The 40,550-nt window shown below is 50.2% G+C and carries 39 protein-coding genes and 1 tRNA gene (1 of these 40 cut by a window edge); 15 read left to right on the top strand and 25 right to left on the bottom strand.

Annotated features, from left to right (window positions below; translation table 11 throughout):
• Positions 1–132: 132 nt before the first annotated feature.
• Positions 133–294 carry a PLDc N-terminal domain-containing protein gene (locus CWE07_RS11915; protein WP_111569935.1) on the top strand — a complete coding sequence of 54 codons (162 nt, stop codon included), beginning with the start codon at positions 133–135 and terminating at the stop codon, positions 292–294.
• A 75-nt stretch (positions 295–369) separates the two neighbouring features.
• On the opposite strand, the gene CWE07_RS11910 is transcribed toward CWE07_RS11915, so the two are convergent.
• From CWE07_RS11910 to CWE07_RS11900, 3 genes are all read right to left on the bottom strand, one after another.
• Entirely contained in the window at positions 370–1,377 is a 1,008-nt protein-coding gene (locus CWE07_RS11910) for an isopenicillin N synthase family dioxygenase (RefSeq protein ID WP_111569936.1), read from the bottom strand.
• A 102-nt stretch (positions 1,378–1,479) separates the two neighbouring features.
• Positions 1,480–2,448, bottom strand: a complete 969-nt coding sequence (locus CWE07_RS11905; protein ID WP_111569937.1) for a PA2778 family cysteine peptidase — start codon at positions 2,446–2,448, stop codon at positions 1,480–1,482.
• Complete coding sequence (locus tag CWE07_RS11900; RefSeq protein ID WP_111569938.1) at positions 2,448–2,795, bottom strand: DUF6627 family protein; 348 nt, start codon at positions 2,793–2,795, stop codon at positions 2,448–2,450. Before CWE07_RS11900 ends, CWE07_RS11905 begins: the two co-directional genes overlap by 1 nt.
• Positions 2,796–3,033: 238 nt before the next feature.
• Here CWE07_RS11900 and CWE07_RS11895 point away from each other — a divergent pair, with 238 nt between their 5' ends.
• Positions 3,034–3,504 (top strand): hypothetical protein, encoded by a 471-nt coding sequence (locus tag CWE07_RS11895; protein ID WP_111569939.1) that lies wholly within the window; start codon positions 3,034–3,036, stop codon positions 3,502–3,504.
• A gap of 47 nt (positions 3,505–3,551) precedes the next feature.
• Here the strand turns inward: CWE07_RS11895 and CWE07_RS11890 are convergent, their stop codons facing one another.
• The 7 genes from CWE07_RS11890 to mutY form a co-directional block, all read right to left on the bottom strand.
• Positions 3,552–5,138: an L-lactate permease gene (locus tag CWE07_RS11890; RefSeq protein WP_111569940.1), complete on the bottom strand. Its 1,587-nt coding sequence runs from the start codon at positions 5,136–5,138 to the stop codon at positions 3,552–3,554.
• 7 nt (positions 5,139–5,145) lie between these two features.
• Positions 5,146–6,153, bottom strand: a complete 1,008-nt coding sequence (locus tag CWE07_RS11885; protein WP_111569941.1) for a 2-hydroxyacid dehydrogenase — start codon at positions 6,151–6,153, stop codon at positions 5,146–5,148.
• 217 nt (positions 6,154–6,370) lie between these two features.
• Positions 6,371–6,446 (bottom strand) — tRNA-Phe (locus tag CWE07_RS11880).
• A 121-nt stretch (positions 6,447–6,567) separates the two neighbouring features.
• Positions 6,568–7,821: a glutamate-5-semialdehyde dehydrogenase gene (locus CWE07_RS11875; protein ID WP_111569942.1), complete on the bottom strand. Its 1,254-nt coding sequence runs from the start codon at positions 7,819–7,821 to the stop codon at positions 6,568–6,570.
• Positions 7,814–8,935, bottom strand: a complete 1,122-nt coding sequence (proB, locus tag CWE07_RS11870) for a glutamate 5-kinase (protein WP_111569943.1) — start codon at positions 8,933–8,935, stop codon at positions 7,814–7,816. Before proB ends, CWE07_RS11875 begins: the two co-directional genes overlap by 8 nt.
• Positions 8,936–9,069: 134 nt before the next feature.
• Positions 9,070–9,342, bottom strand: coding sequence for an oxidative damage protection protein (locus CWE07_RS11865; protein ID WP_111569944.1), 273 nt, complete (start codon positions 9,340–9,342; stop codon positions 9,070–9,072).
• Positions 9,343–9,430: 88 nt separating this feature from the next.
• Positions 9,431–10,489, bottom strand: a complete 1,059-nt coding sequence (gene mutY / locus CWE07_RS11860) for an A/G-specific adenine glycosylase (protein ID WP_111569945.1) — start codon at positions 10,487–10,489, stop codon at positions 9,431–9,433.
• A 72-nt stretch (positions 10,490–10,561) separates the two neighbouring features.
• Between mutY and trmB the strand changes: the two genes are divergently transcribed.
• The gene (gene trmB, locus CWE07_RS11855; RefSeq protein ID WP_111569946.1) at positions 10,562–11,254 is read left to right on the top strand and encodes a tRNA (guanosine(46)-N7)-methyltransferase TrmB; all 693 of its coding nucleotides are present in this window, start codon (positions 10,562–10,564) and stop codon (positions 11,252–11,254) included.
• A gap of 64 nt (positions 11,255–11,318) precedes the next feature.
• Here trmB and hemW read toward each other — a convergent pair whose 3' ends face one another.
• Together hemW and rdgB are read right to left on the bottom strand one after the other, a co-directional pair.
• Positions 11,319–12,479: a radical SAM family heme chaperone HemW gene (gene hemW / locus CWE07_RS11850; RefSeq protein WP_111569947.1), complete on the bottom strand. Its 1,161-nt coding sequence runs from the start codon at positions 12,477–12,479 to the stop codon at positions 11,319–11,321.
• The gene (gene rdgB, locus CWE07_RS11845; protein WP_111569948.1) at positions 12,479–13,069 is read right to left on the bottom strand and encodes an RdgB/HAM1 family non-canonical purine NTP pyrophosphatase; all 591 of its coding nucleotides are present in this window, start codon (positions 13,067–13,069) and stop codon (positions 12,479–12,481) included. The genes hemW and rdgB overlap by 1 nt, the downstream gene beginning before the upstream one ends.
• A 222-nt stretch (positions 13,070–13,291) precedes the next feature.
• On the opposite strand from rdgB, the gene CWE07_RS11840 reads away from it, so the two are divergent.
• Positions 13,292–15,031 (top strand): potassium/proton antiporter, encoded by a 1,740-nt coding sequence (locus CWE07_RS11840; RefSeq protein ID WP_111569949.1) that lies wholly within the window; start codon positions 13,292–13,294, stop codon positions 15,029–15,031.
• A gap of 81 nt (positions 15,032–15,112) precedes the next feature.
• Here CWE07_RS11840 and CWE07_RS11835 read toward each other — a convergent pair whose 3' ends face one another.
• From CWE07_RS11835 to CWE07_RS11820, 4 genes are read right to left on the bottom strand one after another with little or no spacing between them, the layout of a single operon-like run.
• A complete protein-coding gene (locus CWE07_RS11835; RefSeq protein WP_111569950.1) occupies positions 15,113–15,580 on the bottom strand; it encodes a DUF4426 domain-containing protein in 468 nt (155 codons plus the stop codon).
• Positions 15,581–15,620: 40 nt separating this feature from the next.
• Positions 15,621–16,148: a YggT family protein gene (locus CWE07_RS11830; RefSeq protein ID WP_111569951.1), complete on the bottom strand. Its 528-nt coding sequence runs from the start codon at positions 16,146–16,148 to the stop codon at positions 15,621–15,623.
• Positions 16,149–16,180: 32 nt separating this feature from the next.
• Positions 16,181–17,005, bottom strand: coding sequence for a pyrroline-5-carboxylate reductase (gene proC, locus CWE07_RS11825; RefSeq protein ID WP_111569952.1), 825 nt, complete (start codon positions 17,003–17,005; stop codon positions 16,181–16,183).
• Positions 17,006–17,014: 9 nt separating this feature from the next.
• Positions 17,015–17,743: a YggS family pyridoxal phosphate-dependent enzyme gene (locus tag CWE07_RS11820; protein WP_111569953.1), complete on the bottom strand. Its 729-nt coding sequence runs from the start codon at positions 17,741–17,743 to the stop codon at positions 17,015–17,017.
• Between the two features lie 71 nt (positions 17,744–17,814).
• On the opposite strand from CWE07_RS11820, the gene CWE07_RS11815 reads away from it, so the two are divergent.
• Both CWE07_RS11815 and tsaD read left to right on the top strand, forming a co-directional pair.
• Positions 17,815–18,855: a type IV pilus twitching motility protein PilT gene (locus CWE07_RS11815; protein ID WP_111569954.1), complete on the top strand. Its 1,041-nt coding sequence runs from the start codon at positions 17,815–17,817 to the stop codon at positions 18,853–18,855.
• Positions 18,856–18,912: 57 nt separating this feature from the next.
• A complete protein-coding gene (gene tsaD, locus CWE07_RS11810) occupies positions 18,913–19,959 on the top strand; it encodes a tRNA (adenosine(37)-N6)-threonylcarbamoyltransferase complex transferase subunit TsaD (RefSeq protein ID WP_111569955.1) in 1,047 nt (348 codons plus the stop codon).
• Between the two features lie 9 nt (positions 19,960–19,968).
• Here tsaD and plsY read toward each other — a convergent pair whose 3' ends face one another.
• Complete coding sequence (gene plsY, locus CWE07_RS11805; RefSeq protein ID WP_111569956.1) at positions 19,969–20,562, bottom strand: glycerol-3-phosphate 1-O-acyltransferase PlsY; 594 nt, start codon at positions 20,560–20,562, stop codon at positions 19,969–19,971.
• 168 nt (positions 20,563–20,730) lie between these two features.
• Here plsY and folB point away from each other — a divergent pair, with 168 nt between their 5' ends.
• Together folB and folK are read left to right on the top strand one after the other, a co-directional pair.
• Positions 20,731–21,090 (top strand): dihydroneopterin aldolase, encoded by a 360-nt coding sequence (gene folB / locus CWE07_RS11800; RefSeq protein WP_111569957.1) that lies wholly within the window; start codon positions 20,731–20,733, stop codon positions 21,088–21,090.
• Positions 21,083–21,604: a 2-amino-4-hydroxy-6-hydroxymethyldihydropteridine diphosphokinase gene (gene folK / locus CWE07_RS11795; protein WP_111569958.1), complete on the top strand. Its 522-nt coding sequence runs from the start codon at positions 21,083–21,085 to the stop codon at positions 21,602–21,604. The genes folB and folK overlap by 8 nt, the downstream gene beginning before the upstream one ends.
• 22 nt (positions 21,605–21,626) lie before the next feature.
• Here folK and CWE07_RS14605 read toward each other — a convergent pair whose 3' ends face one another.
• Entirely contained in the window at positions 21,627–22,751 is a 1,125-nt protein-coding gene (locus CWE07_RS14605) for a tRNA nucleotidyltransferase/poly(A) polymerase-related protein (protein ID WP_111569959.1), read from the bottom strand.
• 198 nt (positions 22,752–22,949) lie between these two features.
• On the opposite strand from CWE07_RS14605, the gene CWE07_RS11785 reads away from it, so the two are divergent.
• Together CWE07_RS11785 and CWE07_RS11780 are read left to right on the top strand one after the other, a co-directional pair.
• Positions 22,950–24,728, top strand: coding sequence for an acyl-CoA dehydrogenase C-terminal domain-containing protein (locus CWE07_RS11785; protein ID WP_111569960.1), 1,779 nt, complete (start codon positions 22,950–22,952; stop codon positions 24,726–24,728).
• An 87-nt stretch (positions 24,729–24,815) separates the two neighbouring features.
• A complete protein-coding gene (locus CWE07_RS11780; protein ID WP_111569961.1) occupies positions 24,816–25,631 on the top strand; it encodes a PhzF family phenazine biosynthesis protein in 816 nt (271 codons plus the stop codon).
• Here the strand turns inward: CWE07_RS11780 and CWE07_RS11775 are convergent.
• The 5 genes from CWE07_RS11775 to CWE07_RS14595 all read right to left on the bottom strand — a co-directional run bounded on the left by CWE07_RS11775 (position 25,626) and on the right by CWE07_RS14595 (position 28,712).
• The gene (locus CWE07_RS11775; RefSeq protein ID WP_111569962.1) at positions 25,626–26,090 is read right to left on the bottom strand and encodes a GNAT family N-acetyltransferase; all 465 of its coding nucleotides are present in this window, start codon (positions 26,088–26,090) and stop codon (positions 25,626–25,628) included. The genes CWE07_RS11780 and CWE07_RS11775 overlap by 6 nt on opposite strands.
• Positions 26,091–26,106: 16 nt before the next feature.
• Complete coding sequence (locus CWE07_RS11770) at positions 26,107–26,595, bottom strand: gamma-glutamylcyclotransferase family protein (RefSeq protein ID WP_111569963.1); 489 nt, start codon at positions 26,593–26,595, stop codon at positions 26,107–26,109.
• Positions 26,596–26,679: 84 nt separating this feature from the next.
• Entirely contained in the window at positions 26,680–27,651 is a 972-nt protein-coding gene (locus CWE07_RS11765; protein ID WP_111569964.1) for an LLM class flavin-dependent oxidoreductase, read from the bottom strand.
• Between the two features lie 118 nt (positions 27,652–27,769).
• Positions 27,770–28,318: a DUF2254 family protein gene (locus CWE07_RS14600; RefSeq protein ID WP_126819007.1), complete on the bottom strand. Its 549-nt coding sequence runs from the start codon at positions 28,316–28,318 to the stop codon at positions 27,770–27,772.
• Positions 28,269–28,712 (bottom strand): DUF2254 family protein, encoded by a 444-nt coding sequence (locus CWE07_RS14595; RefSeq protein WP_157983270.1) that lies wholly within the window; start codon positions 28,710–28,712, stop codon positions 28,269–28,271. The genes CWE07_RS14600 and CWE07_RS14595 overlap by 50 nt, the downstream gene beginning before the upstream one ends.
• A gap of 240 nt (positions 28,713–28,952) precedes the next feature.
• Here CWE07_RS14595 and CWE07_RS11750 point away from each other — a divergent pair, with 240 nt between their 5' ends.
• From CWE07_RS11750 to CWE07_RS11740, 3 genes are read left to right on the top strand one after another with little or no spacing between them, the layout of a single operon-like run.
• The gene (locus CWE07_RS11750; protein ID WP_111570033.1) at positions 28,953–30,191 is read left to right on the top strand and encodes an exonuclease SbcCD subunit D C-terminal domain-containing protein; all 1,239 of its coding nucleotides are present in this window, start codon (positions 28,953–28,955) and stop codon (positions 30,189–30,191) included.
• Positions 30,178–33,396, top strand: a complete 3,219-nt coding sequence (locus CWE07_RS11745) for an AAA family ATPase (RefSeq protein WP_181452286.1) — start codon at positions 30,178–30,180, stop codon at positions 33,394–33,396. The genes CWE07_RS11750 and CWE07_RS11745 overlap by 14 nt, the downstream gene beginning before the upstream one ends.
• 53 nt (positions 33,397–33,449) lie before the next feature.
• A complete protein-coding gene (locus CWE07_RS11740; RefSeq protein WP_181452287.1) occupies positions 33,450–34,403 on the top strand; it encodes an META domain-containing protein in 954 nt (317 codons plus the stop codon).
• 88 nt (positions 34,404–34,491) lie between these two features.
• On the opposite strand, the gene upp is transcribed toward CWE07_RS11740, so the two are convergent.
• Both upp and putA read right to left on the bottom strand, forming a co-directional pair.
• Positions 34,492–35,121 carry a uracil phosphoribosyltransferase gene (upp, locus tag CWE07_RS11735; RefSeq protein WP_111569969.1) on the bottom strand — a complete coding sequence of 210 codons (630 nt, stop codon included), beginning with the start codon at positions 35,119–35,121 and terminating at the stop codon, positions 34,492–34,494.
• 114 nt (positions 35,122–35,235) lie between these two features.
• Positions 35,236–38,403, bottom strand: a complete 3,168-nt coding sequence (putA, locus tag CWE07_RS11730; protein WP_111569970.1) for a bifunctional proline dehydrogenase/L-glutamate gamma-semialdehyde dehydrogenase PutA — start codon at positions 38,401–38,403, stop codon at positions 35,236–35,238.
• Between the two features lie 235 nt (positions 38,404–38,638).
• Here putA and CWE07_RS11725 point away from each other — a divergent pair, with 235 nt between their 5' ends.
• Positions 38,639–39,301, top strand: a complete 663-nt coding sequence (locus CWE07_RS11725; protein ID WP_111569971.1) for a CYTH domain-containing protein — start codon at positions 38,639–38,641, stop codon at positions 39,299–39,301.
• A gap of 25 nt (positions 39,302–39,326) precedes the next feature.
• A protein-coding gene (gene glnE / locus CWE07_RS11720) for a bifunctional [glutamate--ammonia ligase]-adenylyl-L-tyrosine phosphorylase/[glutamate--ammonia-ligase] adenylyltransferase (protein WP_157983269.1) crosses the window boundary here: on the top strand, positions 39,327–40,550 show its 5' portion. It continues 1,677 nt past the right edge of the window; only the first 1,224 of its 2,901 coding nucleotides appear in the window; its start codon is at positions 39,327–39,329; its stop codon lies beyond the right edge, outside the window.

Raw genomic sequence — 40,550 nt, 5'->3', positions numbered from 1 at the left:
TTTGTTGTATTCAGACCAGTTTTTAACTCGGTATTTTGCTTTGCTCATTGCGGTGTCTAGTATCAGCGTGGTTTGGCGATCTGATCAACGCTAACTGAGAAAGTTCCACTATTTGTTCAACAAGGCCGTCTACTGCTATTAATTCTGGTTATCTACGCGATTGTAAAAACCGTTCAAAGCGGTGCCTCGACGGGAACCAAGGTATTGTGGATTATTATCCTGCTGTTAATTCCATTTATTGGCTTTATTTTATGGCTGCTGCTGGGGCCAAAAGGTGGCGCGAATACACTTTAACTATGGTTAACCAGCAAAAAAGGGAGCAGATGCTCCCTTTTTTGTTGCCGAATACACAGTATCAAACCGCGCGAATTAACACGCCTGGCAAAACCCATGGTAATGCACTTGGGCGACGTTCGGGTGTGAACGCAGACGGCCTTTAAGAACATTCTCACCAACCTGATAAAACATTGGGTTATTCGGGTCGGCACTGGGGCCTAGTGCTTGTGCTTTTAACTGTGCAGGGAGCTGCAACAGCGGTACCTCGCTATTTAGTTTAGCCGCCATAAAGAACGCGCAAGAATATCGCTCTAACTCGCCAGCAGGGCTGGTGACGCGATGGTAGGTGGCACGTAAATAGCCATCGGAGGCGAGTTCAAGTAACTCGCCAATGTTGACCACCACAGCACCTTCAATCGGCGGGGCACTGACCCAGCCACGGTCGTCAGTCAGCACTTCTAAGCCAGATTGCTGATCTTGAGTGACTATAGTGAGATAACCAGGGTCTTTGTGCGCACCCACGCCTTGCTGCTGAGCCTTATCATGACTACCAGGGTAGCGGATGAGCTTCATATGGGTGTAAGGCGGCGTTATTCCATCATCAAAAATATCTGCCGGTTGTTCTAACACGTCCGCAAAAGCGCGCAGCAGAGTGACAGTTAACTGAGTCAATTCTGCTTGGTAGGCACTTATCACCGCTTTAAACTGCGGAAGTTGAGTAGGCCATTGGTTTGGCCCTATCAGTTTCCACCACTGTGGTTCGCCATCGGCAAGAACAGTTGCTGTTTCTTCATTCATTAGGTCGAACTGCTCGCGTAGATCAGGTTTGCCTTGGGTTAACTCACCTTGCAACTGGGTGTAGCCGCGAAAATGAGGGCTATTAACCATATCCAGACGTTGCTTATCCGCCTCTGGTAAGGCAAAAAATGCGCGTGTCTGCTGCATCACAGCTTGCTGTAATTGCCCAAGCTGATGGCCTGTCACGTAAAAGAAACCAACTGTCCGCGCAGCCTCTGCGAGCTGGGTTAAAAATGCTTGCTTCTGCTCGCCACCAGCCGCTAACTGCTGGAGGTCAAGTACTGGTAATGCGGGTGCTTGCATGTCAAATCCTCAAAGGATACCGATATGCGTGAGTATAAGCTGGGTATTTGATGAAACGAAAAATCGAATTGCTATGTGATATAGCTAAACAGAATAGCGCCGCTAAGCTTGTTCGTTAGCGGCGTTTTCAATGGTAGTGACGGCTTGACCGAAACGCGGATGGTCGGGGGCAAGTTCTTGCGCATGCTGAGCCGCCTGATGGGCCGACTCATGTTTACCTTGGCGAAGAAGCGCCCAAGCTAGGTTATAAAACACCGGCGCATAGGTAGGCGCTAGTTCAGACGCTTGATAATAGTAGAGTTCAGCATCCGCGAAGCGCTGCTGCTGATAGGCAATATTACCAAGCCCAATCAAAGGGGTTGCTTCATCTGGCCAGCGTTCAGTAGCGGCTTGATATGCCAAAGATGCAGCTTCAAAGCGCTGCTGCTGTTCTAACGGCGCCACAGCTTCGAAATAGCGTAGCGGATCGGCACTGGCTGGAATTTCACCCAACTGGGTTACGACTATGCCCCAGTAGTTGGCCATCTGCCAGGTGCGTTCAAAGCGTCGCATGGTCATTACTTCACGTTCGGTGGTGCCAGAACGTAGAATAACCTCATCCTGTTCTGGGTTAACGCCGATCACGACGGCATAATGCCACACTGGCCAGCGAGGTAGCCCAAGGTTTTGCAGCACCAAGACTGGATTATCCGCATGCAGCTCTTGGAGTAGGGCCTCAAAATTGGGTGCCATGACATACGGTACACGGTCAGCGCGACGCGTCGCGCCAAGTAGCTCCATCTGCAAACTGCCGCGACGCTCAGGTAGATATATTTGCCCAGCTAGGACGTCAGGGTCAGCGTCGCTCACACCACTGGTTTGCAGAACTGTAGCAAGGGCTGCGGGGCCACACTGGAAATCTTCCTGGGGGAAAAATGGGGTTTGCTCAAGCTCAATCTGATGCTGATAAGGCGAGTTGGAATCAAATAGTGCCTCGTGCTGCAAGGGTGCACTTGCACAGGCCGTTAGGAAAACGGCCCCAAGTACCGCAATCACAACTCTTGGGGCTAGTTTGTGTAACCAATCGATCATTAGCGAATTAAAATCCAGATGATGAATAACAATAAAATGACCACGACCGCGTTGGCACCGGCTGGCAACTCATCAATATTGGCTGTCAGTTCCATCACTTCTTCGTCGGTCATGGCGTTGATGCGCTCGATTGCCTCATCCGGGTTTACCCCATAACGCACCAACTGTTCCTGCACGTCAGCACGTTGTAATTGCTCAGTTAGTTGGGCTTTATTAACACCTGCACGTTGCTCAGTGACGATGTCTTGAGTGCTGACGATATCAGCATACGCAGGTGAGATGACTGCTGGGTTCATCACCAGCGAGCCAAACATAAACGCCGTGCCATACACTAAAGATTTCTTCATGGTACATATCTCCTCGTTGATAGATAGTTATAAACGTAGACTAGTATCGAAAATTTTGCATAGCTGAATTTGCCAGAAAGGTTTGAATAGCGCACTGATTTAACAGTAAAATCTTCGCAAACATTAGCTAAGCCGCATGCCTTGCGCGGGGTTGGGTCACTGCAAGGCGCCGCTCCTGCAAGGAATATGGTAATCTGAGGCAGCTAGTTATTAGTCATGTCTATGTGAAAGAGGTTTTATGCAAGCGGTTATTGAGCTCGAAAAAACGCGTGAGTCGTTGGTCAAGAGTATGGCGATGACGATTATCGTGTTAGCTATACTAAGTTTTTTCATGTTATCTGATTACCAGCAAACCGGTGAGTTGGCTGGTTTTGGTTGGCTTGGGATTGCTGCGCTCGTAGCGGGTGTTATCGCAGTGGCTCAGCAAGTGTATTACTTTAGCCGCGAGCCCCAACGCCTACATCTAGATTTAGAGCAAGGGCAGGTTATCAATGCGGATAATCAACAGACGTTAGCAACATTCGATGAACTGACGTTCTTTGCCTTAAGCCCAAATAAAATGCATGCACTTATTGAGTGTAGCAAGCAGGGTAAAATGGTGATGCGGCTGAAGCGTCATTATCAATTGAATTTGAAAGTATCTGATATTTTAGCCAAGTACAGTAAGCAGGATTTGGTAAAGCTTAAATTCATTGGCCTTACCAAATAAAACTACGCTAAATTTTGCTGAGTCGAAGTGTTTAGTGCCAGCTAAGCCTACGTGACTAACAGCCACGCGCTGATGCCGGTCACAGCACTAAGGAGTAGCGCCATGGGTAAGGTATAGCGCATAACTTGCCCCTCTTGTCCCTGGATATTCACGGTGGCACCGGCGGCGATAATATTGTGCGGGCAAACCATATTACCAATCGCTGCACCAAAATTCTGCGCCCCTATCAGCGGTATCGCCGGCACTTGCGCATGAGTGGCAGCTTGGTGTTGAAACTCAGTAAATAGAATATTTGAGGACGTGGCAGAGCCAGTGATAAAGGTGCCGAGTACGCCAACAAATACCGCCCAAAATGCCCATCCGATACCGGTCAGTAGAACTATTTGCGCACCAAGTTCTGCAATGGCACCGCTATGCACTAATAAGCGCGATAGCCATAGCATCACAAGCAGTGCCGGCACGACTGCGCTAATTCGAAGTGTCGCAAGGCGGACCGCTTGACCCCACGCTGTGACAGGCTGCCGTTGTATGAAGCCACCGAATAAAAAGCCAAACCATAACAGCGTGCCCGGGTGATAGAGCGGCGCGATACTAAACTCGTAGATGTGCCATGTGACATTCAAGGTATAACCAAGCAACCAAGTCTTCAGGCTCGGTATTAAACGCGTCAGCAACACTAAAAACACAAGCACGATATAGGGGGCGAGGGCACGCCAAATCGTCATTTTTTGTGACATCTCAGGCTGATTCACTGATGGTATTAGTGACGCTTGCTTGGCTATTAAGCGTGGCACTAAAGCGACAAAAATAACCGCACCAACAATAGCGCCGAGTAAGGTGGGTAACTCAGGGCCTAGTGCATACGCTATCAACATCGCGGGCAACACAAAACTTAGACCGGCTAGGGCACCTGTGCTAAGAACTTGTAGTTTGCTAAGTGATTTTACTCGAACCTGATCTGTTTGGGTTCCATCTTGTCGGTTGTCTCCGTAAAAACGCTGGATCGCAGCCATCAAAGCAATGCTTAGCACCAAAGCGGGTAGGCCTAAGTAAGGTAAAGTCGCGTGGCTCAGGATAAGGTCGGGTACCTGAAGTAAAGCTGATTGGGCCATAATGGGTGTACCTACCGCACCATACGCAACGCCCAAGCTATGCCCCCATAGTGCCAATACCACGGCAATCACCGGGCGGTAACCTGCAGCAACCAAGAATGGTGCAGTCAGAGCTGCGGAGGTGCCAAAGCCAGCGGCACCCTCCATAAATAATGAAAAGAACCATGCTATCAATAATGCGCTCACCCGCGGGTCGGGGTGAAGTTTTGCCAAATAGCGCTGAATAACCTCCAGGGCACCACTTTGATGCTGGGCATAGTAGATGCAGAGCGCCGCCAGAATAATCCATATAATTGAGAACGTGGTGCCCATGGCTTCAAAAATGGTACCCGGTATCAAGCTAGTAACTGTCGGTTGCCAGCCGATAGAAAAATGCCAAGGTAGGATAACAAGACAAAGTAACAACGCGATGGAGCCGGCTTTGAAAGCGCTCCAGCGTAACCCCACCATGGCAATTAAAATCACCAGAAAAGGCAGGGTTAATAGTAAAAATGTGGTGGAACTAAATGTGTCCTGTATCACTTCAAGCTTAACTCGCGATTACTTTGTCTGGCACCACATCAAAACATTCCCCTTCGCCGCTGCTATGGGCCGTCACGTTGTTTAACGTGGTCTCAGCAATATTTGCAAGAGCTTCGCGGGTAAAGAAACCTTGATGACCTGTTATCAGTACATTCGGAAAAGTCAGTAGCCGCATAAAGGTATCGTCTTGAATCACTTGGTTAGATAAGTCAGCGAAGAACAAATCGCCTTCTTCTTCATAGACATCTAAACCCAGCGCACCTAGTTGGCCATTTTTTAGTGCTTCAATAGCGGCTTTGGTGTCAACAATCTTACCGCGGCTGGTATTAATGAGCATCATGCCAGGCTTGCAGCGTTGTAATACACTTCGGCTGATCAAGTGATGGGTTTGTGGGGTAAGAGGGCAGTGTAGCGAGAGAATATCAGCGCGCTCGACCAGCGTATCAAAGCTGACCAGCTCGTAGTGCTTGGCGATATCAGCAGAAGCGTAAGGGTCATGAATGATGACATCACAGCCTAATGCTTGCATGACTTTGGCAAAGATCTCTCCAATTTTACCGGCGCCGACTAACCCGACGGTTTTACCAATCAAATCAAAGCCCATTAGCCCGTCAAGGGCAAAATTGCCTTCTCGCACACGGTTATATGCGCGATGGGTTTTCCGGTTGAGGGTTAAAATCAGCGCCAGGGCGTGTTCTGCAACTGCATTCGGTGAATACGCGGGCACGCGCGCAACACGAATGCCGAGGGCTTGGGCGGCGGTTAAGTCTACGTTATTAAAGCCTGCACAACGCAACACAATGAGCTCACAACCTGAGCGTTTTAAAATTTCCAGTACGCCTTTGTCAGCATGGTCATTCACGAAGATACACACAGCTTCGAAACCACTTGCAAGTGCTGCGGTATGCTGATTCAGCGGTGCCTCAATGTAGCTAATGTGGTGGCCGTGAACCGCGTTGGCATTGTTAAAAGAGACCTGGTCGTAAGGTTTGGTGCTAAACATTGCAAGCTTCACTTTAAGCTCCCGTTCAAGTTACCTAAATTTAACTTAGCATAGTAGCGAAATACCGTGGCTGAAAAGATGCGCTGGCGCAAGGAAGCGCAAACTTACTTGTGAAAGGGCATGGTTCGGTGGTTGCACATGGTTTGGTGGCTACACATGGAGGCAAAGCAGGGCAGGAACATAGCGTCAGGCAATAAAAAACCCGCCGTAGCGGGTTTTCTAAAATAAATGGTGCCCAGAGGCGGAATCGAACCACCGACACGGGGATTTTCAATCCCCTGCTCTACCGACTGAGCTATCTGGGCAAACCGGGTTTTACGGCGCAAATACTGCGGCCTTAAAACGAGGGCGTATTAAACGGCTTTTCGCCCTCGCTGTCAAGGCTTGGTCGCATATATGCGTTCAACTGCTTAAACCGTAAGCAGTTTAGTCGCGAATTTGGCCAGTGCCAGTGACCACGAACTTCTCAGTGGTTAAGGACTGTAAGCCCATCGGGCCATAGGCGTGCAACTTAGATGTCGAGATACCAATTTCAGCACCTAAGCCAAGCTGACCGCCGTCAGAGAAGCGCGAAGACGTGTTCCACATGGTCACCGCAGAATCTACAACCTGAATAAAACGCTTTGCAGTCGCTTCATTCTCGGTACAGATTACATCCGTGTGCCCGCTTGAGAAGTCCTGAATATGCTCAATCGCATGGTCAAAGTCATCGACTTGGCGCACGGCAATTTCAAGGGCTAAATACTCTTCACCGAAGTCTGTGTCGGCAATTGGCTCAGCACCGTCGAAGTGCTGAATCGATGCTTTACACGCATGCACCTTCACTTGCTTGTCTGCTAGTGCCGCAGCCGCTTTAGGTAAGAAGGTAGCCGCTACGTCCGCATGGACTAGCAAGCCTTCCAGTGCATTACACACACCGGTACGCTGGGTTTTACCATTTAGCAGTAGCGCCAGGGCTTTGTCTAAATCCGCATCTTTGTCGACATATAAATGACAGACGCCTTTATAATGCTGAATGACTGGAATCTTCGAATTATCGCTAACATAGTGAATCAAACCTTCACCACCGCGAGGGATTACCAAGTCGATATAGTCGCTTTGCTTAAGCAAATCCGCCATTAACTCACGATCTGGTGTCGGTACTACAGTAATCACGTCTTCAGGTAAGCCCGAATCACGCAGCGCTTTGTGCATTGCCGCAGCAATTACTTTAGAGCTACCAATGGCTTCGCGGCCACAGCGTAAAATGACCGCATTGCCTGATTTGAAGCATAAGGCGCCGGCATCCGCAGTTACATTGGGGCGCGCCTCATAAATCATACAAATGACACCTAAAGGAATCCGCATTTTATCCACCCGCATCCCATTTGGGCGTTCTTCCAGTAGGTAGCTTTCACCCACTGGATCAGGTAATTCGATCAGCTCTTCAAGGGCCTTGGCCATGTCTTCGATGCGGTCGTCATCTAGAGCAAGGCGGTCCATCATTGACTCTGCCAGCTGCTTTTCACGCCCGGCTTTCAGGTCATCTGCATTGGCCGCTAAAATCGCTTGTTTGTCACTACGAATTGCATCTGCCATGCGTTGTAAAACTTGATTCTTTTCATCCGTTGTCAGGGTAGCAACGGCACGTGCAGCCTTGGCGGCACGTTTAGCAATATCTTGTGCTGAAATGTTACTCATTCGGCTTCTCCATCAACATTAAATCGTCTCGGTGAATGACTTCGCTAATCGGGCTGTAGCCATACTGCTCAGCAATTTCTGAGTCGGTCTGGCCTTTAATGTGCATCAACTCGTGAGAGCTGTAGCGACAAATACCCTTTGCGACAGTGTCGGTACTTTCAGCGCTGCGCACCAGTACAGCGTCACCGCGGTCAAAGTTGCCTTGAATATCGACGATGTCTGAGCTCAACAGCGAAGCACCGCTTTCACGTAAGTTGTCAACTGCCGTTGAGTCGATTAATAACTCGCCTTGGGCAACTAGAGTGTGGCGCAACCAGTGTTTTTTATTTGAAAGCGGATTTTCTTTTGCTTTCAACAAGGTGCCGGGGTTTTCATTGCGCAGCAAGGTTTCAAATGTGCTGCCTTTTCGCCCGTTTACAATGTAAGTATCTATACCATGGGTAGTGGCTTTCTCGGCGGCTTCGATCTTCGTTCGCATGCCGCCGGTACCTACTGCACTGGCTGAACCGCCAGCCAAGGCATAGATACTTTCATCAATTTCTTCGATAACAGGAATAAGCGTTGCGTCTTTATGCTTATTCGGATCTTTATCGTACACACCGTTGATGTCAGAGCAGATAAAGTAGGCGTCTGCATCGACAACGGTTGCTACCATCGCAGCAAGGTTGTCATTGTCACCGACTTTAAGGTCGTCAGTGGCCAACGCGTCATTCTCGTTCGCAATCGGCAAAATGCCATGCTCTAGCAATGTGTTAATCGTGTTCCTAACGCTCACGTAACGCTCACGGTCACGTAGGTCGTCGTGAGTCATTAAAACTTGGGCACACGGGAAATCAAAAAAACGTGACCAACTTTCCATGACATGATTTTGACCAACCGCAGCCATTGCTTTTTTTACAATGACGGGTAGAGGCTTTTGGTCGATATTGAAATGATGTCGGCCTGCGGCGACTGAGCCAGAGGATACTAATACGACTTCTTGTCCACGTTCACGCGCTTCAATAATAAACCGCGCAATTGCTAACAAGTATTTAGAACTACAGCCATTGCCATCTGGCGCAATTAGAGCACTACCGACTTTGATGACTGCTCTTCGCCAGCTTGGGATTTTCATAGACACTCCCTAATGATTGAAGGTGGTGCAATGCTATCACACTTAGCCCTTGCTGGCCACCTTTGGCTCATGAAACTGATGGCTTGTCAATATTTTTTCGACGAATTTGAATGTAAATTTGTCGGTTTTTTCACCTATTCAGAGGGCGGTGTGTAGCCCTCAATATCGACCTCTTTACCTTCAAATAAGTACGCTTCCATTTCTTTGGCAAGATAAGCACGCGCCTCTCCATCCATCATGTTTAAACGCTTTTCGTTAATTAACATGGTTTGCTTTTTCTGCCAGTCGGCCCACGCCTGTTTAGATATATGCTGAAATATTCTGGCACCCAGTTCACCTGGGTAGAGTTGAAAGTCCAGTCCTTCAGCTTCTTGTTGTAATCGTTGGCAAAAAACAGTTCGGGTCACGTTGCCTCCAAGGGTCTTTATGAGTAAAAAGTATAGTTCAGGGGTTTAATAAATCGCCAGCGTTGGCGGAATGAAATTAAGGTATTGTTTAAGTATGCCGCTTCAGCGCGATGCGATCTTGAATAAACTGCTTGATTGGCGTTGGTAAACCAGTCTGGTCAAGTTGATTTAAATCGAACAATTGAGTGGCCAAATAGCCAACTGAATTATCATCTTTAACACTCAAGTGCTGCGGCGTTGATGCCCGCCATACCTTGGCGTGCAAGGTGTAATGAGTAAATTGATGAATAAATTCACCTGCTAGCTCAGCATCTTTGGGGGCGTCAGGCAGCTCAGGCAGGCACCACAGACCACCCCAAATACCTGGGCTCGAGCGTTTCACCAGATGAATGTGCTGATTCGGCTGGTGCCAACTAAAATGCCCGACGCGAAAGGGCTTCTCGCGCTTTTTCTTCGGGTTTGGAAGTTGTTCGATACGCCCGGTTGCGTGTGCAACGCATTCGGATTGCACAGGGCATTCGCTGCACTTAGGCTGTGACTTGGTACAAACAGTCGCGCCTAAATCAAGCACGCCCTGGCTATATATGTGGCTTGCGTTATGTGGGGTGAGTTGCTCGGCAAGCTGCCACAAGGTGCGATTGAACGCGCTTGAGTTTGGCTCACCATCAATACCAAACAGGCGTGCGTACAACCGCTTTACATTACCGTCGACAATTGGGCCATACTGCTGTAACGCAAATGAACGTATTGCGCCGGCGGTGTAGCGCCCGACACCAGGAATAGCCTGCAATGCTTGTAAGCAGTCGGGATATTCACCACCATGTTCTGCTATTACGTGCGCCGCAGCTTTGCGGAGGTTGCGCGCACGGGAGTAGTAACCTAGACCTTGCCATTGGGCCATGACGTCGTCCTCACTGGCGGATGCCAAAGCGTCCAGGCTTGGAAAGCGCTGCATCCAACGCTCGAAGTAAGGAATCACAGTGGATACTTGGGTTTGCTGAAGCATGATTTCGCTCACATGCACGGAATACGCGCTGGGGGATTGCTGCCATGGTAAATCATGGCGCCCATGCTGTGTTTGCCACTGCATGATGGTGTGGCGAAGGTGTTGAATTTGTTTTGCTGATAAAGTGCTTGGTGCGTGCATCTTCACTTGTTTTTCCCGTGCTAAACCGCATAATGACGAGCTTTTGCACAGTGTAACAGGTTTGAATGGGTCATGAGTGAGCAAACAGAGAAATTTACCCGTCGTATTCGCAGCTTTGTGAAGCGTGAAGGCCGCCTGACAAAAGGCCAGGCAGCTGCACTTGAGCGCCAGTGGCCAGTGATGGGGCTGCAACACCAAAAGGCGTTGTTAGACTTCAACCAGAGCTTTGGGCGCGAAGCACCATTAGTGCTCGAAATTGGTTTTGGCATGGGGCGTTCGCTAGTCGCTATGGCACAAGCAGATCCTGACGCAAATTATGTAGGAATTGAGGTTCATGGCCCTGGCATTGGCGCATGCTTAATGGAAGCGGAAGCTCAACAGGTCACCAATTTACGCGTCATTCAGCATGATGCGGTGGAAGTACTGGAAGACTGCGTGGCTGATGCGAGTCTCGATAAAGTACAAATTTTCTTTCCAGACCCTTGGCATAAAAAGCGCCACCATAAGCGACGCCTTATCCAATCAGGCTTTGTCCAATTGCTGCAGCGCAAACTAAAGCAGGGCGGCGTACTGCATATGGCGACGGATTGGGAAAACTACGCCGAGCATATGCTTGAAGTGATGCAAGCGGAAAACGGTTGGCAGAACCTATCAGCAACCAACGACTTTATACCGCGTCCAGACTCGCGCCCGCTGACCAAATTTGAGCAGCGCGGCCACCGTTTAGGACATGGTGTATGGGACTTGCAGTTCATTAACCAGTAAATCAGCACAGTAAATCAGCGCAGTAAATCAGCGAAACCTGATACATAGGCGTAACCATTCACGGTTACGCCTGCTCTAAAAGCTCGCCTAATATCGCATTTAAATATAAACGCCCTTGGGCGCTTGTCTGCCAATACTCACCTTGGTCAATTACAAGACCACGCTGAATTGAATTGGCTAATGCACGTTCAGCGGTCTCGAGTGCTAAACCTGTCAGTGCAACAAAGCGCTGCTTAGGCACAGGTTCAAGTAAGCGTAACTGGTTCATAAAGAATTCAAAGACCCGCTCTGACGGGGCTACGTCCCAACTCCGATGAACAAACGAACGGCTCAAATCCAAATAGCCACGCGGATGCTTCACTTTTTCTGTGCGCAGAATACGTGCCTCGTTTGGCAGGGTTATTTTGCCGTGGGCGCCACAGCCAATACCCAGATAATCGCCAAAACGCCAGTAATTGATGTTGTGCTGCCCGCGATGGTTTACTTGCCCATACGCACTGACTTCGTATTGCTGGTAGCCAGCGGCGTCAAGGCGCTGATGACCTTGCTCATAGATGTCCCACAGCGTGTCATCATCGGGCAACGTCGGCGGTTTGCTGGCAAATAAGGTGTTGGGTTCAATGGTTAACTGATACCAGGAAATATGCGGTGGCTGCAGCGCAATGGCTTGGGCTAGATCGTCTAATGCTTCCGCTTCAGTTTGGTCGGGAAGGCCATGCATAATATCTAGATTGAAGCTCTGCAGTTTCCCTTGGCTGACTAGCTCGGCGGCTAATTGCGCCGCTTGCTTGGCTTGGGCGGCATCGTGAATCCGGCCTAAACGCTTTAAATGCTGTGCGTTAAAGCTCTGCACCCCAATCGATAGGCGGTTCACGCCCGCATCACAAAATCCGCGAAAACGGGCCGCTTCAAACGTACCAGGGTTTGCCTCGAGTGTAATCTCGATATCAGGCGCAAACCCAATCAAGCTTTCTACGCCGTTGAGCAGCCGCGCGATGCCTTCGGCACTAAATAAGCTTGGTGTACCGCCACCAATGAAAATGGACTGCAATTGGCGACCTTGCACATAGGCTAAGTCGGCACGCAAATCGTCTAGCAAACAATTAATATACGCTTGTTCGGGAATGACCTCAGGTTGTGCGTGGGAGTTAAAATCACAGTAAGGGCACTTCTGTACGCACCAAGGAATATGGATATATAAGCTGAGAGTTGGCAATGCGAGCATTACAGCAATCGCCGTAACTGCGCCAACGCTTTACCACGGTGACTTAGCATTTGTTTATCTTCGGCGCTCAGTTCAGCGGCACTGCATTGCTTCTCTGGGCTGAAAAATACGGGGTCATAGCCAAAGCCACCATTGCCCTGTGGCGCGGTTAGTATCTGTCCTTCCCATTGACCTTGGCAAATAATCGGGGTGGGGTCATTGGCATGTTGCATAAACACCAGGGCGCAAATAAAGCGCGCGCTGCGTGCGTGCTCAGGTACCTCGGCCATTGCCTCTAATAGCTTAGCAATATTGTCACTGTCGCTGGCCTGAGCGCCGGCATAACGTGCTGAGTAGATACCGGGCGCCCCTTGAAGTGCGTCGACGGCTAAGCCTGAGTCATCGGCTAAGGCAGGCAGACCCGTTTGCGCACAGGCATGGCGCGCTTTGATAATCGCGTTTTCGACAAAGCTTAAGCCAGTCTCTTCTGCTTCAACAAAATCCCACTCGCTTTGCGCTCTGACATGCCAGCCCATAGGTGCTAATAGGGCGTCCAATTCTTTTATCTTTCCTTTGTTACCGCTCGCAAGTACGATGGACTTGGCTGTCATCTGCTGTTCTCCGTTTGGGGTAAGCGCTGTTATCGCTAGAGTAGGCCTGCTTAGTCAGCGCGCAAGGCTGTCACAAATTACCCCTAGTATACCTGCCGCTTAGCCTTGGTTAAATGCTTAGCAGCCGCGCACCCATCGATAGATGACAAAATTGAACGCCACAGATGATTTTTTTATGCTAAAGTGGTATATAAAAGTATTTTATTAGATTAAAGAAGCTCTATGGATGTCGTTAACTTAATCATATTTGCTGCTGGCGCCATGCTGGTGGTAAGTATTTTAGCTAGTATTGTGTCGGCTCGTTCCGGTGCACCTTTGCTATTGGTGTTTTTAGTTATCGGTATGCTCGCCGGCGAGCAGGGCATTATTGGCGTTGAGTTCGATAGCCCAGATGTGGCACTCCTGATTGGTTCGGTAGCGCTCGCGATTATTTTGTTTGATGGCGGCTTGCGTACCCACCCTGAACGCTTTCGCGTCGCCTTAGCGCCGGCCGCCATGCTGGCATCAGTCGGCGTCGTAATCACCTGTATATTGACCGGTTTGACTGCCGCGTACTTATTTGGATTAAGTTGGGTTGAAGGCCTGCTATTGGGAGCAATTTTAAGCTCTACTGATGCCGCCGCTGTGTTTTCCATCTTCCAATCACAAGGTTTACGGATAAAAGACCGGGTTGCCTCTACGCTGGAAATTGAATCCGGTAGTAATGACCCCATGGCAGTTATTTTAACGGTGACCTTGGTATCAGTGCTTGCATCGAGTGAATCCAGTATCAATGCGATGGTTGCTGTGCACGTGTTACAGCAAGCGATTGTCGGGGCGGCGATGGGCTATTTTAGCGGCCGTTTGTTTGTTGTCGCCTGTCGTAAATTACCACTAAGCTTTGCCTTCTTTCCGCTGCTCGCGGTCGGCGCTAGCATTATGGTATACGCGTTGACGGCGAAACTTGGGGGTAGTGGCTTCCTGGCCGTATACCTCATGGGTTATCTAATTGGCAACGCCAAACTGCCGCAAGTGATGCATATTTTGCGCGTGCATGATGGTTTGGCATGGCTCAGTCAAATTGTGATGTTCTTGATGTTGGGTATTTTAATGACACCCTCATCAATTTTCGAAATTGGCGTGCCCGCACTGTTGTTGGCCGCGGTGTTAATCTTTATTGCTCGACCACTTGCGGTATTCATCAGCTTGCTGCCGTTTCGCTTCCCTTGGCGTGACCAAGTGTTTATCAGTTGGGTTGGTTTGCGTGGTGCGGTACCTATTGTGTTGGCGCTGTTTCCTTGGATGGCTGGACTTGAGAACCAGCAGTTGTATTTTGAAGTAGCTTTCTTTGTGGTATTGGTGTCATTGATTGTGCAGGGCTGGAGTATATTGCCTGTCGCACGTTGGCTTAAGCTTGAAGTGCCACCAGAACCCGAACCTGATTACCGCATGCCGTTAGATATGGTCCCTGGGCGCGAAGTCTTGGAAGTCGCAGCATTCAAAATCGCCGATGATACCCCTGCGTGTGACCACCATTGGGACGAGATTTCGATATCAGTGCCAGTGGAGTTTGTTGGTTTAATTCGTGATGACGCTTGGGTGCGACGGGTATCTAACCCACTACTTAGCGCCGGTGATACGGTTTTAGTCATGGCGAATCAACGGGACTTACGTAAAATTTCAGATGTATTAGCCTCAAGCGGCAGTGGTGATACAGGCAAACGAGTTAATAAGGCATCATTCTTCGGCGACTTTGTGTTGAATGCAGACGTAAAACTGCAGGACTTGACCGTGTTTTATGCGTTGCCAGATGATTTGGCCGAAGATCTTGAGCAAAGTATTGACGATGTCATTCGCAAACGCTTCAGACGTCGTGTCGTGGTCGGGGATAACGTCACCTTAGGCAACCTTATCTTGACCGTACGGGACGTGGCAGACAATGGCGACATTGTTAAAGTAGGGGTGAAAACTGCCGCTAGTTAGCAGCCTCCACAATAAAAAAAACCAGCGTAATTGACGCTGGTTTTTTTTATTTAGCACGCGTAGTTATGCTGCCAGGATGCGTCAGTCGCGATAGAACGTATGCTGGAAACGCAGTTGTTGGGCATCAGTGCCGTCTCTGACATCGATGAAGAAACGTAACGTTTCTTCGCGGCCATGGGGCACTTGGGTGATGTAGTAGATGGCTTCGCCATCGACATGGCGCCGAAAGGTTAAATCACGGCGTTGGCCTAACTCATTTAGTGCATAGCCAGAGACATTTACGCGCAGAGCGGGGCGCTCGTCACTGGTTGCATCCAGCACTGAGATATTGATAATACCTCGCGCATTACTGCGGGTTATATTGTATAAACCTGCAACTTCGGGTAACACAAAGGTGCTGGGAAACGCACTGTAGTGCACTTCCCAGTTACCTAAACGCTCGAAGGTTTGCCCATCGTCATTTGCCAGCGCACTGGTCATCAGCAGGCTTGGCAGCCACACCCCTAGTGCAATCACCAATTTCAAGAGCAAGTTGTTAGTCGCGTTCATCGTGTTTCTCTTTTACCAAGGTTTATCGCCCACCGGTAGATTACATTCCCACAAGAATGCGTAAGAACTGGATACCGATAATGACAAATAGTACGGACAAATCTAGCCCGCCGATCGCCGGAATAAAGCGACGCACTGGGCGCAATAATGGCTCAGTCAGCTGGTGCAAGACGTACTCCAGAGGGTTACCACCGCGGCTAAACCAGCTCAGGATGGCACGAATAATCAGCATCCAGAACACAACTTGCAGGACGATACTGATAAAGTAACGCACGCCAATTATCAGCAACGCCAGTACGTCAGGGTTAGCGCCAACTAGTAACACGCGGACGTAAATAGCCACCACACTGACCGCTATACCCAACACCACGGCCGCAAGGTTGAGGCGCCCCCGCGATGGAATGACTTTTTCCAGTGGGCGCAAGGGAGGGTTAGTCACCTTGGCGATAAACTGACTCAGTGGATTAAAAAAGTCGGCGCGAGCAAGCTGCAACCAGATGCGTAATACAATCGCCATAATGTACAAACTAAATAAAGTTTGTACTAAAAACAGCATGCCTTCATTCATGAGCGTAAACCTTCTAGGTTAAACTGTGATACTTAAAATAATTTTGCCATTTCTTGATTGCGAGCAACAGCCGCTTTGACCGCGCGGGCAGAGATATCGTCAAGCCCAGCTGCCTGATAGGCTTCGATACCTTTCGCAGTCGACCCGCCTTTGCTGGTCACTTGTTTGCGCAGCTCAACCAAGCTTAGGTCGCTTTGGCTTGCCATTTGCGCTGCACCTAATGCGGTTTGTTGAACCATTGCCCGTGCATCTTCGCTACTAAAACCAAGTTCTTCAGCGACCTGCTGTAAGCCTGCCATGAATTCGAAAAAGTAAGCGGGGCCACTACCTGCTACAGCGCCTAATACATCAATCCCGTCTTCGTCTTTCACCCAGATAGTTTTGCCGACGTAATCAAATACTTCGGTCACGAAATCTTTATCATCTTGGGTGACTTGAGGGTCGGCGGCTAGACCCGAAACGCCTTCGCCCACCAAGGAAGGCGTATTTGGCATCACGCGCACTATACGTACATTGTCACCTAGGTATTGGTGATATTTTTCAATTCGAATACCTGCGGCAATGGTTATGACCAGCTTGTCGGCTAAATCGCTGACGTGCTCACGCAGGTGTGCGCAGACATCGGCCATCAGCTGTGGTTTGACCGAAAGTACAATCACATCAGCCTGCTTAACCACTTCTAAGTTGTCCTGACTGGTGTGGATACCATGCTTTTGCGCTAAGGTGTCAAGTTTAGGGCGGCTTGGGTTGCTCGCATATATGGCCGATGCGGGATAGCCACCACGGACCATACCACCAATAATGCTTTGCGGCATATTGCCCGCGCCAATAAATGCGATATTTCGCGTGTTCGCCATAATCATTCCTTATGCGTGTCGTTGACCAAAAATAGCGGTGCCAATGCGTACCATGGTTGAGCCATGCTCAATCGCGGCTGCAAGGTCACTGCTCATACCTAAAGATAGCGTATCTACGCTAGAGTAGCTGTGTTGCAATTGTTTAAAAGCATCAGCTAAACGAGTAAAACTTTGTGCTTGTTGTTCAGCGCTGGCGCCAGCTTGCGGAATCGCCATCAAACCGCGTAAACACAAGCGGTCGAGTTGCTGAATTTGCTGTGCCAAGGGAGCAATCTCGCTGAGACTAACACCTGCTTTACTTGCTTCATCGTCAATATTAACCTGAATTAATATTTGCAGGGGCGCCTCATCTAGCGGTCTCTGCTGGTGCAAGCGTTGGGCGATTTTTAAGCGCTCCACGCTGTGCATCCAGTCAAAATGCGTGGCAACGTCCTTAGTTTTATTGGACTGCAAAGGACCAATAAAATGCCAGCTGATACCAGCTAAATGCGCCAGTTGGGTAATTTTTTCAACCCCTTCCTGCACATAATTTTCGCCAAAATGACGCTGCCCAGCTTGGTAGGCGGCCGCAATGTCGCTTGCAGGTTTGGTTTTACTGACCGCAAGTAAGCACACACTACTGGCGTCGCGACCAACTGCGCTGCATGCCTTTTGAATGTCTGCATGGACACCCTCAATAGCACGCTGTAATTGCTGTTGTCGTGACGCTTGGGCGTCATCATTTTCCGAGATTGTCATCTTAGTTTCTCTTCGCGATTCTGCTGCTTTCCTATAGGATGATAACATTTACCAAGCAAAGGACACAGTCTATGGATATTCAGCAACTGCTCGAACGCAGTGTTTTAGCCAAAGCCTCCGACCTGCATATCTCTGCCGGTTCACCACCGCTGATGCGCGTAGATGGCGAAGTCATCAAAGCAGCAAACGACATTTTGTCCGCAGACGACGTCAAACAAATGCTGCTAGGTATTATGCTAGAGCACCAGCAGTCTGAATTTACCGAGTCCCTTGAAACTGACTTTGCGTATGAAGTTCAAGGCTTAGCGCGTTTTCGGGTGAACGCTTTTCATCAGCAGCGCGGGCCTGCTGCGGCATTTCGAACCATTCCAGATCGCGTATTAACCCTGGAAGAACTCGATGCGCCTGAGGTGTTAAAAGACCTGAGTGAGTTGCACCGCGGCTTAGTCTTAGTCACAGGGCCCACGGGTTCTGGTAAGTCGACGACATTAGCGGCGATGGTGAACCACATCAATGAGCGTCGCCAGCAACATATTTTGACTATCGAAGATCCGATTGAATTTGTGCACCACAACAAGCGCAGTTTAGTGAACCAGCGCGAAGTGCATCGCGATACGTTGAGTTTTAATGCTGCGCTGCGCTCTGCATTGCGTGAAGACCCAGACGTAATTCTGGTGGGTGAATTGCGCGATTTAGAAACCATTCGTTTGGCGATGACCGCGGCAGAAACCGGACACTTGGTGTTTGCTACTTTGCACACTACCTCAGCACCTAAAACCATTGACCGAATTATTGATGTCTTTCCAGGCGATGAAAAATCGATGGTGCGCTCAATGTTGTCTGAGTCTTTGCGGGCGGTGGTGTCACAGTTGTTACTCAAGCGCCCAGGAGGCGGTCGCGTCGCAGCCCATGAAATCATGATTGCGACGCCTGCAATTAAGAATTTAGTGCGCGAAGACAAGGTTGCGCAAATGTACTCAGCAATTCAAACCGGTGCAGCTCATGGTATGCAAACCATGGAACAAGCGTTAATGCGTTTGCGTCAGCGTAATTTAGTCGACGAGGAAGCGGTTCAAAGAATTCTGGGTAAGCAAACGCAACACGGGATGTAAAATCGTCGCTGTTCAGGTTAAAATACGCGCCCTTTAAGCTTTAAGTAGTGAACCAATATGCGTGTACTTGGAATTGAAACCTCATGTGATGAAACTGGTATCGCCGTGTATGACACCGAGCTAGGCTTGTTGTCACATGAGTTGTACAGCCAAGTAAAGTTGCATGCAGATTATGGTGGGGTAGTCCCTGAATTAGCGTCACGCGATCATGTGCGCAAAACCTTACCCTTGATCCAGCGCGCGTTGGCTAATGCGGGTTCAACGGCAGCGGATATTGACGGCGTTGCGTATACCTCCGGGCCTGGTTTAGTGGGTGCCTTGATGGTTGGTGCTTGTATTGGCCGCAGCTTAGCATTCGGCTGGCAAGTGCCGGCACTCGGAGTGCACCACATGGAAGGCCATTTATTGGCACCCATGCTGGAAGACGAGCGCCCGGCATTTCCGTTTGTCGCCTTGTTAGTGTCTGGTGGTCACACCATGCTAGTTCGCGTTGACGGTATTGGCCAGTATCAAATGCTCGGTGAGTCGATTGACGACGCGGCTGGAGAGGCCTTTGATAAAACCGCCAAGCTGATGGGCCTTGATTATCCAGGTGGCCCGCGATTAGCCAAATTGGCAGAGCAAGGGCAGGCGCTGCCAGAACTTAGTTTCCCGCGCCCAATGACCGACCGTCCAGGTTTGGACTTTTCCTTTAGTGGTTTAAAAACGGCTGCTTCACAGGCCATTGCGAAACAGCCTACGACCGGGCATAGCGACGCTGATATTGCTTATGCGTTCCAGCAAGCGGTAGTCGATACTTTGGCGATTAAATGCCAGCGCGCATTGCAGCAGACGGGCCTAAAGCGGTTAGTGATCGCAGGTGGTGTCAGTGCGAACGTCGAATTGCGGCGTCAACTGGAAGTATTGACCGCTAAGCTCGGTGGCCAAGTTTTTTATCCGCGGAATGAGTTTTGTACCGACAATGGTGCAATGATAGCGTTTGCTGGCGCCCAACGACTGCAAGCGGGTCAGTCTGAAGATCTTGCTGTGATTACCAAGCCCCGTTGGCCATTAGACACTTTGCCTGCGGTGTCTTTGCCTGCGGTGTCTTTTCCTGCGGTGTAAGGTGCAGCTTTAGCGCTTGGGTTTGCGAAATCCGACTTCATCGCCGCGCCAAAGACGCATAATATTGCCGCGATGACGCCATACGATCAAGAGTGCCAGCATAATAGCAGGCACTGTGTATTGGGGTTTAATCATATAAGCGTAAATCGGGGCTAACGACACTGTAATCAGCGCAGCTAGTGACGATACCCGAGTGACGGTGAACACGAGTAGCCAAGTGGCAATCAGTAGCAATGCCATTTCCCAAGCGACTGGGAACATAGCACCCAATGCTGTGGCGACGGCTTTGCCACCCTTAAACTCGAAATAAAGCGGGTAAATATGGCCAAGGCAGGTTGCCATCGCAACAACCGCGAGTACCAGTGGGTCAAGGCCTAGGTAATAGGAGCCCCAAACTGGCAGCATTCCTTTCAGCACGTCCATCACTAAGACTAACAGTGCCGGTGTCCAGCCACCAAGGCGATACACATTGGTCGTGCCTGGGTTGCCTGAACCACGTAAACGCGGGTCATCCAGACCAAACAGCTTACAGATGATCACCGCACTACTGATAGAACCTATCAAATAAGCGGTCAGGATCATAAGCAGCGCAAGTGCGGACATGGTTGGGCTTTCACTCTAAGTTAAGGTAGTATTTGTGCGCCTTGCCAACGCTAAATGCTGGTAAAGACGCTGTGTAGGATATTAGGTTTGTTAGCAAAATGCTATCCGACCAGCGCCATTTACATTGGCTAAACTATTACAATGTATGTATGCCAAATATGAGGTTGCATGTCTGATATCGTCATTATTCAAGGCCTGAAAGTGGATGCTGTTATCGGCATTTATGATTGGGAAAAAAATACCCGCCAGCCGTTATTATTCGATTTAGAAATGGCTTGGGATAATCGCTTGCCTGCGCAAACCGACGACATTCGTTTTGCCTTAGACTATGAGGCCGTGAGCAACGAAATTGTGGCGCTGGTTAAGCGCAAGCCGTATGAGCTGATCGAACGAGTCGCCGAAGAAGTCGCGGCTATGGTGATGCAGACATTCAAGGTGACTTGGTTAAAATTACGCGTCGATAAGCCAACGGCCTTGCCACACGCGCAATCGGTAGCGGTACAAATAGAGCGGGGTAGCCGTGGCTAAAGTGGTTTTTAGCTTGGGCAGTAACATTCGGCCGGCTGAGCATATTCGTGCGGCACTGAATGCACTGAGCGACACTTATGGGCTTGTCAGTATTTCGCCGGTGTATGAGAGTAAATCCGTAGGTTTCAAGGGCGATAACTTCCTTAACCTCGTCGCTGAAGTCAACACAGACACTGACGTGGCGACTGTGCAGCGCTGGTGTAAAGCTTATGAGTTAGCGAACGGCCGCGATATGAATGCAGTCAAATGCTCCGCGCGTACTATAGATATTGACATTCTATTGTATGACGATATGCAGTGTGAGGTTGATGCAACTAATGACTTGCCGCAATTGCCGCGCCCTGAAATTACCCACAACGCATTTGTTCTGAAACCACTAGCAGACTTACGCCCGCATTGGTTACACCCTGAGCTACAGCTAAGTTACGCCGAATTGTGGCAGCAATTCGAGCAGCAAAGTCACGCCGATGAGCAGCAAATATGGCCAGTGGCGTTTACCCTCTTGCCTGCATAATTTAGCTAAGATACTTAGTTAACTAGTTTTCCGAATTAAGCGCTTGGCGAATCGCAAGTAAACGAGCTTGGGTCAGCGCTTTGCCTATTTCGGCACCGCTTAAACCTTGTTGGATAAACTCAGCCGCATCGACGTTGCAGTAGGCTGTTGCCGCGACCGTGAGGATTGATGGCGGACATGCGAGAGGCTGCACCTGTTGTAGGCGCAAACAAGCGCTTAAGGCGGTCTGCCAGCGCTGCGGCCGTCGAATCGGGTCGGCCCGCTTCAGTAGCTGAAGTAACGTGTTTGCATGGGTTGCAACGTCACTGTGCTGCAAATCGTGCTGCGTCGCGCGCATACTTTGGGTCAACTGCGCACACTCGGCACAGTTGTTCGGCACCTTTAATGCTTGGCTTATCGCACGGCTGGTTAAGGCTTGTGCAAAGGCGTCGACAAACAGTGCATAACGGCATTCGAGTTGCTCACATGGATCTTGCTGAAGTCCCTCGAACGCTTGAAAATCAGCCTCGAAGCTGGGGCTCACTGGTAACAGATGTGGCCAAGCGTGCAATGCTTGCAAGGTGTTTAAAAATACTTCAGGGTTTGGCCCACAAAGTGCTTGGCTCAGCTCTTGCCAAACCCGTTCACGCACTAATGCGCTAAGCTCGCCGCTTGCAACCATTGCAGAGGCTAATTGCCATGTTTCAGGCGCAATGGTAAAACCAAATCTCGCCAAGCGAGCTGCAAAACGCGCTAAACGCAATACGCGCAGTGGGTCTTCGCTGAAAGCCGGCGAGACGTGGCGAAGTTGCTTATGCTTAATATCATCAATGCCGCCGTAGGGGTCAATCAGCTCGCCAGTTTGGCTCTTGGCGATAGCATTAATGGTTAAATCCCGGCGCGCTAAATCCTGCTCTAAGGTGACATCTGGCGCTGCATAGCACGTAAAGCCGGTGTAACCTTGCCCAGCTTTACGCTCAGTGCGCGCCAGTGCATATTCTGCTTTCGTTTCGGGGTGCAAAAAGACAGGAAAGTCTTTGCCGACTTGGGTAAAACCTTTGGCAACAAGTTCAGCTGGCTCTGCGCCTACAACGACATAATCAAGGTCCTTGGTAGCAACACCAAGCAATTCATCGCGCACTGCGCCGCCAACTAAGTATATTTCCAAAGTTTCCTCATCGAACGGTTTAACAAATTGAATACCAATACCTTAGCACGCAAGGCGGTTTAATAGTTGCAAAATTTGCAGTTGCAAGCGCTCTCAGGCTTTGCAATGATACGCACATATTAAACGCGTGTTTGAAACTTTGTTTGCACGCCGATGTCGATGAATTATTAACCAATTCAGTTACCCTAGGAGGTCGTTGTGAGCGACTATAAAGCGTCATTACAAGACATGAATTTCGTGTTACATGAAGTATTCAATATTGCCGATGACTGGGCGCGCATGCCTGAGTTGCAAGAGATGATGGATGCCGACACAGCGACTGCTATTTTACAGGAAGCGGCCAAGGTAACTGAGGGCTTAATTGCGCCGAATGCGCGTCAAGCTGACGAGCAAGGCGTCAGCTATGCGGATGCAAAAGTCACCACACCAGATGGCTATAAAGAGGCATTTCGTCAATTGGCAGAAGGTGGCTGGGTCGGTGTGACCGCAAGTCCAGAGCTTGGCGGCATGGGTTTACCAAAAATTATTTCTGCACAATACGAAGAAATGATGTGTGCTGCGGATATTTCATTTTCATTGTACCCAGGACTGACTGCTGGCGCCATTATCGCGCTGGATTCTCATGCGAGCGATGAGCTGAAGCAACAGTATATTCCGCGTATGGCATCAGGTGAATGGACCGGCACCATGTGCTTAACCGAGCCGCATGCAGGTACCGATTTAGGTATCATTCGTACCAAAGCAGAGCCTCAGGCGGATGGCAGCTTTGCCATTACCGGCACCAAAATTTTTATCACTGGCGGCGAACATGACCTTACCGACAACATTATCCATTTAGTGCTGGCCAAGCTTCCCGATGCACCTGCTGGCAGCAAGGGTATTTCATTATTCCTGGTGCCTAAAGTGTTAGTGAATGACGATGGGTCATTGGGTCAGCGCAACGCAGTGAGCGCTGGATCGGTAGAGCATAAAATGGGTATTCATGGTTCAGCAACCTGTGTAATGAACTTTGATGGCGCGCAAGGTTGGTTAGTTGGTGAGCCGAATCGCGGTCTTGCAGCCATGTTCACAATGATGAACTACGAGCGTCTAGGTGTGGGTATTCAAGGCTTGGGTGCTGCTGCGCGCTCTTACAGCACGGCATTAGCGTATGCTAAGGATCGTCGCCAGGGTCGTGGCGCGAAAGCAACTCAAGACCCAAATGCGAGTGCCGATCCGCTTATCGTGCATGGCGACATTCGCCGCATGCTGCTGACGATGAAAGCCTTTATTGAAGGCGGCCGAGCGTTTTCCAGCTACGTAGGTCAGCAACTGGACCGTGCGAAATACGCTCAAGATGCGAGTGAACGCGAAGCGGCCGATACCTTAGTGGCATTGTTAACCCCGATTGCTAAAGCCTTTATGACCGATACTGGCTTAGAAAGCACCATTCACGGCCAGCAAATATTAGGTGGCCACGGTTATGTGCGCGAGTGGGGTCAAGAGCAATGGGTACGCGATTGCCGCATTGCACAAATTTACGAAGGCACCAATGGCATTCAGGCACTTGATTTATTGGGGCGTAAAGTCGCAGGTTCACGCGGAGCAATGTTGCAGCCATTGCTTAATGATATTCAAGCCACGTTGCAGCAAGCCGGCCCTGCTTGGTCTGCAGAAAGTGAACAACTTGGCCAAGCGGTCGAGTTGGTGCAACAACTGACAGCGAAGATTCTGAGCCGTGTCGGTGATGATGAAAATATTATCAATAGCCTTGCGGTGGAATACCTGCACTTACTTGGTTATGTCATTTATGCGTACCTTTGGTTACGCATGGCATTGGTTGCCGAAGCAAGTGGCAGCACGGACACGTTCTACGCCGCCAAGGTGAAAACCGCGCGTTTCTACTTTGCTAAAATCTTGCCGCGCATCCACGGTTTGGCTGGTGCAATAGCGGCTGGGTCCGAGAGTTTGTATGCACACGATGAAGGTGACTTCTAGACCTTAAGCCTAAATATACTTTATGATACAAGGCCACCTTCGGGTGGCCTTGCTTTTTTTACTGGCTTAATAGAGGCAGTTCAAACCATGTCAGACAGTATCACAATGTATCAGGTCGATGCGTTCACTCAGCAAGTCTTTGGCGGCAACCCCGCGGCGGTGATGATTTTCGATAAGTGGCCGCAAGAAAGCTTAATGCGTGCCATGGCGATGGAAAATAACTTGTCTGAAACCGCCTATCTGCGCCCAGCCAAAGCCCATGAATTAAACTCGTTCGACTATGAGTTGCGCTGGTTCACCCCAGCCGCTGAAGTTGATTTATGTGGCCACGCGACGCTTGCTAGCGGGCATGTTTTATTCCAACACGTGGGGGTCAGCCAGCAAACAATCCGTTTTAAAACCCGTAGTGGCATGCTAACGGTCACGCAACTGGCGTCTGGGATGTTAGAACTTGATTTCCCAGCCACTGAACTGACATCTGTCAGCGTACCAACCGCTTTGATTGGGGGATTAGGTGTTGAGCCCCAGGAAGTTTGGCTAGGTTTTGATTATATCGCTGTGATGGCGAATGAAGATGAAGTAAGACGCTTAAAGCCAGACATGAAAGCGTTGCGTCAATTGCCAGAGCGAGGAGTGGTGGTCACTGCAAAAGGCACCACCCATGACTTTGTCAGTCGCTGTTTCTTTCCAAAGTTAGAGGTCAATGAAGACCCAGTCACGGGGTCAGCACATTGTCAGTTAGCGCCGTATTGGCAAGCTCAGTTGAACCGCGGTAACGTGCTGACTGGTCAGCAATTATCCACACGGGGAGGGGTGATTGAATGTGAAGTTATCGGTTCAAGGGTTAAGCTGCGCGGCCATGCGGTAACCTATATGACAGCCACCGTGCATTTAGCGTTATAGTGCTAGCGACATCAGCAAGCGGTCTTCTCCGGGGCCAAAGAAGTCTGCCACTATGGTGACTGTGGTAAAGCCAAGTTGCTGATATAAGCCAACTGCAACTTGGTTGTCTGGCGCTACTGTCAATTTGAGCTCGCGCACGCCACGCGCTGAAGCCGATTCGATACACGCTTGGCACAACGCCTTACCAATACCTTTGCCGCGTCCCTCATGTGCAACTAACGCAGCCATAATCCAAGCTTCTTGGGTGTCCTTCCCTGGCCCAATCAACGCATAGCCGAGTAACTGCTGGCCTTCTTTGACCACCCAAAGTGGGGACGGCCACTGGGCTATGGCTTGATAAAACACGCCAGCACTAAATGATTCTTGCGCGTAGTATTCAAATTCAAGGGCTGCAATCGCTGGTATATCGAGCGGGGTGGCTTCGGTCAGTGGGTGCAAAGTGGATAATTTGGGGCTCAAATTTGGTGTGCCTCAACTAACGATCGTAAATAGACAATTCAAATTGATGGCGACCGGCATCCGGGTCTGGCTTGCTTGGTACTGCCTCAATTTTATCAATATATTGCTGGGCAATACCGTGCTCACGCGCGCCTCTGACAACATGCTCTACGTACCAAGTATAGGGTTCGAGTTCATTTTCAGTATCAGTACCTAAATAAGTAAACGCAGTGACCTGGCTGCCGCTTTGGGTGGTAATCCGCACATCTTGTGCGTCATAGCCAAAGCCTTGCCCTTCAATTCTATCAAGGGTGTAACGCTGATCGTCCGGTATGTGATACAATACACCTAAGGTACTGGCGCCATGTTTAGGCACTACAGTGCACTTGGCGGAACCATCATGACTGCGCTTACGAAAACTCATTTCATAGCCGTGTAAGTGAGCGACCCCTAAGCTCCTTGCGCTGGGTACACGGGCCAACAGCCTGCGGCTGGACATATTCGACCCGTAGGCGAAGTAGTACATGGGTAAAGCTCCATATTATTGCATGCTTATGTTCTATTTTAACGAACTATTGTTGCGATTTACAACACACCTTTACACATTACCCTAAATTTTTGCTGCGATTTCAAATGCATATTTTCGAGCTTCATGATCATATGCGTGGCAGGTTAGCATGACTTCGTCCACTGCGGTAGATTCAGCAAACTGCCGGACCTGGCGCTGCACTTGTGCGGCATTACCAACTGCACTGTAACTAAGCGCATGGTTAGCTGCGGCTAAGGCGTAGGGATCACAGTGGGCACGGATATCATCCACAGGCGCTGGCAACAGCCCGGGGTTACCTTGGCGCAAGGCCACAAATTGGAGCTGCATTGAACTCATCATACGGCGCGCATCTTGTTCATGATCCGCAGCAAATACGTTCATCACCGCCATCGCATAAGGCTGTTGCAAGTAACGCGAAGGCTTGAAATTCTGTCGATACTCAGCCAAAGCTTGTTGCAGCATATCTGGGGCAAAGTGCGACGCAAATGCGTAAGGCAAGCCCAAATGCGCTGCGAGTTGCGCACCAAACAGGCTCGAACCTAAAAGCCACACTGGAATCTGCTGTTGATAGCCGGGAATAGCCTTTACTGGGTCTTCTGGTTGCGCTTCGGCAAGGTAACCAAGTAGTTCTTTGACATCGTCAGGGAAGCGCTCTGCATCCGCGGGGTTGCGGCGTAGCGCCCGCAATGTGCGGCCATCGGTGCCCGGCGCCCGACCTAAGCCAATATCAAAGCGGTTCGGGTAGAGTGCGTTGAGTGTCCCGAATTGCTCAGCCACGATATAGGGAGCGTGGTTGGGCAACATGACACCACCCGATCCAAGACGAATATGCTGAGTATGCGCAGCCAAATAACCTAAAGCAACCGTTGTCGCAGCACTGGCGATACCTGGCATGTTGTGATGTTCAGCTAACCAATACCTGTGGTAGCCCAGTGCTTCACAGTGTTGAGCAAGGTCGGCGGAATTTTTAAGTGCTTGAGCCACATCTGTTTGCGCGGTAACCGGCGCTAAGTCTAAAACCGATAGTTTCAAAGTATGCCCTCATTTAGACTTTACCAAACGGTAAAGTTACAACATATCTTTGATATGGCGTCATGCTGCAAAGTTTCAAGGTTCAATAGGTAAAACGCACCGACATATTCGTGAATTCCTAGTCGGGTTGTAACATCAGGCGCTTGACCATTTCTTTGTGCTGCTCAAGCTGTAAGTTCTGCTCAGCAAATAAATAACAGGTTTGTGCACAGCGTATAGCGGCTGCGCGTAACTCGACTGATTCTTGCGCAGCCAAGGCGTGTAAGGCCTTATGCAAACGAATATGCACCTCCAGCGTTTCACCCGCGTCTCTGGCAATGGGAAAAAATTCATCGGCAAGCAAATCATCAATGTTGAGTGGGTGAATCCGTACTTGCGGGCAATGCACTCCTTCATCCGTATAGCTATCAAGGTCTTTCCATGGCGCCAGTACACGCGTATGGCGGGTAATGATGTCAATCGCAGTGCCCGGGTCGTTCACTGCTGGCGACAGCGCGCGTTGCGCCACCTCAGTTAACACGCAGATACCAAAGCGAGGGTCCTGCTCAAACGTGCGTTCGCTCGCGATGGTAATCGCACTGGCTAACGCGCTTTGCTGCTGTTCATCTAAGGCGCACTTAGCCCACTTGCTTGGCATCAATGCGGGTGGTGTAGTCCGCTGGTTCAAAGTGCTCTTCAAAATGGCGTGCGCCTAAGCAAGGGTGCTGACGGCAGAATTGCAATGCCGCACTGGTAGCGTCCTCAACTTTTGCGGAGGTCGAGCCGACACGGCCAAGGACCGTTAGGTGCTCAATCCAGCGAAATATTGCGACCACGATAAACACTATCATTAATAACGTGAACACGAATAATACGAAGCGACCGTTGGCTTGGTAGACCTCAGTTTTGGTGGCGATAAGCCCAACTAAGCTGAACAAAAACGCGCCAATAAAGGTGGCAAGAACGTTCTGGGTGGTAATGTCCTGGCGAATGAGCTTGGTGGCCCGCGGCGTGACATTATTCGTCGCGGCTTGATAGGCGCTGACCATGACGCTTAGCGAGAAGGTAGTGACCATCAGCATGCTCGGCTCCAAAGTGTGGTGGTTAACTGAGCCCAAAGCCACTGCTATTTTGATAACATAGTACATCCCGAATATTTATCTGTGCTGATGAGTATTGCAAATATCAGCAAAAACGCACGCATAACCTGTGCTTTTCCGTGTAACGCTGACGCTGACTGTTGAAGTGAGCGTGTTATCATGGCCTATCTTCTGCCACGCATTCACAGCAGCGGCTTGGTTGCTCATATAGGTGATACATTTATGCGCGTTCTTCATACCTCAGACTGGCATTTAGGCCGGCTTCTTTACGGCCAGAAGCGGCATCACGAATTTGCCGCTTGGCTGCAGTGGTTGCAGCAAACGTTAGTGGCCGAGCAGATTGAGTTACTGCTGATTGCTGGTGATATTTTTGACACCAACACGCCTGGCAACCTTGCGCAGCAGCAGTATTATCAGTTTTTAGCGCGTCTTGTGGACACCAGTTGCCGGCACGTCGTGGTGGTTGGCGGAAATCACGATTCGCCCTCTTTTTTAGATGCCCCAGCAGGGCTGTTAAAAGCCATCAATGTGCATGTGGTTGGCGAAGCGCGGGACAACCCCGCGGACGAAGTGGTCAGCTTGTATCATCAAGGGCAGCTAGAGGCGTTAGTATGCGCGGTGCCCTATTTACGTGAGCGCGACTTGCGTCAAGTCGAGGCGTATGAGCAAGCCGCCGATAAAGACGCCAAAATTCTCCAAGCGATAGCCGCGCATTATCAGGCGACTGCCACTCACGCTGAGCAATTGCGTGGCGAACACGATATTCCAATCATTGGTATGGGCCATCTTTTTGCCACTGGCGGTGCGGTGCAGGAAGGGGACGGTGTGCGTGATTTATATGTTGGCTCCCTTGGGCAGGTGCCAGCGAGCGTATTTCCAGCAGCCTTTGATTACACTGCTTTAGGGCACTTGCACGTCGCGCAGCAAGTGGCGCAGAACCCAACTATTCGCTATTGCGGCGCACCTGTTGCGATGGGGTTTGGCGAAGTGGGTCAGCAAAAGCAGGTACTGCGTATCGACTTTGCTGGCCGCGAACCAAGTATTACGCCAATTGAAGTGCCAGAGTTTCAGGCCAAGGCGCGTATTCGAGGCGACATGCCAAGCATTCTTGCCGAGCTAGATACCCTGGTTCAAGCGCAGCGGTCGGTATGGATTGAAATTGATTATATTGGCGAGGCTGCGGTCAGCGATTTACGCCAGCGTATTGCTGATCACTTAGAGTCGAAAAGTGGTGCTGAGAGCTTAGTGCGTGTGTTGCGGGTGCGTAATCGCCAGTTGCGTCGACAATCGATGCAGCGTGAAATAGGCGAAGACACCTTGGCCCAATTAAGTCTCGAAGATGTTTTCAAACGACGCCTTGCACTCAGTGAGTTAAGCCCAGAGCAGCAGCACCGGATGTGTGAATTGCATCAGGAAGTGGTTCAGCGTCTGCATGAGGAGGATACGCGTGCGGATTCTTAAATTACGCTTATGCAATTTAAACTCGTTAAGTGGCGAGTGGGAGATAGACTTTACCCAACCGGAATACATCAATGAGGGCTTGTTCGCGATCACCGGGCCCACTGGCGCAGGAAAAAGCACTATTTTAGACGCAATTTGTCTCGCTTTATACGGCCAGACACCGCGCCTCGGCCGTATCACCAAAGCGGACAATGACATGATGGCGCGCCATCACGGTGAGTGCTTTGCCGAGGTGTGCTTCGCTACTGACAAAGGCCAGTATCGTGCCTATTGGTATCAACACCGCGCACGTAAATCCGCCGAAGGCAGCTTACAAAATGCGCGCCATGAGCTCTCGGATTTAACCACTGGCGCCATTTTAGAGGAAAAATTAAGCGCGGTGCCGCCAGCGATAGAAGCGCTGAGCGGCCTTGATTTTGGCCGTTTTACGCGCTCCGTTTTACTGGCTCAAGGGCAATTCGCAGCGTTTTTACATGCCGATGATAGCCAGCGCAGCGCACTGCTTGAGCAACTGACGGGTACTGATGTGTATGCGCACATATCAAAGTTAGTATTTGCTACCTACAAACAGCATCAAGAGACTTTGAGTCAGCTTAAGTCGCGGTTAGACGATATTGATCTACTCTCGGCAGAGCAAATTGAACAGGTACGAGCTCAGCAAAGCCGCCAAGAAGCAAGTATCGAAGCGACCGAGCAAGATCTGGCGCGCTGCCAGCAATTACAAGATGCGGTGACTCAGTTGTCGTCGTTACAACACACCCAAGCGCAACTGAACCAACGTGCGCTTGAACTCGAACAGCAACAGCAACAATTTGTGGCTCAACAAACGCTACTGGATGCTGACCGCCAGGTGCGGCCTTATGCTGCTGAATTGCGCCAGTTTGATTATCTACGCCAGCAACAAGACCGAGTTCTCAAGCAGCATGAGCATGCCGCGCAACGGTTAAGCCAGCTTCAACCTGAGCTTGACCAAGCAAAAGTTGCCTATGAGCAGGCGCAGGCCACGCATCAGCAGCAGGTCCACGCGTTCGCTACGATAGAGCCTGAGCTTGATGCTGCGGCAACGCTAGAGCAAAAAATTGATGTTCAAACTCAACGTTTAAACGATTTAGAGCAGCAACGACAAAAACTTGGGCAGTATCAGCAAACCGCCACCCAAACCTTGGCACGTCACCAGCGTATCGAGCAGGACTTAGACACCCAATTGGCCGCTCAGCAGGCTAAATTACAACAAAGTGCTGGCGCTGATTTAGTGGCGCCGTTGGCAGTGCTTGAGCAACATATTGAGCAGCTTACGCAATTGCAAACTCAGCAACGCAAGTTACTCACACAGCAACAACAAAGCAGCCAGCAAGCAGCCGCGATTGCGGCAATGCCGGTCGCAGAAGCACAGCAACAGCAACTTGAAGCGCATCAAAAAGAACTGGGGCGCTTAGGGGAAGCGTTAAACCAGCTAGACAGCCAATGTCAGCGTTTATATGTTGAGCGCAAGTTCGCTGAACAACGTGACGTGCTGGTTAAGGGCGAGCCTTGTCCATTGTGTGGCGCCAATGAGCACCCTCATCTCAAGCATGCCTCTGGGCAACATGCGCAAGACGCAACCAACCAACTCAGCCAGCAGATTAGCCAGCTTGAGCAACAGCGCGCGGCATTAAAACAGCAGCTCAACCAACATCAGCAGAGTCTGCAAGCGCTGAACGTTGAACAAGCCTTGAGCCAATCCGAGCAAGCGCAGCAATTGAACTCAGCACAGCAACGCACAGAAGAACTTGCACAGCAATTGGCAGAGATAAACCACCAAGTAACGAAGCTTGGGGCCTCATGGCAGTCAACAGCAGACCAGTTGGAAGTCGCATTCGAGCCTGCTGCAGACGGCGATGCTGCGGCCATGTTACGCGCACTGCAGCAGTTGCAGCAACTTATGCAACAAGCGCAGCAGGGCTATCAAGCTGCGCATTCGCAATACGAGTGTATCAAGCTGCAGCGTCAAGACAATCAACAACAAATTCAGACGCTAAGCACTCAGCTTTCGACTCAGCAACAGCAAATAACTGAAATAGCTCAGCAAGTGACCGAGTGCCAGCAGGCACTGCAACCACTTAAAGTATTACGCGCCCAATATTTTGACGGTCGCAGTGTCGCCGATGTAAAGGCACAATACCGGGAGCGGTTGCGTGATAGCGAACAAACCCTTGAGCGCGTGCGTCAGGAGTATGAAACAGCGCGCGAACAGCAACGGCAAGTGCAAAGTGAAAGAGATCACCTGCAGCAACGTTTGGCTGAAATTCAACAGGAACTCGACAGCTTAATGCCCGCACTAGAGCAAGCCCAACAGCAGCTTGGTTATAGCAATCACAGTGAAGGCAATTTACACAAGATGCAGTCGGCGCTGCTCGAGCAAGCGCGCTTTGATGCGTTGCAACAGCAAGCTCAGAGCTTGCGCCAACGCGAGATGCATATTCGCGATCAGCAACAACAACTGAGCACGCAGTTACGCGAATGCATGGATAAGCAGCCCAGTGATGCGCAAGGGAATTTGGCGCAACTGCAGCAGCATAAAAGTGAACTAAGTGAGTTGCAGCAAGGCTTGGGGGCTTTGAAACAACGGTTACTACTCGACCAGCAAGCGCGAGAGAAGTCGGCGCACATTGTGGATGAAATCACAGCTCAACAAGCGCTTGTGCAGGATTGGGCTACACTTAATAGCTTGATTGGTTCGCAAGATGGTAAAAATTATCGAAATTTTGCGCAAGGTCTGACGTTTGCCGTTATGATCGCGTATGCCAATGAAAAGCTTGAAAAAATGACTGATCGATACCGATTGATTCACGACCACATGCAAGGTTTGCATGTGAACGTTATGGACGATTATCAGGGTGGTGAAATTCGCACCACGAAGAACTTGTCTGGTGGTGAAAGTTTTTTGGTCAGCCTGGCGTTGGCCCTTGGCATGGCGCAAATGGCCAGCAGTCGGGTACGGGTCGATTCGTTATTTTTAGATGAGGGCTTCGGTACTTTAGATCCAGAAACCTTGGAGGTTGCGCTAGATAGTTTGGCAAGCCTACGTCAAGACGGCAAAATGATTGGCTTAATTTCTCATGTGGGTGCGCTGCAAGAACGCATTCCAACACAATTACAGGTTACACTGGGCTCGGCAGGGCGTTCGCGCTTAAGCGGCCCAGGTGTAAGACAGCTGGCGCGCTGAACCAAAAGCCGACCAGTACAATGGAAACGACACAACAACCACGGAGTCACATTATGTATTTACCCAAGCGGATATTGGGTGTCAGCCTCAGCGCAGCGGCGATTGGCGTGCTGGCAGCGTGTTCGAGCCCTGAGCCTGCACAGACCGTTACCTACCACTGTGGTGCCCAAGCTATTCAGGTCACTCCGGATGGCGATAATATGCGTTTGAGCTATGCAGGTACAACGCATCAGTTACGCCCTATTCAGGCCGCATCAGGCGCACGCTACGTCAACGATGACGAAGAGTTGCAAATAAGCTTTTGGTCCCGTGGTTACGAGGCGCAATTTGAAGTCAATGGTCAAAGCTTCCCCGCGTGCCGACAGGCTGGCGCCGTGATTGAACCATTCAGCGCACAAGGCAATGAACCGTTTTGGTCACTACGCATTGAAGATGGCAGCATGATTTACCATCGCATGGGTGAGGACGAACGTAGTTTTAGCATTGAAGAACAAACGTTAGAGTCCAGCAAAAGCCGGGTGAAGAGTGAGAATGGCGACTTAGTGTTGGAGCTTGACGAGCAACTTTGTCAGGATTCTATGAGTGGCATGTTCTATCCGCAGCAGGCGCAACTTACCTTGCAGGACGGTGAAACCTTGCAAGGTTGCGCTGGTGATACCTTGAGCCTGTTACAAGGTGTCGAATGGCAAGTCACAGGGCTTGATGACAGTGACTATACAGATTACGACGTAACCTTGCGCTTTACCCATGATGAAGAACGCATGCAAGTGGTTGGGCGAGCTGCCTGTAACCGTTATTTTGGCGGTTACGATGTCACTGGCGAGCGCCTTGAAGTCGGTCAGTTAGCCGGCACTAAAATGGCTTGCGAGGGCGATGCCATGCGCGTTGAGTATGAGTTCTTAAATGCGCTAAGCAAGGTGCATGGTTTGCAGCCAGAGCGCAATGAAGACGGCGTATTACAGCTTGAACTACATACCAGCGAAGGTGTGTTGCGTCTTCAGCAGTAGGCCATAGCACGCAGTTTTTATCACGTAAAAGCCCCGAACTTTGCCAGTGCGGGGCTTATTTATTACTGGGCACATTGACTGAGCGCATTTAGCGCGTGCCAAAAATCTTATCACCAGCATCGCCTAAGCCGGGCAGAATATACCCATGTTCATTCAAACACCGGTCTTGGGACGCGGTGTAGATATCGACGTCAGGGCGCGCCTGTTGAACTTTCTCAACCCCCTCAGGGGCCGCAACTAACACCAGCACGCGAATATGCTGACAGCCCTTGGCTTTTAGCATGTCCAACGTCGCAATCATGGAACCACCAGTTGCCAGCATAGGGTCCAGCACAATCGCTAAACGCTCATCCAGGTTGCCGGCAAACTTTTCGAAGTACGACACCGGTTGTAAGCTGGCTTCATCGCGGTATAAGCCCACCACGCTGACTTTCGCGCTTGGGAGCAAACTAAGCACACCGTCTAACATGCCAATACCGGCACGTAAAATAGGCACCACAGTCACTTTCTTGCCCTTAATTTGCTGAATTTCAATCTGCTCATTGTTCCAGCTTTCAATTGTGGTGGGTTCAAGCTCAAAGTCTTTGGTGGCTTCGTAGGTAAGCAAGTTACCCAGCTCGTTGGCGAGTTCACGAAAATGTTTGGTACTAATGTCGGCGCGGCGCATAAGGCCGAGCTTATGCTGCACTAGAGGGTGCTGAATGATATGTAATGCCATAGCGGTGTCCAAGTCATGGTTTGCAGGAAATGGTTTACAAGCAATAAAAAAGGGCAGGAAAACCTGCCCTTAGTTTAGCACGTCTGCGCCTCCTGTGGAGGCGCGCAACAGCGCTTAGTCACCTAATGACAACAAGGTTGCATTACCGCCAACCGCAGTAATGTTGTCAGAGAAGGTTTTCTCCGTCATAAACGCGTACAGGTAGTGTGGTCCGCCAGCTTTCGGGCCAGTGCCTGACAAGCCTTGGCCACCGAATGGCTGCACCCCTACAATCGCACCAATTTGATTGCGGTTGATATATACGTTACCGACATTGATCTTACGTGCGACGTCATAAGCGAAGGTTTCGTTGCGGCTATGAATACCGAAAGTTAAACCAAAGCCTGTGCCGTTAATGTCATCGATGACTTTATCGATGTCTTTGTGCTTGAAGCGAATCACATGCAAGATAGGGCCGAAATTTTCGCGCACTAGCTGGCTGATGCTATCGATTTCAATCGCTGTAGGCGTCACGAACGTACCGCCCTGAGTATACTCAGGCATCGGTGCTTCAGAGATCAATTTACCAGCTTGTTGAATATCAATGATGTGTTGCTCCAACGTGGTCTTGGCAACGCCATCAATCACTGGGCCAACATCTGTTTTGTGGTCGATTGGGTCGCCGACGGTCAGCTCTTTCATCGCCCCTTTAAGCAGTTCAATCACGCGGTCCGCGATGTCATCTTGTACATATAAAACACGCAACGCAGAACAACGTTGACCTGCGCTAGTAAACGCACTGTGGACTACGTCAGTGACAACTTGCTCAGGCAATGCGGTGGAGTCCACCATCATCGCATTTTGACCACCGGTTTCAGCGATCAATGGCACAATTGAGCCACTACGCGCAGCTAGTGCACGGTTAATCGCTTGGGCGGTATTGGTAGAGCCGGTGAAACACACGCCACCAATTTTCTCTTGGCTGACTAAGTAAGCACCGATTTCGCCACCGTTACCCGGTAAGAAGTGCAACACGTCGCCAGGGATACCCGCTTCGTGGGCTAGCTGGATTGCACGGTAGGCAACCAGACCCGTTTGCTCAGCAGGTTTAGCAAGTACACAGTTACCAGTAGCGAGCGCTGCTGTGATCTGGCCTAAGAAAATCGCCAATGGGAAGTTCCACGGGCTAATACATACAAAGGTGCCGCGACCTTGCACAAATAGTTCGTTCTTCTCGCCAGTCGGCCCTGGTAAGGTTTCGCCTTCGCCCATTAATTCGCGGGCTTTAATCGCGTAATAACGACAGAAGTCGACTGCTTCGCGCACTTCATCGATACCATCTTGCAAGCCTTTACCGGCCTCTAGGGTACATAGCGCGATCATTTCATGCAGGTTTTCTTCCAGCAAATCGGCAAGCTTTTCAAGCTTTTGCGCGCGCTCGTCGGCAGACGTGCGGGTCCATGCTGGGAACGCTTTATTCGCAAGCGTCAGCGCTTTTTCAGCCAATTTAGCATCGGCCCAGCCAATGGTGCCCATTTGGTGGGTGGTTTGCTGCGGGCTAGTTACCGCAACCCGATGATCAGCTTCAATCAGTTCGCCGCCCACAATCGGGCCGCCTTGCCAGTGATTATTCTGGAAACTACGAACTTTGGTGAAAAACTCATCACCTTGAGAGTGAATATTCATATTAAGTCCTGAAGAATTTTTGCGTGGTGCCAAAATTTCAAGTGGCAGCGGGATCTTGTCGTTATGCAAGCACGGCTTTTTGCTTAAATTGCTCAGCGGATGCTCAACTAAGTCGTCGACTGGTACGTTCGGGTCAAGTAACTTGTGCACGAATGAACTGTTGGCACCGTTTTCGAGTAACCGACGCACTAAGTAGGGCAGTAAGTCTTTGTGCGCGCCGACTGGCGCATAAATACGCACTGTGCGGCCTGGCTCGTTCTTAAGCACGGTGTTGTACAAGTCTTTACCCATACCATGTAAGCGTTGGAACTCATAGCGACGACCTGCAGCCATATCTTGAATCGCGACAATGGTTTGTGCGTTATGGGTTGCAAACTGCGGGTACAAACGACCTTCGGTTTCGTCGCTTAGCATGTAGCGTGCACAAGCAATGTAGGACACATCGGTGCTCGCTTTACGGGTAAATACCGGGTAGCCGTCTAAGCCCAGCTGCTGTGACAATTTAACTTCACTGTCCCAATAGGCACCTTTGACTAAGCGAATTGGAATTTCATCGCCAACTTCTTTAGCCAACGCGTTCAGCCAAACCAACACTGGTAACGCACGTTTTGAATAGGCTTGGACAACCAAACCGAAACGCGGCCAGTCTTTACACACGCCCGTACGATATACACGTTCAAACAGCTCTAACGACAGTTCAAGGCGGTCCATCTCTTCGGCGTCAATGGTGACACCGACATCGGCTTGCTGAGCTAATTTGATGAGCTCTAACAGGTCAGTGGCCAGCTCATCCATAATACGGTCATGATGTGACGCTTCGTATCTTGGGTGCAACGCTGACAGTTTGATTGAAATGGTGGGGCGCGGCACGTTCTCTTCGTTGTTGAACTTTTCTTTCGCGATCTTGGTAATCGAGTCAACGTATGCCGTGTGGTAGCGCTTCGCATCTTTCATCGTCAGTGCGGCTTCACCCAACATATCATAAGCATGGGTATAGCCAATATCACGGTTCTTACGGCTATTTTTCAGTGCTTCTTCAATGGTGCGGCCTAGCACGAACTGCTTACCCATCAGCTCCATGGCGTGGTAGGTTGCATGGCGCACCACAGGCTCACCCATGCGCTTGATCAAACGACGAAAACGCGACACAGCGCTGTCTTCTTCGCGGCCTTTGGGGTTAATCAGTTCGTTGGTTAAATTCAGCGCCCAAGTGCCTGAGTTCACCAAGATAGATTCACTTTTCTTGAGGTAGTTCTTCCATGCACCACCGGATAACTTGTCGCGGATAAGCGCATCGGCGGTAGCGCCGTCTGGAATACGCAGCAGTGCTTCAGCCAAACACATCAACACAATGCCTTCTTGTGTGTCTAAGCTGTACTGCTGTAAAAACGCGTCAACACTTTCGCCACGGCCAGCGTCTTTACGCACCTGCTTGACCAGCTCCCGCGCATGCTGGGTTTGCTTGTCGATGGTGGCTTGATCGCCTGGAACCAGTTGAATCAGTTCTTTTAGATAGCTTTCTTCGTCCACTATGTAATTAGCGGAAATAGCTTTCCAAAGCTCATCCAGCTGACTCGCTTCGTAGCGTGTCTCTAGCACCTTACTCGCTTTGAACATTACGTCTCCTGTCAAACTCAGCCGAATTGTGTCGGCGCCAATATCGCCGCCAGTATATGTGTATTTTTAATCCGGTAAAGCCCATTGTGGTCTAAGCAGATTAAAAAAGTTGAGGCCACCTTGAATTGCGATAAACAACATCTTTTGGCATCCCGATTGAAAACGGCTTGAGCCTTCGTCTTTCAGGGCATAAGCTTGGCAACAACTTGTCATGCATTACTGATACGGAACTCATATGACCGAACAACTTTCGGCGACTGAAAGCGAACTAAAGTTCACTCTACGCGAAGCTGACGTTGAAGCCCTGCTTAGTTTTTTAGACCAGCACAGCCAACCTCAGCCCACATTGCACCTGAGCAATGCGTATTTTGATACTCCAAGCGGCGACTTACACCGTTTGAAGATAGGCTGTCGTACTCGGCGTTGGCGCGATAGTGACGGTGAGCAGGCTGAGCAAACGATTAAATTAGCTGGCAGCGTGGTCAACGGTTTGCATCAACGCCCTGAATACAATCTCCCTCAAGAAAAGCAGGAAAACCCAGATTTAACAAGGTTTGATAGCCAAATTTGGCCATCCGAGCTTGATGTAACAGCGGTAAATAAAGCCCTCATGCGGATGTTCAAGGTCGATTTTGAGCGCCGGCGCTGGCACTGGCTGTGGTCGAATTCAGAACAGCATAGCAATTTGGAAATTGTGCTTGATCAAGGGTTTATCTTAGCTGGTGGTGAGCAGGAACGGATCTTTGAAGTCGAGATAGAGCTCCTTGATGGCGCTATCGACGGGCTCTTTGCAGTAGCAAAAATACTTTCTACTCAGTTTAACCTGACTGAGTGCAATGAAAGTAAAGCTCAACGTGGCTTTGCACTCGCTGCTCGTACGGCATCACCACGTCACTAATCGTCATTTCATCACGGGAGTCACCATGCTGAAGTTTGCGCCGCGTCATACTGACTACCAACAGCTACCCGAGCCAATGAAACAATTGGCGCAGCAGCGTTGGCAACAATTTATTGAACAGCACGAACCTGCGCCACAACGTCAGCAAACCCTTGCCGCTTGGCTACCTTGGACGATGGCTATCAGTGATTTTGTTTGTAAAGTCGTGATGCGCTATGGCGAACAAGCATTAGAACCTATGTTTCGGCGTCAGCCCGGCAGCCACAAAGCGGCGCTGGCGACGCAACTGGCACCGTGCGGTGACAGCGAAGTCCAAGTTATGCACGCGTTACGCCGCTATCGTCAAATTGAAATGGCACGGTTAGCTACCCAGGATCTCATGGGAGAGCTGACCGTTCCGGATTTTCTCGCTGCAAACTCAAGCCTTGCGGATGCATTGATAGAAGCTGCCGCTGAGTGGGCAGCAAAATCTCAGCAAGCCCGCTACGGGCAGGCTTTCGATAGTCAAGGCGAGGTAATGCCCTTGGTGGTGATAGCCATGGGTAAGCTCGGTGGTGAGGAGCTTAATTTCTCCTCCGATATTGACCTTATTTTTTGTTTTGAACATGGAGGGCAAACCCAAGGTGGGCGGCAGTCGATTGAGCATAGTGTGTTCTTCACGCGGGTCGGCCAAACCCTGATTAAGTTGCTGGGCCAGCAAACCATCGACGGCCAAGTCTTTCGCGTGGACATGCGCTTGCGCCCATTTGGTCAGTCAGGTCCCATGGCGGTGAGTTTTGCGGCACTTGAAGATTACTACCAGGAGCAGGGGCGCAACTGGGAACGTTACGCTATGGTCAAAGCGCGCTATCTGAATGCGACACCTGAGCTCGAGCAGCAGTTATTTAGCATGCTGCGCCCTTTTGTATACCGACGTTATATCGACTACAGCGCAATTGAAGCGCTGCGCAAAATGAAACTCTTGATTAACCAAGAAGCTCGACGCCGCGGTGTCGCCGATAATATCAAGCTCGGCTTAGGCGGTATTCGTGAAATTGAGTTTATCGCGCAAACCTTTCAGTTAATTCGCGGCGGCCGTGAGCGCGACTTACAGACGCGGTCATTGATTAAAGCCTTGCACGTGTGCGAAAAATTGCAGCTGCTGAGTAACGCTGATGTCAGTCGCCTGCATGAAGCCTACATGACCCTTAGAAAAGTCGAGCATGTGCTGCAGCAACTCAATGACGAGCAAACCCAGACCTTACCTCAA

The organism is Aliidiomarina maris (genome assembly GCF_003987335.1).
Classification (GTDB): domain Bacteria; phylum Pseudomonadota; class Gammaproteobacteria; order Enterobacterales; family Alteromonadaceae; genus Aliidiomarina; species Aliidiomarina maris.
The sequence above is the reverse complement of the archived record's forward strand: the minus strand, read 5'-3'. Positions and strand labels throughout refer to the sequence as shown.

Bases quoted from the DNA above. Each gene is read 5' to 3' on its own strand.
- CWE07_RS11815 (WP_111569954.1), top strand. From the start codon at position 17,815: ATGGATATTCAGCAACTGCTCGAACGCAGTGTTTTAGCCAAAGCCTCC.
- CWE07_RS14595 (WP_157983270.1), bottom strand. From the start codon at position 28,712: ATGCTGATGGTCACTACCTTCTCGCTAAGCGTCATGGTCAGCGCCTAT.
- CWE07_RS11875 (WP_111569942.1), bottom strand. From the start codon at position 7,821: ATGAGTAACATTTCAGCACAAGATATTGCTAAACGTGCCGCCAAGGCT.
- CWE07_RS11750 (WP_111570033.1), top strand. From the start codon at position 28,953: ATGCGCGTTCTTCATACCTCAGACTGGCATTTAGGCCGGCTTCTTTAC.
- putA (WP_111569970.1), bottom strand. From the start codon at position 38,403: ATGTTCAAAGCGAGTAAGGTGCTAGAGACACGCTACGAAGCGAGTCAG.
- CWE07_RS11900 (WP_111569938.1), bottom strand. From the start codon at position 2,795: ATGAAGAAATCTTTAGTGTATGGCACGGCGTTTATGTTTGGCTCGCTG.
- CWE07_RS11840 (WP_111569949.1), top strand. From the start codon at position 13,292: ATGGATGTCGTTAACTTAATCATATTTGCTGCTGGCGCCATGCTGGTG.
- CWE07_RS11820 (WP_111569953.1), bottom strand. From the start codon at position 17,743: ATGACAATCTCGGAAAATGATGACGCCCAAGCGTCACGACAACAGCAA.
- CWE07_RS11770 (WP_111569963.1), bottom strand. From the start codon at position 26,595: ATGTACTACTTCGCCTACGGGTCGAATATGTCCAGCCGCAGGCTGTTG.
- CWE07_RS11740 (WP_181452287.1), top strand. From the start codon at position 33,450: ATGTATTTACCCAAGCGGATATTGGGTGTCAGCCTCAGCGCAGCGGCG.
- mutY (WP_111569945.1), bottom strand. From the start codon at position 10,489: ATGCACGCACCAAGCACTTTATCAGCAAAACAAATTCAACACCTTCGC.
- CWE07_RS11780 (WP_111569961.1), top strand. From the start codon at position 24,816: ATGTCAGACAGTATCACAATGTATCAGGTCGATGCGTTCACTCAGCAA.
- CWE07_RS11910 (WP_111569936.1), bottom strand. From the start codon at position 1,377: ATGCAAGCACCCGCATTACCAGTACTTGACCTCCAGCAGTTAGCGGCT.
- trmB (WP_111569946.1), top strand. From the start codon at position 10,562: ATGAGTGAGCAAACAGAGAAATTTACCCGTCGTATTCGCAGCTTTGTG.
- rdgB (WP_111569948.1), bottom strand. From the start codon at position 13,069: ATGACAGCCAAGTCCATCGTACTTGCGAGCGGTAACAAAGGAAAGATA.
- CWE07_RS11895 (WP_111569939.1), top strand. From the start codon at position 3,034: ATGCAAGCGGTTATTGAGCTCGAAAAAACGCGTGAGTCGTTGGTCAAG.
- CWE07_RS11725 (WP_111569971.1), top strand. From the start codon at position 38,639: ATGACCGAACAACTTTCGGCGACTGAAAGCGAACTAAAGTTCACTCTA.
- proB (WP_111569943.1), bottom strand. From the start codon at position 8,935: ATGAAAATCCCAAGCTGGCGAAGAGCAGTCATCAAAGTCGGTAGTGCT.
- tsaD (WP_111569955.1), top strand. From the start codon at position 18,913: ATGCGTGTACTTGGAATTGAAACCTCATGTGATGAAACTGGTATCGCC.
- CWE07_RS11905 (WP_111569937.1), bottom strand. From the start codon at position 2,448: ATGATCGATTGGTTACACAAACTAGCCCCAAGAGTTGTGATTGCGGTA.
- folB (WP_111569957.1), top strand. From the start codon at position 20,731: ATGTCTGATATCGTCATTATTCAAGGCCTGAAAGTGGATGCTGTTATC.
- CWE07_RS11835 (WP_111569950.1), bottom strand. From the start codon at position 15,580: ATGAACGCGACTAACAACTTGCTCTTGAAATTGGTGATTGCACTAGGG.
- CWE07_RS11830 (WP_111569951.1), bottom strand. From the start codon at position 16,148: ATGAATGAAGGCATGCTGTTTTTAGTACAAACTTTATTTAGTTTGTAC.
- plsY (WP_111569956.1), bottom strand. From the start codon at position 20,562: ATGTCCGCACTTGCGCTGCTTATGATCCTGACCGCTTATTTGATAGGT.
- hemW (WP_111569947.1), bottom strand. From the start codon at position 12,479: ATGCTCGCATTGCCAACTCTCAGCTTATATATCCATATTCCTTGGTGC.
- proC (WP_111569952.1), bottom strand. From the start codon at position 17,005: ATGGCGAACACGCGAAATATCGCATTTATTGGCGCGGGCAATATGCCG.
- upp (WP_111569969.1), bottom strand. From the start codon at position 35,121: ATGGCATTACATATCATTCAGCACCCTCTAGTGCAGCATAAGCTCGGC.